This is a genomic window from Paraburkholderia caffeinilytica, assembly GCF_046030355.1.
Lineage (GTDB): Bacteria > Pseudomonadota > Gammaproteobacteria > Burkholderiales > Burkholderiaceae > Paraburkholderia > Paraburkholderia caffeinilytica_B.
The window spans coordinates 460225-515364 of the sequence record NZ_JAQQCQ010000001.1 but is presented as its reverse complement, the minus strand read 5'-3'; the positions used below and the strand labels follow the sequence as shown (position 1 = coordinate 515364).

The window sequence follows — 55140 nt, the reverse complement described above, 5'->3', positions numbered from 1 at the left end:
ATTCCTCCGACTATAGCCGATTTCGCGGCTGCCAATCCCGTTGGCGGCAACAATGATCCATCGCAAACTGAATGTTAGACTTGATTCGACCTTGGGGCACAAAATAGGGACAATAATCTTCGCGAGGACAACCGCCTCGCGCCCTGACAGGAGAACCGGCACATGCGCTCGCGTTGCCTGGTGGTTTCGCTTGCTTCGCTGCTCCGCCGTATGCCGTCCCTCACCTGCGCGATGCTGGGCCTCGCGCTATTCGGGGCGTATTGTCCTCACGCGTTCGCCGAGGGTACGTTCACGCTGACCAGCGCCAGCTTCCGTGCCGGCGGCACGGTGGACGCGGCTCAGGTTTTCAATCAGGACGACTGCAAAGGCGGCAATCGCTCACCGCAACTGACGTGGCGCGATGCGCCAGCCGGCACACGCAGCTTCGCGGTCACGATGTTCGACCAGGATGCGCCGGGCCGCGGCTGGTGGCACTGGGCCGTGGCGGCGATTCCGGCCACCGTCGACAATTTGCCGGAAAACGCCAGTTCGTCGGGTTTCCTGAAGAAACTCGGCGCGGTCGAAGCACGCAACGACTTCGATATCGACGGCTACGGCGGCCCTTGCCCACCGCCAGGAAAACCTCATCGCTACGTTGTGACCGTTTATGCGCTGAGCAGCGCGGACCTGCGCCTCGCTCAAGGACGCCCGGCGTTCATGTTCGATCACGAAATCGGCATCGCCACGCTCGGCAGCGCGCGGATAGTGGTCAACTACGGACGGTAGCGGCGCCCGTAGCCTTCTAACTCGCGTAGGTCAGCTTTGAGCCAAAGCGCGTCACACATCACGCCGGATGACGAGTGCGGCGAGTCGCGCCGGTTCGACACGCCGATGCGCGCATCGCTTGCATCGCATTGCCGCCGCCGCGGAATTTCTGTCATCCGCGCACGCTAATGTGCAACGGGGCAGCATAGGCGATGCTTGTCGATGTCGCGTCGCCACGTGCGCGCACCATTGCCGTACTTACCTCTGCTTTTTCATCTTGCCGGAGAGTGTCATGTCGAAGATCGTCATCGTTTATCACAGCGGCTACGGCCACACGAAGAAAGTCGCCGAGGCCGTGCTGGCCGGCACGCTCGAAGCCGGCGCAGAGGCCAGACTCATGCCGGTCGGCGAGGTCGACGACGCGGCCTGGGCAGAACTGGCAGCGGCCGACGCCATCATCTTCGGCGCGCCGACCTACATGGGCGGCCCCTCCGCCGACTTCAAGAAATTCGCCGACGCGAGTTCAAAACCGTGGTTCGGCCAGACGTGGAAGGACAAGATCGCGGCCGGCTTCACCAACTCCGCGACGATGAACGGCGACAAGTTTTCGACGATCCAGTACTTCGTCACGCTGGCAATGCAACACAGCATGATCTGGGTGGGCACCGGCATGATGCCGTCGAACACCAAGGCCGCGACCCGCAACGACCTGAACTACGTGGGCGGCTTCACCGGGCTGCTGGCGCAGTCCCCTGCGGATGCATCACCGGAAGAGGCGCCACCCGCAGGCGATCTGGAAACAGCACGCATGTTCGGCAAGCGCGTCGCGGACGTGACGGCGCGGTGGAACGCCGCGGCTCGATAACGCGTTGGTCCGGGGGCGCGTGTCAGGAAGCCTCAGCTCCGCCGTGTGAGTCTGAGGCGGCCGCCGCGCTCTTCACGAGACACACGGCGCCTGACAAGCGCCGTCAATCTGCCCCGAACCCACTCGCATCGGCTTGCATCTCTCGTTTAACCCGTCACGCGGATGTCACTTTCGGCGCGCATCGTCGTTTTTTTACCCTGTTTCGCACGTCCGCCGCTATCAGGTCTTAAAATAGCGTTCCGGCGCGGTGTCGCGCCCCGTTTCCAGCAAGCCAGTGAGATCGAGATGAGCACGAAAGTTTTTGTCGACGGACAGGAAGGCACGACCGGCCTGAAGATTTTCGAATACCTGTCGCAGCGCGCCGACGTGGAGATCCTGCGTATCGAAGAAGCGAAGCGCAAGGACCTCGACGAGCGCCGTCGTCTCATCAACGCATCGGACGTCACGTTCCTGTGCTTGCCGGATATCGCCTCGCGTGAGTCGGCCTCGCTGGTCGAGAACGAACACACCGTGCTGATCGATGCCAGCACCGCGTTCCGCACGTCTGCCGACTGGGCTTACGGCCTGCCCGAACTGGCCCGCTCGCAGCGCGAGCGTCTGCGCACCGCGAAACGCATCGCCGTGCCGGGCTGCCACGCATCGGCCTTCGTGCTGGCTATGCGTCCGCTCGTCGAAGCAGGCGTCGTGGCGCCGGAGTTCGCCGCGCACGCTTACTCGATCACCGGTTACAGCGGCGGCGGCAAGAAAATGATCGCCGACTACGAAGCCGGCGGTAACGACAAGCTCAAGAGTCCGCGCCCTTACGCACTCGGCCTCACGCACAAGCATCTGCCGGAAATGGCGGCGCATACGGGTCTGAAGTCGGCGCCGGTGTTCACGCCGATCGTCGGTGACTTCTACAAGGGCCTCGCGGTCACCACGTTCTTCTCGCCGAACCAGCTGGCCAAAAAGGCCACGCCGCAAGACGTACAGGCATTGTTCGCCGAGTACTACGCCGGCGAGGCCTTCGTGCACGTCGCGCCGTTCGACGCGGAAGCGAATCTCGACAGCGGCTTCTTCGACGTGCAGGCGAACAACGACACCAACCGTGTCGACCTGTTCGTGTTCGGCAATGAAGAACGCTTCGTGACTGTTGCGCGGCTCGATAACCTGGGCAAGGGTGCATCGGGCGCGGCGATCCAGTGCATGAACCTCGCGATCGGCGCTGCCGAAGAAGCCGGCTTGAAACGCTAAACAGGTTCAGGACGCAGACGGCATTTCACCGTCAATCCGCAGAAAAGCCGGTCTTTGCAGACCGGCTTTTCTGTTTTAAAAACCTGTATTCAAAATCTCTCTTTCGCCGTTAATCAGTAGTAGCCCGCATTACTTTAAAAATAAAAATCGGACTGCTCATCAAGCGCCGGTAATTCATTCCTCGAATTGACCCGCACAGCATAGTTTGCCGCATAGGGAAACTCCGGATTTTTTGTCGAACGGTCGTTCGAAGATGATAGAGCCATTTTGCTGCAACGCTTACCTGGTAAGGGTGTGCGACGAAGCAACGGCGCCGCGGCCGAGCCCAAAATTCCTTTTTTGTTTAAAAGGCCCTCCAAGCCCCAGATGGTGTGCACCCGGCAAACTTTTCGCTGTTTGAATCGATCTTTTTAGACGGCTCATTCAATTGACAGGCATTAACTGCGCAGCGAAATTAGTTCGCACAATTACAGGAAGGGAGACAGCAGTATGTCGCACGCCATTACTCGAGGCCTGGCGATGGCCATTGCCACGGCCCCACTTCTGATCGCTTGCGGTGGCGGCAAGTCCGACAATCCCGGCACGATCAACGCACCGCAATGCTCGGGCGCGAGCTGCGGCGTGCAAGGTCCGCCGACTTCGAACGCCGGAACCACCGCGCTATGTCCGGCCACGGCCGACATCGTCAAGAGCACGTTCCTGGGTGGCGCGGGTAGTGGCGAAGTGGTGCAGGTGAACATTGATGCGACGGCGATGACGTACACGCTGAAGTGGATCAAGTCACCGATTCCGTTGACTAACGCCGACGTCACAATCACACGCGAGGGCACGACGATCACCGGCGCGGTCATCCATCCGCCGACCGGCGCGCTACCCACCGCAGAGCAGATCCGTTGCGCGTTCATTCTTGGCAAAGGGACCGGCACTGCGGCAGCGAATGGCACGACGTATACAACGCCTGATTTCGTCAACAATCCGAACCCGCCGACCATCCTCGTTGGCCAAGGCGTGGCCGGTGGTGGCATCCCCGGCGCGGACGTCGAATATGACGGGCTGACGATCATTCCGGGCGTTATCGAGAACGTCGGCGCAGTGCCCGCCCGGCATTTCGATTTTTATCCGTTCCTTGGTTTTGCGAGCACGACGACGGACCTCTCCAAGCTCGCGGGCACTTACAACGGCCTGTTGTATCACCTCGTCCCATCGGGCTCGTATGCGGCAACGGCGACCAACACCGTTGAAACCTTCGATGCGAGCGGCAATTGCACCGGCTCGAATACGCCCAACGCTGCCTTCACGCCAAGCCCAAGCGGCTGTCTCTCGACCGGCACGGCATGGACGGTCAACAGCGCGGGTTATTTCGACAGCCAGAACGCGCCGCAGATTGGCGCGCAACTGAAGCTGCCGCCTTTGAACCAGCCAAGCGGCATTTCGGCGCAAGCACACATGATTCTCGGCCAGATCAATGGCGCAACAGTCCCGCTCGTCATCCGCACTGGCTCCGTGAATCTCGGCACGCCGCCGCTGCATCTCGACGCCAAGGTCGACGACGAATCCGGCATCGCGATGCTCGCCGCAGCCACGCCGCTTGCATCGGGTGGTTTCGACGGCGGCTACGTTGGCGCGGATTCGAACTTCAAGTCCACCGCAGCGTTGATTCAGGGCGGTGCGGGCACCTTCATCAACCCGTCGACATCTGCAGCGGAAGACCATTTCGCCCTGAGCTACGGTCTGTCGAGCCCCGGACTGGTTGGCGTCCAGCATCCAAACGGAACCGGCCTCGCGATTGCCTCCGGCGGACTGTATGCAATCGAGATTCAAACCACGGTCAATGGCGGCGTTGCGCCGACTTCGCAACTTAACAGCAGCACCGCGTCCAGCGCCCCCTACTTCGGCATCGGCGCACAGATCAGCAAGTAACGAACGAAGGACCGGCAGTTCGCAGTACGAGACATAAATAGAGCAAATGGTGGCTGGACTGGGAGTCGGCCACACACAACGAGAAAATTCTGGAGGCAGTATGAAATGGAGAATCCTTTCGGTGCTCGCTCTTGCAGCACCGTTTCTGGGGGCGTGCAGTGGCGGCGGCGGCGGTAATGGCGACGGACCGGTGACGGAAGTTCGCCTGTGTCCTTCTTCGCTCGACTACAGCACGGTGTTCACGGGCGGCGGCGGTGACGGCGAACTGGTCAAGCTGCAGCTGGACACCACCAAGATGACGTGGCAGATCAACTACATCGAATCGCCGATCCCGGCGGCCACCGGCACGGTCGCACCGACGCGCGCTGGCCAGACCGCAAGCGGCACGCTGACCCAGGAAACCCTGCTGCCAACTCAGAAGCTCAACCAGTGCGCCTTCCGCCTGAACGGCGCCAGTCTCGACCCGAATCGTCCGGCGCGTATTTTCGTTGGCGAGGGCGTGGCAGGCGGCACGATCCCGGGTGCGGAAATTTCGTTCGGCGGGATTCTGGGCGTAGGCGCGGTGCCTGACACCACGTTCCCGTACTACCCGTTCATCGGTTTCTCGTCGATTGAAAAGAACCTGGCGAACGTGGTCGGCACCTACAACCAGCTCGGCTATCACCAGGTTCCGTCGCAGAACTTCGCGCCGGTCGCGGTCGATACGAAGATCACGATCAATGCGGACGGCACGTGGACCGAATGTGACAACTCCGGTGTCAACGCGGGTTCGTGCCAGCAGCCTGGTACGAACTTCGTGCAGTCGTCGGACGGCAGCGGCGCGTTCGAAACCGACAAGTTCCTGGGTCAGGCCAAACCGACGCTCGCCACCACACCAAAGGCACGCGGCTACATGATCGTCGGCAAACTGCGCAACCAGGTGGTGCCGATCCTCGTGCGAACCGGCGCGGCGAACTCATCGGTGACGACGCCGGTGAATGGCGAACTCGGTCCGTACGCGGACGACGAATCGGGCATCTCGATTCTGTCGCCGCAAACTTCGGTCGCCGTGAACTCGCAAAACGGTGAGTACATCGGCGTGGATAGCCAGTTCAACTACCGCACCACCGCGCTCGAAGGCACGGAGGCCACGCTGCTCGATCCGTTCAATGCATCGCAGGCATCGCTCGCGACGGCCCTGAATCTGGACTACACGCAGGCCGTGCCGGGGGTGGTGACGACCACGCAAGTGGGCGCCTCGACGGGCACCACGCCGACCGGAAAGATGATCTTCACAGGTGGCGTGTTCGGCTACCTCGATCTGACTAATGCGGCCTCGCCGTACTTCACGATCGGCGCCTTCGTCCAGTAATGGACGCAGCACGCGCCGCCGATAGCAACGAGGCGTTCGCGTCCCGGCTGCTGCGCACAGCAATAGCGCAGCAGCCGGCGTCCACCGAGTATCCAGCGCACCGGCCGGGCAGTCAGGCCGCCGTCGCTCGACGCGCGCGACGAACGTAACGCGCGCCCCAGGGAGGAACAACATGAAAAGAATTTATTTCGCGATACTGGCCGCCTGCCTGTCAGTCAACGCGTACGCACAACACGCCGGCGACAACGTCGCCGTGCTCGGCTGGTTCCACGTCATGCCGCAGGATTCGAGCACGCCGCTGACCACCAACGTCGCCCCGACGCCGATCAATACGCCGCTGCGTCTGCCGAGTTCGTTCACCTCTGCCGGCACGGGGTTGTCGACCAGTAGTTCCAATACCGTCGGCCTCGTCTTCAGCCACTACCTCACCGATCACATCGCCGTGTCGACGGTGGCAGGCGTACCGCCGGTTTTCAAGCTCTACGGGCATGGCACCGTCAAACCACCGGGACCGGCAGGGGCACTCGGCCAGCAGAATCTGGGCGATCCGCAGGCGAATCCGATCGTGAAGAGCGTGCGCCAGTGGAGCCCGGCGCTCCTGTTCCAGTACTACTTCAATGCGCCGACAGCCAAGTTCAGACCGTTCGTCGGCATCGGCGTGTCGTATAACTGGTTCTCCGACGTTCAGCTGAGCCAGAACTTCGTGACCGCGACGCAGAACAATCTCGGTTCAGTGCTGGCAGCGGGCGCGGGCAAACCCGGGCAGACGCAGGTATCGGCGAAGGCGTCGTCGTCCTGGCAACCGGTGTTCAATGCGGGCCTCTCGTACAACATCACCGACCACTGGGGTCTCGTGGCATCGGTCACGTACATTCCGCTGAAGACCACCTCGTCGGTCATCATCAAGGCGGCGGACGGCACGGAACTGGGGGTCTCGAAAGCGGAGCTGAAAGCCGATCCGATCATTTCGTTCCTGGCCGTCTCCTATAAGTTCTGAGTTCGGCGCAGATGTGACAAAGCCGGCGGCCTCGCGAAAGGGGCCAGCCGGCTTTGTCTTTTCTGAAGGATGCTGGAAATTCAGGGCAAAAAAAAGCCCGCCTAATTGGGCGGGCTGAATCCATATCAGAGGAGACATGGAGGAGACAAGACAGACTATAGCAAATGGTTTGGTGCGCCGCAACATGCAAATTAGGGTTGACCCTCGACGTTGTATAGACACAACACCTTTGCCAATTCATTGCCGCCTGCGCCGGCGGCCTCGCCCGTCGCTCCTCTAATGCCGTACCAGCGCCATCATCGCGCCGAAGCCGACGAACACGCCGCCCGTCAGACGATTGAACATCCTCGCGACGCTGCGACTCTTCAATCTGGCGCCGATCCGCGTGCCGAAACCGGCATACACCAGGTACCAGCTCACTTCGATCACCGCAAAAGTCGCGACGAGCACGCCAAACTGCGGCAGCTTGGGCTGTGCGGCGTCGATGAATTGCGGCAGCAGCGCGGCGGCGAACAAGATGGCTTTGGGGTTGCTGCTCGCCACCAGGAAACCGTTGCGAAACAAGGCGAGGCGCGAGCGCGCGGGCCTGGCGGTGAGTTCGTCGACCGCGCCGGCAGCGCCTTCGTCAGCCGGCGCCCGCCATGCCTTGATGCCCAGATAAACGAGATAGGCCGCGCCGATCATGCGCAGCGCGTTGAACATGGTCGGCCATGCGACGAGAAAGACGCCGAGGCCCGCCGCCGACACCGCCAGCATCAGCACAAGCGCCGAGAGGCAACCTGCCATGGTCGCGCTGGAACGGCGCAGTCCGTGCTGGGCGCCGTGCGTCATTACCAGCAGCATGTTCGGACCGGGAATCGCGGAAACGACGAAAACAGTGGCGGCAAACAGCCACCAAGTATGCAGACTCATTGGGATGTCGAGGTGACAAGGAATCGGACGGCTATTATGCCCGCCCGGAAGGATCCGCGGCGTCGCCCCGTCGCACGGACCCGACGCGAATTATGGCGCGCAAGCGCCGCAGCCTTGCGGCGAAGCGTGCCAATCCGATGGCCGAGTTCGGCCTCCACCACGGAGATACCAAGCGCGCCGTTAAGCGCGGCGCTCCAAGCCCCGCTTAGCGCCCTGCCCGCCGCGCCGCCACTTGCCCCAGCACGGCGAAGTCCTTCTCGCCGTCGCCGTGCGCGACTGCTTCGATCAGGCTGTCACGCACGACACTCGCAACCGGCAGCGGCGTGTTGACCGCATCTGCGGCCGCCAGCGCAAGGCGCAGGTCTTTCAGTCCGAGGCGCGCCTTGAAGAGCGCCGGTTCGTAGTGCTGCTCCGCGATCATCTTGCCGTAGCCCGAATAGACCGGTCCTGGGAACAGGCCACTCGTAATGACGTCGAGGAAATCCTGCATGGCGAGGCCGTGGCCGGTCACGAGCGTGGCCGCCTCGCCGAGCGTCTCGACGGCTGCACCCAACATGAAGTTAGCCGCGAGTTTCATCACATTCGCCTGCTGCGGCAGCGAACCGATGCGCCAGGTTTTCTGGCCGATCGCGTCGAAAATCGGCTGCACGCGATCGATCGACTCGGCCGGGCCGCCCGCCACGATCGTCAGCTTGCCGGCCGCCGCGACGTCGGGCCGCCCCAGCACCGGTGCCGCGACGTAATGAATGCCGCGCGACGCATGCGCCGTCGCCAGTTCCTCGGCCAGCGCCACCGAAATCGTCGCCATGTTCACGTGGATCAGGCCGCGCGGGGCATGTTCCAGCAGCGACGCGGTGATGACTTCGCGCAGCGCGGCATCGTCGGCGAGCATCGAGAGCACGGCGTCGCCTGCAAACGCTTCAGCCGGCGTCGCGACGATCCGCGCACCGGCGTCGGCGAGCGGCTGAGCGCGTTCTGGCGAGCGATTCCACACGCGCACCTGGTGCCCGGCTTTCAAAATGTTTGCAACCATCGCGGCGCCCATCTCGCCGAGACCGATAAAACCGATGTCCATCTGTTGCTCCGTCTTCTAAGGAACTGGAAGTAAAGCACACCCATGCGACACCTGCAGGACAGCGCGCAATTAAACACGGTGCGATACTGCTGCGATGGTCACCGCGACATTCCGCTTCTATGAGGAGCTGAACGATTTTCTCGCCCGGCCCCTGCGCCGGCGCGCGTTCAGCTACGCCTGCGCGCACGGCGCGACCACGAAACACATGATCGAAGTGCTCGGCGTGCCGCATACCGAAGTCGAGCTGATTCTGGTGAATGGCGAGTCGGTCGGTTTCAATCATCCGCTCTCAGACGGCGATCGCATCGCCGTTTATCCGAAGTTTGAAGCGCTCGACATCCAGCCGCTCTTGCGCGTGCGCGAACATCCGCTGCGCGTGGTGCGCTTCATTGCCGATGCGCATCTGGGCGGCCTCGCCCCGCTGCTGCGGCTTGCCGGCTTCGACACGCTCTACGACAACCACTATCCCGACGCCGATATCGAAGCGCTTGCCGCCGCACAGCAGCGCATCGTGCTCACGCGCGATCGTGAGCTATTGAAACGCCGCACCATCACGCATGGCTGCTACGTACGCACGCTGCGGCCACGCGAACAATTGCGCGAAGTGTTTGAAAGGCTCGATCTGGCCGGCAGCGCGCAGCCGTTCCGTTTGTGTCTGATGTGCAATGCGCCGCTGCGGCGTATCGCCAAAGATGAAGTCGGCAATCGGGCGCCCGACGGCGTGCTGGAACGGCATAACCAGTTTGTCACCTGCGACGTATGCCGGCGCGTGTTCTGGGAAGGCACGCACTGGCAGCGCATGCGGGCACTGATGGACAGCGTGGCCGGCGCGCCGGAACCGCCGATTTGAAAGCCGCCCGATGATTCGGTTTCCACGAAGCCTGAGCACGGCGCCAACACCGCGCAGGTGCGGAATCGGCGCCGCTCGCTCGACGCCCGGCGCGATGCGTACAATGCGGGATTACTTATCTGGCAGAGGCCTTCCGTATGGCGATGAAAAAGACCGACCTTGAAAAGAACAAGGCACTCAAGCTGAACAACGCAATGAAACTGTCGACCGCCGACCGCTTCGGCAAAGCCGCTGCCGCCGATCCGAAGCTCGATCGCCGCGAACAGCGCAAGCTCGATCAGGCTCAGGGCCTCGTCGCGTTCGCCTGCAAGCTAAATGGCGATCTGGTGACGGAACTGAAAGAACGGGCCGCTACCCATCCGGAAGGCATGACCGGATTGCTGAACGAAGTCATCAAGCGCGGCCTCGCAGGCTAAACGCCACGAAAAACCGCCGCGCCATGCAAAAAGGCCAGAGCAGAAACTCTGGCCTTTTTGCTGGCGACGTTTGACCGGAACCGCGCCGCGCTAGCGGCACGCAGCAGGGAACCGGCAGGGTTCGCCCGACGCAACCAAGCGTGAGCTTAGTTTGCCGCGCCCTTGTCGTTCGTGCCGGCTGCCGAAGCTGCTGCCGAAACCGGAGCGCGCTTACCGTGCGTCTTCAGCTTCTTGACGTGGTGCTTCGGCGCGCTAGCTGCAGCGGCCGGCGCTGCTGCGTCCGATGCCTGTGCGAAAGCTTGAACGGAGACCAGCGCGATCGAAGCGGCTGCGAGCGAGACGATAAATTTTTTCATGTGTTGTTCCCCAAACCTGGACGACTGAGTCAATGTGAATGAAATAGTTGCACGGTGAAGCAGACAGGGCTTGAGGCGCCTTCCCGCTCCCCGCGGGAGAGTATTACGCAGTGTAGGCGGTTTGTCATGCCCAAAACTCGATATGTATTTTCCGGGAGACAGCTTGCTTTCGTCATGCTTTCACTCGTTAAGCAGACCATATCAGGGAGATTACCTAGTCCCGCTTTCAGACCAGATTTCGCAGCAGACTGGCGGTTTCCTGGAGGGTCGGCAGCACCCGGTGCAGCGCGGCATTCGCTGATTCCTGGCCGATCGGCATACTCACGCTGATCGCCGCCACAACCGAGCCATGCCGGTCACGCAACGGCACCGCGACACCGCGCATGCCCAGCTCCAGTTGCTGGTCGGTGACGACATAACCATCGCGGCGGATTTCTCCCAGCACTTCGCGCAAGCGCTCGACGGTCGAATACGTATACGGCGTGAATACCTTGATCGGATAGGACGCCAGCCACTGGTCGATGCTTTCCGGCGCCTGAAAGGCCAGCAGGACCAATCCCGCCGACGACAGCGGCGCGCTCGCCCGCGAGCCGAGCACGAATCCGACCGCCATCGCCCGGTTCACGCCGTTGCGGGCGACGTAGACCACGTCGTGTTCGTCGAGAATCGCGACCAGCGCGGTTTCCTGCAAGGTCGCGGTGATGCGCTGAAGAAACGGCTGCACGGTGCGCGGCAAGCGCGCTGAATCCAGATACGACTGACCGAGCCGCAATACGCGCGGCGCGAGCCAGAACAGCTTGCCGTCGGTATCCACGTAGCCGAGTTCGCGCAGCGTCAGCAGATAGCGGCGCGCCGCCGTGCGCGAAAGCCCGGCGCGGCCGGCCACCATGGTCGGCGTCATGCGCGCGTGCTCTTCGTCGAATGCTTCGATGATCGCCAGCGCCTTTGCGGCGCCCGCGATCCAGTCTTTCTCGTCCATTGCATCTGCCTGAATGTCGGCCTGTCCGGTGGGTCAGCGATGTTTTAAGTCGTCTGGCCGTTGCGCGATTATCGCGCGAGTCGCTTGCGGCATAACCGGCCGACCGCTTTATTTGAAGTCCCAGCGCATCTGCTCGGCGATCCCTACCCCGCGCGAGGTCCGCACACATTCGCTCACGTAGTCCGTGAAGGGCAGCGGTTCGAAGCCGATCTCGTCACGCAGACGGCGGTTGTCGAACGCGTAGTCCAGCTCCGCGAAACCGGCGTACAAACGCAGCGCGTGCTCGATCAGGCGGCCGCTTCCGCATCGGTCGCGGCCCACCACCTCGCGTGCGATCTTGCCGAAGTCGCGCACGCGGCACATCGAATAGCGGCGCCCCGAGGTGCCGGTGGCTTCGTCCATCGCGCTGATGATCTGACCGATGGTGGGCGCTTCCGAACCCGCCGACACGTGATACGTATCGAAAGCCAGCGACGGCTTCACCGCCAGCAGGGCGAGCGCACGCGCGCAGTCGTCGGCGGACACCACGTCGATGCGGTTCATCGCCCGCGCCGTGAAGCGCCGCGCGCCGTGCACCACGCGAAACACCCAGAACAGACTCGCCGACGGCAATGTACCGAGCACCGTGTGACCGACCACGCTCGACGGTCGCACCACCACCAGCGGCAATCGCGGATACGTGCTGCGCAATAGACGTTCGACCTCGCGTTTGCTTTGTGTGTAGGGCACGAGGTGGCGCGTCTCGCCATAGCCGAACGGAGATTCCTGCACGTTCGCGCCGCATTGCGTGCCGCACGCCATCGCCGTGCTCACGTGCAGAAAGCGCCGCAGCGTTTTGCTGCCGACAAAACGCGACGCAAAACGCAAGGTGTCGCGCACATTCGTATCGAGCACTTGCGGATGCGTAGAGAATGAGGCGAGACCGGCGCAGTTGATCACGTGCGATGCCCTGCCGAGCCGCGCCAGATCGATCTCCGAAAACGCGCTGCCAAGCTCGCCGACCATCACGTTCGCTTCCGTGATTCGCTGAGCGCGCGAATACGGCCCGCAGCGCACCGCCGAAGCACGCAGCCGCGCGAGCGCGTCGGCCGTACTGGCGCCGCGCACCAGACACACCATGCGTTCAACCAGACCGGCGTTAATCAGGGTCACCAGCAGATTGCCGCCGATAAAACCGGTCGCACCGGTCAGCAGCACACTGTCGACGCCCATCGCCCGCGCGCGTGCCGGCGATACCAGGCTGTCCTGCCAGGCATTGGACAAAGGGGTTTGCCATGCAAACATCGCGAGCTCCTTGCGGGAACGTCAGGTTGTCGAAACGTCGATCCGGACAACCGGTCAATGGCACCAGGCGTATCGGCAAGCGCATCAATACCGATACGTCAGCGCCGAAATCGCGAAGTAGTTGTTCTTCGACTGCACGATCGGACTATTCGCCGAGGCGCCGAGCAGCCGCGTCACGCCGCCTTCGGTATGCACCGACCAGCGCGGCGAAAACATGTACGTCCAGCCGGCCGACACCTTCGCGCTGTCGAATCCGCCTTTCACCGCATACGGTTGAAACCGGCTCGCAGCCGCCTGTGCTTCGGTAACGCCGAAGAAGGTCTGCGTGTACCTGCCGCTACCGGCATGCACGCTGCCCGTGATGCTGATGTCGTTGTCGACGGTTTGCAGCACCGGCACGGTCAGATCGACGTGCCCGCTGGTGCCGCGACCGGTATTTGTTAAAGGCTGGTCCAGCGTGATGCTGATGGTCGACGGACCGAACAGATGCGCCCCGACCTGCACGGACGCCATCACCGAACCAGGAATCCGGCCCATGCCCTTCAGGTAGTCGGAGCCGGGCAAGTCGGCGCGATTGCGATCGGTGCGGCCGAAGTCGTAGCTCAGCGCCGCCGACGCGAACAGCCCGTTAGCAAAGGTGTGCTTGTAACCGAGACCATCCGTTGGGCTCAGAAAGATGCCGTTGCTGAACTCGGCGGCGATCAGCGGCGCGACGAACGGACGGTAATCGCGGCTGCCCTGATAGCGTGGCGCCACGCCGCCGGCCAGCGAAAACATATAGAAATTCTCGGCGCAGGCCATCGACGAACAGGTCAGGCCAAACAGCGGAACACACAGATAAGAGAGGCGTTTGCGCACGATCAGGACTTTTTATTTGAGACGGAAGCCGCAGTCTAGGGACGCCGCCTCGCCATGTCTGTCCTGAAGTTGGGGGAATGTGTGCGCAATTGTGTTCAAGTGTTCGCGAATGTTCGCGGCGTATCCGGCACGCGTGCGCGCGGATAGAATCGGCGCCTGATAGCGGAGACCGATATGAATGAAGCCCCCCTCAAGACCAGCGTGCTGCTGATCGAGGACGACGATCGCCTCGCGCAGTTGATCGGGGAATATCTGAACAGCTACGAATTCAGCGTGACGATCGTGCGACGTGGCGACACAGCCGTGGCTGCCGTGCGCGTGCACAAACCGGCGCTGGTAATTCTCGACCTGATGCTGCCGAATATGGACGGCATGGAAGTCTGCCGACGCATTCGCAGTTTCTCGCGCGTACCGGTGCTGATCCTGACGGCGCGCGTCGACGTGTTCGATCAGATCGCCGGTCTGGAAACCGGTGCCGACGACTACGTCGTCAAGCCGATCGAGCCGCGCGTACTGGTCGCGCGTGCGCGTGCCTTGCTGCGGCGCGCGCAGCCGGCCGAAAGCGGGGGGCCGTCCCCCCAGGACGACACGCTGGCCTTCGGTGAGCTGGTGATCTCGCCGCCCGACCGCGCCGTGAGTTGGCGTGGCCAGCCGGTCGATCTGAAGACCGCCGAATACAACCTGCTGCTGATCCTCGCGCGCGCCGCCGGCACCGTGCTGAGCCGCGACGATATTCTCAAGCAACTGCGCGGCATCGAATTCGACGGTCTCGACCGTACCGTCGACGCCGGAATCTCACGGCTGCGCCGGCGCTTTGAAGACGCCTCGCCCGAGCCGCACAAAATCAAGACGATCTGGGGCCGCGGCTATCTGTTCAGCCCGTCGGCGTGGGAGGAATAAATGCTCCGCTCGCTGATCCGGCTTTATCTGATCGTTGTCATCGGCGGTGGCCTTGCCATCGTATTCATCAATCAATCGTTCACGTTCCTGTTTTATGAGCGCGGAACGGAAGCCGAGCGCCTCGCCGACAGCGCCTACTCGTTCGTACTCGACGACTACCTGCAAAGACATGCGGGCCCGCAACGCGCCGAGGCGCTCGCGCAACTGCAACAGCATGGCCGCAACGGCTTCGCGTTAATGACGATCGACGACGTCAAACCCCGCGTGGGTGAGCGCCAATGGCACGAGCTGCTCGAGGGCAAGCTGGTGCTGAACGACGATGCCACGAGTTACTACCTGCCTCTCTCGGACGGCACTGTCGTCCACGCCCGCCGTAGCGAACCTGCGAACCTCGACATTCAGGCGCTTGCCTATGCGGTGCTCGCGCTGGCCACGCTGATTTCAGTAATCGTGTGGGTGCATTATCACTGGCGCGATCTGCGCAAGCTGGAAGCCGCGGCGCGTGCATTCGGCTCCGGTAGGCTGTCGACTCGCGCGCAGTTGTCGAAGAAGTCGAACATCTTCGAGTTATCGCAACAATTCAACGAAATGGCGCGGCAAATCGAAGCGTCGATCCTGCATCAGCGCGAGATGATGCATGGCATCTCGCACGAGTTGAAAACGCCGCTTGCGCGGCTCGAGTTCGGACTTGCGCTGTTGGAGTCGCCGGAGTCGCCCGACCGGCGGCGTGAACGGCAACTCGCGCTGCGCAAAGATGTGCGCGAACTCGATGAACTCGTCACCGAACTGCTGACGTTGAGCCGGCTGGAACAAGGCGAAGGGCACCTGGTGTTGATGCAGGTGTCGGTGGATGAGTTGCTCGACAGCGTCGCCGCGAGCATGTCCAACGATGTTGCCGACCGCTCGCTGATGCTGTCGGTCAGCACGGCTGGCGTGCCGCCTGCCGATGCCGCTGTCGGTGTACCTGCTGCTCGTCGGGCCGCGGCCGGGATGCCAGCTACGAGAATGCCGGAAGGTGGAACGCTGGCCGCCCCTATGCCGACAGCCCGCACGCACGCGTATCATGTCTGCGATCCCAAACTGGTCGCGCGCGCCCTGCTGAATCTGCTTCGCAACAGTACCCGTTACGCGCAGCAGGCGATTTCATTGAGCGCAGCGGCCGGCCCGGCAGGTGCACTGGTGCTGATCGTCGAGGACGACGGCCCCGGTATTCCCCTCGCCGACCGCGACCGCGTGTTCGAACCATTTCACCGGCTCGATTGCAGCCGTGACCGGCATACCGGCGGCTTCGGCCTTGGTCTCGCGATCGTGCGGCGCGTCGCGCTGGTTCATGGCGGCGACGTGCGGCTCGAAGAAGCGGCCTCGGGTGGCGCGCGTTTTGTGATCACCTTGCCCACGTTGCCGTTGCCGGTGCCCGTGAAGGGGTCCGTGCAGCAAGACGCCGTGCATCATGCTTAAGCCGTGAACGCTTTGTTAGAACAACCGAACTCGAAAATCCGCCTTTGAAACCTGATACACGCCAACACCTACGCGCCAATCTGCTGATGCTGATCGCTGCCATGATCTGGGGCTCCGCATTCGTCGCACAACGCTTGAGCCTCGATGCGATCGGACCATTTCTGTTTACCGGATTGCGCTTCCTGCTCGGCGCACTAGTCGTGCTGACCATGATCGTTTGCGTGCGGCCCTCCGCACTGGCCGAATTGTCGAGGCGCGAACCCGGCGGCGCACGCGAACTGCTCGGCGCCGGTGTGCTGCTTGGCGTCGTATTGTCCGCGTCGATTTCGTTGCAGCAGATCGGCCTGCAATACACGAAAATCGCCAATGCCGGCTTCATCAGTTCGCTGTATGTGGTGCTCGTGCCGCTACTGGGGGTGCTGTTTCGTCATCGGACGGGATTCGGCACATGGCTTGGTGCGACGCTGGCTACGCTCGGCATGTATTTTCTGAGCGTCAACGAGCACTTCTCGATCCTGTACGGCGACTGGTATCAACTTGCCGGCGCCCTGGTGATTTCCGTGCAGATGATGCTGGTGGGCCGCTTCGCGCTGCGGCACGACACACTCATGTTGGCGCTCGTGCAGTTCGTGACTTGCGGGCTCGTGTGTCTGGCCGTCGGTCTCGTGATCGAGCCTGTCAGTCTCGCGGTGATCGAACGCGCCGCGCCGACGATTCTGTATGGCGGTGCGCTGTCCGTGGGCGTCGCCTATACGATTCAGGTGGTGGCGCAAAAGTACGCGGCGCCCTCGCATGCCGCAGTGATCTTCAGTATGGAAGGCGTATTCGCCGCGTTCGCCGGGTGGCTCGTGCTGGGCGAAACGCTGTCGGCGCGCGCGCTATTCGGATGCGCGCTGATGCTGGCGGGTTTGATCGTGTGTCAGGTAATGCCGGCCTGGCGACGCGCAGGCAAACCGGATCGCTTGCCTCACGCGTCGTAAGGGCTTAGCCCGTCCGGTGTCCGTGGATCGCTTGGGCTAAGCCGCGCGTGGCTGCGCGAAGATCTTGGGTGTATCGGCAGTCGGCGGAAACACGCACCAGCAGCCGTCGTCGTGTCGAAAGAAGAAAAGGCCGCGCGATCCGCCGTCCAGAGAAGTCTCCACCCGCACATAACGCCTGCCGCCGAGCCGGGTACGGCTGAATTCGGTCACGTGAACCGGAACCGAAGGCTCCGGCGCCAGCCATTTCTCGACCAGAAAACGCAGCGATTGTTCGCTTGCGGCTCTCATGATCCGCTCCGTGCCGGCTTGTCGTGACTCGCCGCGCGCGCGGCGTCGCTGCTTTCGTCGCTATCGGCGCCGTCCTCGTCATGCTCGGAGGACGCGAGAGATATGGCCCGGTTAGTGGCCGCCGCCCGCAGCGTCGTGCAGTGGCTGGCATGCCTGATATCCGAGAGAAGACGGACTAGCTGTCGTGCTGTTCTGCGTTTCATTACACACCCCCGCACTGCACCAATAACTTCAGAAAACACTTTAACTCTATGCCTGGATGGGCGTTGCTGAAATGATTTTGACTAAATAGCAACAGTTGCGCTTGCAAAAACAGAGACGCAATCTTTGTACCTTCCAGCTTCAATGTGCGCGTCTGAGGGAGGCGTTGTCTGTACGGTGGCGAGCGGATGACATCGACGAAAAAGCCGGGCCGCCAGCCGGCCGGCAGATGGCGGGATAGGCAAGTTATCCACAATTGCCTATGAATAACTTCGGGATAGCGCATCGGACAGCCAGTGTGCGAAATCTTGATAAGACGCCGCGTCAGACACGCCCCGTCAAAGTTATCCCAGCCTGGTAGTTTTTCTACAGACCTATTCCGCAGGGTTATGGATTTCGCATGACATTGATGTGGCGGGGAATTTGAGAGTTATCCACAGAAGGGGTTAACCCTTGTTAACTATTACTACATATATATACGTATGAAGTAAAAGACATAGGATAAGTACGGCTGCGTGATGAGATCGAAGGCTGATCACCCCTTGCTCAGCCGAAACCTCACCGCATCGGTGACTGCGTCAAGGCGTGACGCCGGCTCCACTTGCGGGTTGCACGGCAGCAGCCTTATCGATCGCATCAGGCATCTCAGGAAGCGGCGCCGGAGTGGTCACTTCGACCGGTACCGGCAGCATGCGCGTCTCGATGGGGTTGTTCACCACCGGCTGCGTGCGTACCACCGTTTGCAGGTAGTGATCGACGAGGCCAAAGAAGCGATCGTAGAACTTGCCGGATGGGATGGTCTCACTTGAAATTTTGACCATCGCGTCGCTGTTCGAGCGGATCGGCAGCGACAGCGAACCCAGCACGCTCAACCCAACGCTCGCCGACGTATCGCTTTTCTTCAGCGCAAAGCCGTTTTGCACGGCATTGACGTAGACGATGCTCGTGCTGCTCGCCTCTTCCCCCGGCGTACACACCACATGAAACTCGACGACGATGTGCGTATCGCCGGTCGGCTGGAAATTTTTCGTTCCGTCGACGGTATCGGTGCGCGTCATGGTCGTCAGATAGCCCTGACTCAGCAGCGCGCGCCGCGCAGCTTCACAGGTATCCGTCGTGTTCGAGTTGAAATTTCGGGCGTAAGGACTCGCGCCCGTTTCGAACAATTCCTGCTGGAATTTCGGCTGCGGAGCGCTGCTGCAGGCGGCGAGGGTCAGCAGGCCGAGAAGCGCGGCAGCAGTGGCTTTGGAAGACAAGGTGAACATGATCGATCGGAAGAGGCGCGGCGTGAGCTCGAATGGGAATGCATTGTAGAGCGGTTGCCAGGTGTGCGTAAAAACCGCGCAGCGCATGCCCCGCGCCGGCTTATTCGACGTGACGAGTCAACTCCGCGGCTTCAGCGCGGAAACACGACAAAGAGGAAAAATAAGCTGGGCGTGCCGCTCAGTGCGGCATGGCAGACGATGCGCCTGGCAGCGCCGTTGCGCCATTCACGCCAGCGGCGTTATCGGCCGGTATCGTAAAGGCGTCGGCCCAGTTGCCTGGCGCTGGGCAGCGGTCGGCCTCGCACATGCTGGTTTGGGCGTCCGGACGCGACGAAACGTCTTGCGGCCCGGCGACGCCGGCAAAATCTTCGACGCGCAAGCTCACCTTCTGCGCGTATGCCTGTGAGCCACCGTAACTCTTGAGCGCCGCGTTCATATCGCCGTTGGCCGAGCGCATGTAGCCGTACAGAATCGCCGAACCCACTTCGATGTTGGTAGTCGGCTCCGTGAGGTCCTTGACGTTCCTCAGCAGCCCGCGATGGGCGCCCGGCACCACCTGCATCAGCCCGGTCGCGCCGTTGGCGCCCTTGGCCTTTTCCTTGAAGCGGGATTCGATCGAGATGATCGCCAGCAGCAGTGCCGGTGGCAGTGAATATTTCGAAGCGGCGGACTGCACCGCGTCGGAAATCTTTTGAGCCTTTTCCTTTGCCAGACCGAATTTCTGCGTCAGATACGCGGACATGCGGTCATTGTTTTCGTCGGCCGTTGCGGTTTGCATCAGGCCGAGCGAAAGCACGATCAGGCAAAGTAACCGGCTCATAACGGAGGGCGGAATAGAAAGGGGATTCGCGCATTATAGCTCTGCCCCCAAAAGAGGCACCAAACGGCCAAAATTCGTCTGAGGAAAGATGGCCGGCCGGTGCGTCGGCGTGCGCTATTTCGACTGCTTCGGATTCAGCACGTAACCGTCGTTTAACGTGGTGAGGAAAGCGGCGACGTCGTCGATATCACGCTCCGACCACACGGGGCGCTCGCCTGCTTTGCGGGTGAGCGGTTCGTCGGTTGTGTCGACGTTCACGCGCAAAGCGACCGGCAGGTCGTTGAATTTATCGACCTTGCCGTGCGCGTCTTTCGGATACCACTTTGCCGGATTCGTATCGCGCTGAACATAGAAACGCAGCGCGTCCTTCAACGTATGGAAGCGGCCGTTGTGGAAGAACACCTGCCGCGTCGCCGTGTTACGCAGCGATACGGACTTGAAGAGTCCACAGTTGTTTTTGTCGCTCGACTGGTCGGTACGCAGCGGGCCACACAAACCCATATCGAAGTACTTCGGATCCGCGTTCGCACGCAACTCCGGATTGCGCGGCACGCCGAGCGCCTGGAAGTTGAAGTCGGTGAAAAGCGGATGAGAGCCGTCGACACCCGATTGGTCGATGTGGCAGGAGACGCAATTGCCGCCCGTCGGATTGTCGAACAGTTTTTTGCCTCTCAATTCCTGTGCCGTTAGTTGCAATTTACCGTCGAGGTAGTAATCGAACTTGCTGGTGTACGGGTGAAAGCTCGGATCTTCCAGTTCGAAGCGTTCGATGGCGTTCATCGCTAGCGCGAACGCCTTGGTCGGGTCGGCGAAGACGTTCTGCCCGAACACTTCCTTGAAGCGCGCCGCGTAGGGCGCGCGCTCCAGCTTTGCCAGCAACGCCGCCGGATCCTTGTTCGCCATCTCGTTCGGATTGAACAGCGGGAAACTTGCCTGATCGTGCAGGCGGTTGAAGCGCCCGTCCCAGCCGAAGCCGCCCACCGGCGCGTTGTCCGTCTCGCTCAGGCGCTCAGACAGGCTGGCCGCCTGCGCGTGGCTCCAGATCGGCGTGCGGTTCAGCACGTAGCGCAGGCTCGGCACGGCGCGCGTGCCTTGCGAGCGCATGTCGGGCCCACCCAGTTGCGCGGCCAGCCCGTTAGGCGGCCCGTATGCGTGCGACGGGCTATGACAGCTCGCGCACGACATCTTGCCCGAGGCCGACAACGATGCATCGAAGAACATCAGCTTGCCGAGCGCCGCGGCGTCGCTGTAGACGGGCTTTGTGTCGGCAGGCGTCGGTGCAGGCGTTGGTCCAGATGCCGCCGCTGCCGGGAACGGCAGCAGGACGGCACTGGCCAGCACCGCGAGCGCCGCCAATCGCGTGGCAGTACGCCCGGTGAATCGCGTTGCAAAAAACGGCATCTGATCGCTTACAGGTTCGTGAAAATATCGTTGCCGAACCCGACCAGACCGGCCTGCCCCGCGTAGCCCAGATGATCCAGCTGGAAGATGTCTTCAATGCTCTTGAGCATCGAGTAGTGGTTGTACTGCACCGTCGACACCGTGCCCGGCTTGATGAACTTCGAGATCATCACCGCGCCCGTCTGGTCGCCGCCGAAGCTCTGCTTGGTCAGGTTGATCGTCAAGCCGCCGTATGCCAGCGACGAGGTCTGCGGGAATGCCGGCAGATTCGGACCCGGTTGCTGGCTGCAACACGTCGCGCCGGCGAATGTCAGATCCTCGCCGGAGGCCGACTGCGTCACCGTCGCGTAACTGCTTTCGTCGAAGTTGATGATCAGCAGACCGTCCTTCTGGAACGCCGGCGAGGCGGTGATAATCGGCACCCACTTCTGCAGGAACGTGTTCGCGCTCGTCAGGCCGCCCGGCTGGCCGTTCACGCACGGTGCGTCGTGACCGTCGTCGCACAGGCTGGGCGTGATCAGGTTGAAGTTGGCAGTGGTCGAAATCGATTGCAGATCGGTCGTGAGCTTGTTCAGGTTCACCACGTTCTGGCCGCAATCCGGCGAATCGATGATCGAGTGGAAGTACATGAACGGGTTGTGACGCGTCGCGTACTGATCGCCCAGCGGCACGGCCGCGCTCGGTGCTTCGGCCGATTGGGTCAGGTCGGTCGTATTGAGCGTCGGGTGGCCGCACGTGGCGGCTTCGCGCGTCGGGTCGTTGCCCATGTCGCCTTCATAGCCCTTCCAGGTGTAGCCAGCGGTCTTCAACTGGTCCGGCAGCGTCTTGATGCTGGCCGGATATACGCAGCCCGAGCCGATCGCCTGACCATCGGACGTCGTGCCCGTCAGCTTGTAGTCCTGGTAAGTGATGCAGTCGTTGTCCGTTTCCGGCGTCGGCGCCTGGCCGCTGATCATCGAGATGTAGTTGTCGAGACTCACGTGCCCCGTGCCGTAGTACTGCTGCACCATCGCGCCTTGCGAGGCCAGCGTCTGCGACAGATACGGCGCCTTGCTGTTCGCGCCGAAGGTGGTCGAGTAGTTTTCGTTTTCGAGCGTGATGACGAAGACGTGCCGGATCTGCTGCTGTCCGGTCGCATTGAGCGACGAGGAAGACGAGCCGCACGCGGCGACGATAATGCCCACTAAGGCCGCGCAAACGGCCATGAAGAAAGCACGCAACCAGCTGCGTTGTGACATGTTTTGCCCTTGGGGATTGGAGTTTTATTCGCGGGGCAAACTTTAGGGAGCATGTATGACGACGACGTGAATGACGCCACATGATTGCAATATGTCGCTCATCTAACGTCACATATAAACGTCACCACGCGGGGCGGTGAACCGGCGTCCTCACTGCGCGTAACGGCGATGCAAGGCGGCCGCCACCTCCGCGAAATGAGCGCGCAACTCCGGCGGCGCCAGCACGTCGGCCTCCGCGCCGAAGCGCAGCAATTCCGCGCACGCCTGTCTGACCGAACCGACCGGCAGAGTGACCGTGCGCCAGCCGTCGGCCGGATCCGGCTCGCCGATTTTCGCGGCTGAACGCGCGAACGGTGAGGTGAAAGCGTCGAGCATCTGCATGCCCCACGGTGACAGGCGCAACGTTGCTTCGTTCGCATGCATCTCTTCGGACAGGCGCTGCGTGCTGTCTTGCCAGTAAGCCGCCAGATCGAAGGCTGGCGGCCGCTCGAAAGTCTCGTCCAGCGTGCTCAATTCGAGAATGCGCGAAATGCGATAGATGCGGATATCTTGACCGACGCACCCAACCACGTACCAGGCGCCGCTTTTCAGCACGATGCCGAGCGGTTCGATCCGCCGAAACTTTTCGGCTTTCCAGCTCTGATAGCGAATCTGCAGCGGATGCTGTTCCCACACCGCGCCGGCGATCAACGGCAGGTTCGCAGGCTGGTCCGCGTCGGAAAACCAGGCCGGCGCGTCGAGGTGAAAACGTGAGCGCATGCGCTCCGCGGTCGAACGCAATTCAACCGGCAGCGCGGCGAGCAATTTGGTTTGCGCACCGGCCATCACTGCGCCGAGCCCCAATGCCTGCACCGGCCCTGGCAAACCGGCGAGGAACAACGCCTCCGCCTCCTGCGGCGACAGGCCATTCAGACGCGTGCGGTATCCGTCGAGCAGGCGATAGCCGCCTTCCGCGCCGCGTTCGCTCTGGACGGGAACGCCCGCCGCGCTCAAGGCGTCGATGTCGCGATAGATCGTGCGCAGGGACACCGCGCATTCGTCGGCGAGCGACTGTGCGGTCACACGTCCGCGCGCTTGCAGGGTCATCAGGATGGAAAGGAGGCGGCTGGCTCTCATCTGGATCAGTGTAGCCATACCTGACACAAACTGACAGGTATGGGCGCTTAGGATGGGGACATCCGGCGCCCGACGGACGCTGGCTTTTCCACCGAGACGCTCACCCAGAAGGCTCCCGCCATGACCACCGACCGCACGATCACGCTGTTCCACTCACCGCAATGCCGCTCTGTCAGCGCACTCACGCTGCTCGAGGAGCTCGGCGCCCCGTATCAGTTGAAAGTGCTGAACATGAAGGCCGGCGAGCAGCGCCACGCGCCGTATCTCGCGATCAATCCGCTCGGCAAAGTGCCGGCGATTCTTCACGGCGACGCGCTGATCACCGAACAGGTTGCCATCTTTATCTATCTGGCCGACCTGTTTCCTGAAGCGGGCCTCGCGCCGGCCCTCGACGATCCGTCGCGCGGGCCGTACCTGCGGTGGCTGGTGTACTACGCTGCATGTTACGAACCGGCGCTGGTCGACAAGGCGATGAAGCGCGAACCGGCGCCGCTTGCCACCTCGCCCTACGGCGATTTCGATTCGATGCTCGGGACTGTAACGAGCCAGTTGCAAGCATCGCCCTATTTGCTTGGGGAAAAGTTATCGTCTGCGGATATTTTGTGGGGTATCGCGCTGCATTGGGGGATGATGTTCAAGTTGGTGCCCGAAACGCCGGCCGTGCTTGAGTACACCCAGCGCGTTTGCTCACGGCCGAGCTTCGTGAAGGTGAGCGAGCGGGATGTTGCGCTGGCGGCTGAGCATGAGGCGGCGCTCAAAGGGATTTGAGACAATGAGGGCCGCCCGTGAATGTGTTCCGGGACAACCGGGCGCGCCCTGGCCTTTCCAGCAGGTGTCGGCCCATTGAACAAGAGATGTTTTCAGGTATGAGCAAGACCGTATTCATTCCCAGCGTCCCTGCGACGTCGGAAGAAGATTTCGACGTGTCGGCAACATCGAAACTGGCCGGCTACCGGCGTTTCTTCGGTGTGTTGAAAGTGGTTCGAACCACGGACGGCCGCGTGCTATTCCCGTTCGACGGCGCGCCGGAACTCGGACCTTACGCGACCAAGCTGGAGGCCGTCGCGGCCGCGCAGGTGTATGGCGAGCACATCGTGGCCAGCGACCTGGCGCGTCCGGAGTTGTAAGCACGGGAGCATGGCGGGTACGCTTTGGTCCCTTGGGCGGGGTTGCCCGGATTTGTGACTCGGGATCATCATTTGATGAGAGGCTCACTTCGGGAGCAGCAGATGCCACGTCCAAGCAAACCGGGCTTATTGGCTACGGTCATAGGGGGTGTGGCCGTGCTGATGGCAGTGTTCTGCCAATCCGGCCTCGCTCAGACGCCGGACGCCGATGCCGGTCAGAAAGCACTCGGAAGAGCCACCATCGTTCACGCCCAGGTTCACGTGGTAGCGATCTACCCGGCCACCAACAGCGTCACCCTGCGTGGTCCGCGCGGCAATCTGGCGGATGTCGATGTCAATCCCCAGTTGGCTGACGTCAGGAAACTGCGGATCGGCGACAAGCTGAACGTTGCGTACCAGCAAGCGCTGCTGATTCAAGTCGACAAGGTGACGGCCAAAGGTGTCCGTGAACGAATCGAGACGACGGTGACGATACCGGCTTCAGCGGGATATGCGTCGTCGGCGCATAGGGTGCAGGTTGTCGCGACGGTGCTGAAGATCGATCGCAAAAGCCGGATGGTGACGCTGCGTGGGCCGAAGCATCAGCAGGTGTTGAAGGCGGCGGCGGACATTCCGCTCAGTGATTTGAAAGTCGGTGACAGTGTGCGGGCGGAGTTTGTTTCGGCGGCCGCAGTGGAGCTGGTGAGGAAGTGAGACGGTGCCTGATCTCCCATCAGACGTCGTCACCTTTGCCGATGTCCAGTCGCTGACGGACCTGAATATCTTTGCTCGAGGTTTATATTGGAGTCATCGTCACGCTTTTGGCGAGATTTCTGTTCGGGACCGACGCATTTGACGGAGGACGGCAATATGACTGCTGATTCTGGTTTGCCTTACGACCCGCAGGGACAAACGCCAGCGTCATTGCTGACGCTGGTCGAATATCTGGAACTCTCGCTGGATGCGGGGGAATGCGTCGTCATGATGCGCCGCGGTACAGACGTTTGTGCCGTCTACCTCGGCGACCCGGCAGACGAGGACAACGAGTTGACCGGTCACGGAACCATCGCAGCGGACGTGGCCGACGAGATACTCGAACTGACGCAGGCCGGCGGAAACCAGATAACGATCGGCGGCCAGACGTACCGGTTTGTTCGAAGCTTCACGCATATCGCTGACGTCGGAGCCGTGATATTTGCTCCGGCGTAGCTTGTCGGGTTTCGCACTCGAACTTGCCGACTCCGGTGACTGCCATGAGCCGCCTTAAGTCAGGACGTCGACCTCGGCTCGGGCCAAGGCCACCCTTTCTTCTCGACGGAGGCGTCCGGCCTCGCTGACAACGTGGCCACGACCGGCTCCTTGATCGGAGCTACATCCTTTGCGGCATTGCGAGCCGTATTGGCCAACGCGTCCGCGCTCATCTCCGGGAGCCCGGTCCCGAACCACGCTACTGTTTTTTGGACGTGGGTGACATACACTTGCCAACCTTCGGCATTGCCGTCAAAGAGGTTGCGTTGAACGCTTGATGCCAGCACGTCCTGGTTGAGCTCTGCCTCAAGCAGCGCTTTCGGCCACAGAACAAATGCGCTGGCCACACGTCGGGCGAATTCGTCCACCGTCATTGTTGGCGTCAGCGCCCGGAGAAACTTGAAGTGCCGCAATGAATTATCTTCCTGCACAAGGTGCGCCACCGACGCGGTCGGCCTGCTTGTCCTGGCTAAACAGTTCAAAGCGTCGAGCATGTCTCCGAGATGAAGGAGTAGCGCTCGTCTATCAAATCGATCGTCCATTACGGTAGGTTCGTTCATTGCGTACTTGGCTGGAGAGGTTTGGCGTTCGGTTGAACGCCAGGTTTCGTCGCTACTATTCGGGTGCGTCTTCAATGAATCGCTCTTGCATCCTGGCGCCGCGGGTGGGTTGTCGGCCAGCGGCCCGTCGTGTCCCCAGGAGGCCGGCGAAAGTTCGCTGTCTCCGGGCTGAGGAGCGAACGCATCGCTCACGGCATAGTCTCACTTGCCTACGGTGAAATGTTCCGCCACAAACCAATCTGAATCAGGCCCCGATGCGCTCGACTTTCACTAAATGGCTGTTCATTGTCTACCTTCTCGGTAGCGGCACGCTGTATTCAATGGTCATACTGCTCCTGTTTCCTTTCGTCGGCAGGGCTGGACGATACTGGCTAGCAAAACAATGGTGTCGTGCCCTCGTGGTTGTGATGCGCTGGCTGCCGGGCGTGTCATGTTCGATAGAAGGGCTTGAGCATATTCCCGAGGGGCCAGCGATACTATTGTGCCGCCATGAATCAACCTGGGAAACCCTCACATTTATCGCACTCTTTCCACGGCGCATCAGTTTTGTTTTCAAGGAAGAGCTTCTTCGCATTCCATTTTTTGGATGGGTGCTGCGTGGCCTCGATATGGTGAGCCTGAACCGTGGCTCCGCTCGACAGGCTCATCAGGCCGTGACGCAGGAAAGCGCCGAGAGGCTGGCAAAGGGAGATGTTGTTGTCATTTTCCCGGAGGGGACCCGGGTGCCCCACGATGCCCCATTGCGGATGACATCGGGAGGCGTTCGATTGGCTTGCGCGACTGGCGTACCTGCTGTTCCAGTGGTTCTCAACGCGGGCAAAGTCTGGCCGGCGAAAGGCTGGCCCAGCGGCCGTGGACAAATTCGTGTGGTGGTCGGCCCGGCATTTTCCCCTCAGGACCTGTCACAACAGGAACTCAGCCGGGCCGTCCACGAGTGGATGAAAGATGAATTGCTGCGGCTTTGATATTCTTAAATTGCAATGCAATAGCCCGCGCCTTCCCCATCTCACTCCACAGTCACCGACTTCGCGAGGTTCCGCGGCTTATCCACATCCGTGCCTCGTGCACAAGCCGTGTGATAGGCCAGCAACTGCAGCGGCACCACGTGCAGAATCGGCGACAGCAAGCCATAGTGTTCCGGCATCCGGATCACATGCAGGCCTTCGTCATTGACGATCTTGGTATCCGAGTCTGCGAACACATAAAGCTCACCACCCCGCGCGCGCACTTCCTGAATATTCGACTTCAGCTTTTCCAGCAGCGCATCATTCGGCGCCACCGTCACCACCGGCATCGCTTCCGTCACGAGCGCCAGCGGCCCGTGCTTCAACTCACCCGCCGGATACGCTTCCGCGTGGATATAGGAAATCTCCTTGAGCTTCAACGCGCCTTCGAGTGCGATCGGATAATGCAGGCCACGCCCGAGGAACAACGCATGCTCCTTGCGCGAAAATTCTTCCGACCACGCGATGATCTGCGGCTCCAGCGCCAACACGCTATTCAACGCGGCCGGCAAGTGACGCAACTGTTTCAGATACTCGGCTTCCTGCTCCGGGGTCACCTGCCCACGCAGCTTCCCAAGCGTCGCGGCGAGCACGAACAGCGCAGCCAGTTGTGTCGTGAACGCCTTGGTCGATGCCACGCCGATCTCGCGACCCGCATGCGTCAGGAACGACAATTCGGTCTGGCGCACCATCGCGCTCGTGCCTACATTGCACACCGCCAGCGTATGTTTATGCCCGAGCGACTGCGCATGCTTGAGCGCCGCCAGCGTGTCGGCGGTTTCGCCCGACTGCGAGATCACCACCACTAGCGATTTCGGATTCGGCACCGACTCGCGATAGCGATACTCGCTGGCAATTTCCACCTGAGTCGGGATTTTCGCGACCGACTCGAGCCAGTATTTCGCGGTCAGTCCCGAGTAGTAGCTCGTGCCGCACGCGAGAATCAGCAGGTTGTCGATATCCGCGAACACCTTGTCGGCACCCTCGCCGAATAGCGACGCGTCGAACGAATCGCCTTGCGGGATCGTGTCCGTAATCGCACGCGGCTGCTCGAAAATTTCCTTCTGCATGAAGTGACGATACGGGCCGAGTTCCACCGCGCCGCCATACGCCGCGACCTGGCGCACGTCGCGCTGCGCGTCGTAACCGTCACGATCGGCGATACGCACGCCTTCGAGCGACAATTCGCAGACGTCGCCTTCCTCGAGGAAAATGAACCGTTCGGTGCTGCCGGCAAGCGCCAGCGCATCGGAAGCGAGGAAGTTTTCACCGTTGCCGAGTCCCACCACGAGCGGCGAACCTTGCCGCGCGCCAACCACCGTATGCGGCTGATCCTTATGCAGCACCGCGATCGCATACGCGCCGTGCAATTGCCCGACGGCTTCACGCACTGCGGCAAACAGATCACCACGATACAGGCTGTGAATCAGATGAGCGATAACCTCTGTATCAGTCTGCGAGACAAATTCATAACCCTTGCCCCGCAGCATTTCGCGCAGCGATTCATAGTTCTCGATGATGCCGTTGTGTACCAACGCGAGTGCATCTTTCGAAAAGATCGGGTGGGCATTGTCGGTCACCGGCGCGCCGTGTGTTGCCCAGCGCGTATGCGCGATACCCGTGACGCCTTCGAGGTGGCTCTCCCGCACCTGGTCGTCCAGATCAGCCACGCGTGCGACGCTGCGCGCACGACGCGGCCCGCTGTCGCCGAGCACGGCCACGCCGCATGAATCGTAGCCGCGGTACTCGAGGCGACGCAGTCCTTCGATCAGGACGGGAACGATGTTACGTTGCGCAACCGCGCCGACAATGCCACACATGGCTAATTCCTTTTCAGTGCCGGGTTTCAGGAAGCGCGCTTCATGCGCGCGTCACGCCCATCAACTTTTTTTCTTGGTCGGGCGTACATAGCCCGGCTTGCTTGTTTGAGTCTTATCGTTCAGGACCAGCATGTCTGCTTCGACATCTTTCCAGACCGTGGTGCCCGCCGCGATCGTCACGCCGCGCTTCACGCGCACGGGCGCAACGAGTTGCGTGTCCGAACCGACGAACACGTCGTCTTCGATAATCGTGCGGAATTTGTTCGCGCCGTCGTAGTTACAGGTGATGGTACCCGCACCGATATTCACGCGCGCCCCGATATCCGCGTCGCCGATATACGTGAGATGGTTCGCCTTCGAACCATGACCGAGCACCGCATTCTTCACCTCGACGAAGTTGCCGACGTGCGATTCGTCCTGCAACGACGCGCCCGGACGCAGCCGCGCATAAGGGCCGAGCACGACGTTCGCGCCGACTTCGGCGCCTTCGATATGCGTGAACGCGTCGACGCGTGTACCGGCGCCGATCGTGGCATTGCGGATCACGCAGTTCGGCCCGACGGTCACGTTGTCGGCCAGGGTGACGCGGCCTTCGAATACGCAGTTCACGTCGATCGAAACATCGCGGCCGCATTCGAGCGTGCCGCGCACGTCGAGGCGAGCCGGATCGGCAAGCGTCACGCCGGCCACCAGCAGCGCCTCGGCGACATTGTGCTGATGAATCCGCTCGAGTTCGGCAAGCTGCTGCTTGCTATTCACGCCGAGCGTTTCCCACTCCTCGTCAGGCTGCGTGGTGACGACTTCGAGCCCGGCTTCGATCGCCATCTCGACTGCGTCGGTCAGGTAGAACTCGCCTTGCGCGTTGTCGTTTTTCAACGCAGCGAGCCAGACACCGAGGCGTTCGGTCGGTGCGACGATGATGCCGGTGTTGATCTCGGCGATCTTGAGTTGCTCGGGCGTCGCGTCTTTCTGTTCGACGATGCGCGACACCTTGCCGTGCTGATCGCGCACGATGCGGCCGTAGCCCGTAGGGTTGTCGAGCGTGACGGTGAGTACGCCGTAGCCGCCTCGGCCCGCCCGATCGGTCAGCGCCTGCAGCGTGCTGGCGCGCGTGAGCGGCACATCGCCGTACAGCACCAGCGTGGGTTCGGCCGGATCGAGCAGCGGCAACGCCTGCTGCACCGCGTGACCCGTGCCGAGTTGCTGCTCCTGCGCGGCAAACTGGACATCCGGCGCCGCTACCGCTTGACGCACGGCTTCGGCGCCATGACCGACCACCACGACCAGACGCGTGGGCTTGAGCGCACGAGCAGTGTCGATGACATGAGCGAGGAGCGGCCGGCCAGCCAGGGGATGGAGCACCTTGGGAAGCGCGGACCGCATGCGCTTACCGGTGCCTGCCGCCAAAATCACGATGTTCATGGCGTCGGCAATCAGACAAGTTTAGAGCTGACGATTCTATCATGCAGCCTATGTCGAAAAGGCCGTTCACGCGTCCTCCGCGCGGCTTCACTACGCCGCCAAATCACCCGAAAACCCTTGATTCCCGGGCATTTCGCGGCTCGATCAAAGATCGTCGAACTGAACGATCGAGATCGGCTTCGCTCCAGCGAGCAGCGTGCCGTCGCCGGAATCAGTCGAACACGGCTCTTCGTCGAAGGCGATGTCGCCTTGCGGATCGGCCTCGCCGCTTGCACGCAGGCCGGCGAACGGGAACAGCTTGTGATCCATCAGGTGCGACGGCACGATGTTCGACAAGGCATTGAACATATTCTCGATGCGACCCGGAAAGCGCTTTTCCCAATCGCGGATCAGCGCCTTCATTTCTGCGCGCTTCAAGTTCGGCTGGCTGCCGCACAGATTGCACGGAATGATCGGGAATTCGCGCAATTCCGCGTATTTTTCCAGATCGGTTTCCTTCACGTAGGCGAGCGGGCGGATCACGATATTCTTGCCGTCGTCCGATTGCAGCTTGGGCGGCATGCCCTTCAGCTTGCCGCCGTAAAACATGTTCAGCAGCAGCGTTTGCAGAATGTCGTCTCGATGATGGCCGAGCGCGATCTTGGTCGCACCGAGCTCGCCCGCCACACGATACAGAATGCCGCGACGCAGCCGCGAGCACAGCGAGCAGGTGGTCTTGCCTTCCGGCACCAGCCGCTTGACGATGCTGTACGTATCCTGGTTCTCGATATGAAACGGAATGTCGAGTTGCTTCAGGTACTCGGGCAACACGTGCTCCGGAAAGCCCGGCTGTTTCTGGTCGAGATTCACCGCGACGATGTCGAAGTTGATCGGCGCGCGTTCGCGCAGCCGCATCAGGATTTCGAGCATCGCGTAACTGTCCTTGCCGCCCGACAGGCACACCATCACCTTGTCGCCTTCCTCGATCATGTTGAAGTCGCCGATCGCTTCACCGACCTGGCGCGCGAGCCGCTTGAACAGCTTGTTGTTCTCGTAGGCCTCTTTCTGCTCACGGCGTGTGAGCGGCGCTTTGACCGCGGAAGCGTGAACGGCCTGCGCGGCCTCCGGGACCACGGTGTCGTTCAGGATGTCCTGAGCATTCATGGCTCAATCCTCTTTGATACGGAAGACTTCGACGCCCACGGCGTCGCAGTCAGGATAAACGTCCGGCTTTTCGGTCGACACGCACACAGCGCGCACCTGCGGATGGGCGAGCAGAACCTTGACGAGGTCGTCGCAGAGCGTTTCCTGCAGGTGAATATGACCTTGTTCGACGCGGCGCGCGATGGTCGAACGCATAAAGTCGTAATCGACGACTTCGTTCAGTTTGTCCTGAACCGGCGTGGACAGCGCGAGCGGCACGAACAGTTCGACGTTGATCACGACGCGCTGTTCGCCGCGCTTTTCGAAGTCGTGCACGCCGATGTTGATGTGCACTTCGTAATTGCGCAGAAAGAGCCGGCGGCAATCGGCGAGCCGGGGATGCGAAAGAGCGGCAAACATGTTCGTTCCAGTCGAAAAAAGCGTGCGGAGCACGCAAAGGGGCGCTTCAACACGCGGGCGGCCGCCGGTTCGACCCGGCAACCAGCACGCGCGCTGTTCAGGCGCCCGTCAAAAACATAACGTCGCGCGGCAGCGGCACAAGGTGCTGCCCGCCGTCGACCACCAGCGTCGTTCCGGTGACGCCCGCTGCATCGGCGAGATACAGCGCGGCGGCGACAATATCCTCCGGCCGCGACGCGCGGCCCAAAGGCGTAGTACGGTGAGCTGCTTCAAAACCGGCCGGCGTTTGATCGGCGGATTGCATCGTCAGCCCGGGGGCGAGTCCAACCACGCGCACTTTCGGCGCCAACGCCTGCGCCAGCGCAACCGTGGCTGTCTGCAACGCTGCTTTCGACAGCGTGTAGGACAAATAGTCCGGGTTCATGTTGTACAGCTTCTGGTCCAGCACATTGATCACCACGCCGCGCTGGCTTTCGTCGGTGCGCGCGGTCTCCGGCGTGGCCTCGAACAGCATACGCGCCAACACCAGCGGTGCGCCGAGATTCATTGCGGTCAGCTTCAGCAGAAGGTCGTAACCGACGTTCTGGGCCGTGTCTTCTTCAAAGCGCGACGCATTGTTGACAATACACGCCGGTCGGCCCAACACGGCCATACAGGCCGGTATGAGGCGCTCGACGTCGGCCTCGTCGCCCAATTCCGCGTGCAAAGCCACCGCCCGGCGGCCCAAGGCGACGATTTCCGCGACCACTTCGTCAGCCTCCTCCCGCGACGACCCGTAATGGACCGCCACGTCCCAGCCTCGCGCGGCAAAGCCGAGCGCGAGCGCACGCCCGATACGGCGGGCTGCGCCGGTAATCAGCACGATGCGCGGCGTTTCAGGCGCGCGGGCGGCGGCGGTATCCAGAGAGGCGGTCATTTACAATGCGGGGATGAATCCGAAAGCTCACCAACCCGATAGTTTACCTGCTCCCGGCCCGAGCGCGCTTGCGCAGTCCGAAGCGCTGGTCGCGCAGATCCGCGCGGAGCTCGAAGCGGCAGGCGGCTGGCTGTCGTTCGACCGCTACATGGAGCGCGCGCTTTATGCACCGGGACTCGGCTATTACAGCGGCGGCGCCCGCAAATTCGGCCTGCGCGGCGACGACGGCAGCGACTTCGTCACGGCGCCGGAAATGTCGCCGTTATTCGCTGCGACGCTGGCGCGCCCGCTCGCTGAAGCCTTGCAGGCGAGCGGCACGCGCGAGCTGATGGAGTTCGGCGCCGGGACGGGCAAACTCGCCGCCGGCGTGCTGAATGCGCTCGACGAGCTGGGCGTCGAATTCGACAGCTACTCGATCGTGGATTTGTCGGGTGAGCTGCGCGAACGCCAACGCGAAACCCTCGAAGCCGCCGCACCGGCGCTGGCCGCGAAGGTGCGCTGGCTGGACGCGTTGCCGGAAAAATTCGCAGGCGTGGTGATCGGCAACGAGGTGTTGGACGCGATGCCCGTACGGCTTTTCGCGTTTACCGGCGGCGTCTGGCACGAGCGCGGCGTGGTGTGGCGCGATGAAGCTTTTGCGTTCGACGACCGTCCGGTCGCAGCAGCCGCGGACATTGCGCTTCTAGCTGAGCTTCTGGCCGAGGTCGACACCGCCGGCGACGACTACGTCACCGAAACGCATGACGCCGCCCGTGCATTCACGCGGACCATTTGCACGATGCTCACGCGTGGCGCGGCGTTCTTCATCGATTATGGTTTTCCGCGCCACGAGTACTACCATGAGCAACGTGCGCAGGGCACGTTGATGTGCCATTACCGGCACCGTGCGCATGGTGACCCGTTCGTCTATCCGGGCTTGCAGGACATCACCGCGCACGTGGAATTTACCGGCATCGCCGAGGCCGGTGTCGAAGCCGGCGCGGATCTGCTGGGGTTCACGTCACAAGCGCGGTTCCTGTTGAATGCGGGGATTACCGAGACGTTATCCGCGCTCGATCCGGCGGATACGGCGAAGTTTTTGCCTGCGGCAAATGCGGTGCAGAAGTTGTTGTCCGAGGCGGAGATGGGTGAACTGTTCAAGGTGATCGCGTTCTCGCGCGGGCTGGATGATACGCTGCAGGCGTTTTCCAGCGGCGACCGGTCGCATACGCTGTGATTTTTTGCTTTAGGGATGCGCGATGATCCGCTGGCTGTTGACTACGTTTGTTGCGGTGGCGGTGTTGTCGGCCTGCTGGCCGTGGCTCAGGAAGGTCGGGATTGGGCGGATGCCCGGCGACGTCACGCTGCGCCTCTTCGGGCGCGAGTATCCGTTTCCGTTTATGTCGACACTTGTGCTGTCGATGGTGTTGTCGCTTATCGCCAGGATTCTGTAGCGGGGATTGCCCTTGGCGGGCGGCATCGGCGGCCGGCTTGCGGCCTTGTTTGCCGTCCCTGTTTGCCGCCGGTTTACACCCGCTTGTGCTGGTTTGCCGCCCCAAAGGCAAACAAAAACTATCCCATCGCCACTTCAACCGCGCGGACTCGCTCCTGGTGCACGGCGTCCTTGATCCCAGCAGGCGCGTCTGCAAGCCGCTTGGCCACTGCGCCGGCATCCACGCCGCGCGCGGCGACAAGCGCAATCCGTAGCCGCTCAGCCTGCGGATACTCCCGCATCTCAAACCCGAGCCGCCCACGCGCATCCGCCTCGCACGCCTGCAAGGCTTCGGCAAAGCGCGCCGGTTTCCGGATAGCATCGCTGCGCTCGAGCAGCCTCACCAACGCGGCAGCCCCCATCTCCATCACGCGATGAATATTCCCATGCTCACGCGCGACCAGCAGCGCCAGATCGCGGCATTCATTCGGCACCCGCAGCCGCTCGCATAAAGGCTTCAGCAAATCCACGCTGCGGCCCTCATGCCCAATATGCCGGGGCAATACGTCGTCCGGTGTCGTCGCTTTGCCCAGGTCATGCGTGAGCGCCGCGAACCGAACCGGCAACGCGTAGCCCTGCTGGGCGGCATGGTCGATCACCATCATCACGTGCACGCCCGTATCCACTTCGGGATGATAGTCAGCCCGCTGTGGTACGCCGAACAACGCATCGACTTCCGGCAGAATCCGCGCCAGGGCGCCGCATTCCCGCAGCACCTCGAACATGCGGGACGGCTTCTTCTCCATCAATCCGCGCGACACTTCCTGCCACACGCGCTCGGCAACCAGTGCATCCACCTCACCGTCGGCCACCATCTTGCGCATCAGCGCCATCGTCTCCGGCGCCACCGTGAAATCGACGAAGCGCGCCGCGAACCGCGCGATCCGCAAAATCCGCACGGGGTCTTCGAGAAAGGCATTGCTGACGTGACGGAACAACCGCGCCTGCAAATCACCCTGGCCGTTGAACGGGTCGATCACCGGGCCGGTCAGTTCGCCGTCCGGGCGCATCTCGCGCGCCATGGCGTTGATCGTCAGGTCGCGGCGAGCGAGATCCTCTTCGAGCGTGACGTCAGGCGCGTAGAAGAACTGGAAACCGTGATAGCCCGCAGCCGTCTTGCGCTCGGTGCGCGCAAGCGCGTATTCCTCGTGCGTCTGCGGATGCAGGAACACCGGAAAATCCTTGCCCACCGGACGATAGCCCTGCGCCACCATCTGCTCGGGCGTCGCGCCGACCACTACGTAATCGCGGTCCTGTACCGGCACGCCCAATAGCTCGTCGCGAATCGCCCCGCCGACCGCGTAGATGTTCATGGGCATACGTCCTGATCCGGAAGTGCGTGCGTTTCGCGCAGCGCGTCGTCGATCCACGCCTTCACCGCGGGCAACGCAGTCACGCGACGAGCATAAGCCGCAGCGGTCTCGGACAGCGCCGGCTGCCACGTATTGAAGCGCATCACCACCGGTGCGTACATCGCGTCGGCAATACCGAACTCCCCGAACAGGAACGGGCCGCCGTACGTATCGAGACACGCGCGCCAGATCGCGTCGATGCGCGCAATGTCGGCCAGTGCCTCCGGTGTGGCGTTCTTGCCCGGAAACGACGCGCGAATATTCATCCACATGTTCGAACGCAACGCGCCGAAGCCCGAATGCATCTCGGCGCTGATGCTGCGCGCGACCCCGCGCGCCACGGGATGACGCGGCCACAGCGCATGCTGCGGGAAGCGCTCGGCCAGCGTCTCGGCGATCGCGAGCGAATCCCACACGACGAGGCCGTCGTCGGCAACCAGCGTCGGCATCTTGCCCGCACTCGACGGCGCGTGAGACAGGATCGTAGCCTTCGTGCCGGGCTCACGCAAATGGACCAGCACTTCCTCGAAGGGAATGCCGAAATGTTTGAACAGCAGCCACGGACGCATCGACCATGACGAATAGTTCTTGTCACCGATAAGCAGCTTCATGCCGGATAGGAAAGAAAGAGATAAAAAGGTTCAACGCCCCGCGCTGGAGCGAAACGTGTCGAAGCGTGAACGCGTCGACGCGCCGGTCAGATACACGGGCGCGATCGTTTCGATGCTGGCGGGTTCGATGCCGAGTTCAGGCGCAAGCGGTCCGCTCAACACGTTGTCGACTTTCATGGAATCGAGATTGTCGCGTGAAATCACCGGCTCGCCCGGCGCCAGTTCAAACGTCAACGCCTGCAAGCGCGCCAACGCCTCCGGCAGGCGAATGATTCGCGCATGCCGGCCGATCACGTCGCCGCAATACTTGACGAGGTCTTCCAGTGTATAGACGGTCGGGCCGCCCAGGTCGTAGGTATGGCCGCTGGCCGCGTCGAGATCCAGCACGTTACGGATCGCGTTTGCCACGTCGCCGACGTACACCGGCTGAAATTTCGCGTCCGGCATCGCAAGCGGAATCATCGGGAACATTCGCTGCAGGAACGCGAACTTGTTGAGAAACTGGTCCTCAGGACCGAACACCACGGAAGGCCGGAAAATCGTCCACGCCAGATTCGCCGCGTGCACGGCCTTTTCACCATCGCCCTTTGAGCGCGAATACATGCTCGGCCCGTTCGGGTCAGCGCCGAGCGCGCTGATATGAATCAGCCGATGCACGCCCTTGCCTTCGCACGCTGCAACGATTTTGGTCGGCAACTCGACATGCGCGCGGGCGAACTCCGGGCCGTAGGGTGTGCCGCGTTTGCCATGCAGCGTGGCAACGAGATTGATGACGCAATCGGCGCCTTCGACGAAACGCGCGAGTTGCACCGGATCGAACACATCGGCTTCGATCACGTCGATGGGGAGCAGGGTGAGATGACGCGCGTTGTAGCGCCGCCGGGTGGCGATGCGCACATCTTTGCCCATTTCGACGAGGGCGTTGACGAGATGGCTGCCGATAAAACCGGAACCGCCGATGACCGCAATGGCTTGATGTCGCATTTTTCGACTCCCTGGTGGAAGCCGCGGCAACGGCTGGCGTGGCGCACCGCCGCATCAGAAGAGATGACGCGGCGGCGGCGCGGCGCTTACGGTGCGATATAACCCAGACGCGCCTTCAGCGATTGCGGACGGCCTTCGAACAATGCCGCGTAGTAGACCGTGTTGGACAACACATTCTTGACGTAGTCGCGCGTTTCCTGGAACGGAATCGCCTCGGCGAAGATCGCGCCTTCAACCGGATGCTGCAACGTTTGCCGCCAGTTGCGCGGACGGCCGGGACCGGCGTTATAACCGGCGGTGGCCAGCACGGCGGACCCGTCGAACTGATTGTAGATCATGGACAGGTAGTTCGTGCCGAGCAGGATATTGGTGTTGATATCGTTCATCTGCTCGCGCGAAATCGGGCCGAGACCGATCTTCTTCGCCACCAGTTGCGCGGTGCCCGGCATCAGCTGCATCAAACCGCTCGCGCCCACTTCCGAGCGCGCGTTCATGATGAAGCGCGACTCCTGACGAATCAGCCCGTATGCCCATTCGACATCGAGCCCATTCGACTGCGCATCGCGCTCGACGATGTCCTTGAACGGCGACAGGTAACGCAGCGAGAAATCGTGCTCGCTCTTCGTGCGGTCCGCCGTGTTCACGGTACGGTCATACAACTCGATGCGGCGCGCGTATTCGGCCACGGCGATCAGTTGCCGGTCGCTCATATTGCGCAGCGGCCAGTTCCATTCTCGATTGCCTTCGAGCCGCAGATTCAACGCATAGAAACGTTGCGCCAGATCGAAGCCCGGCGTATTGCCGGCCTGCTGGACTTCGGCGTCGGTCACCGTGGTTTTAGGCGGCACGGTGATCTTCTGGCCGAGTTCTTCCGAAGCCAGTTGGCCGTAGAAGTTGAAGCCCTGCGAGATCGACTCGAATTCCTGGTTGGCGGTGGTCGTGTCGCCAGCTTGCTTGAGCGCACGCGCGTGCCAGTACACCCACGACGGCTGATTGCGCAACGCCGCCGGCATCTGTTCGATCGACCAGCGCACCATCGTCCAGTCGCCGGCGAGCAGCGCGGTGCGGGTGCGCCATTCGTACGCCGGCGTCGACAGCGGCGCATTCACCGAGAGCCGGTACCAGTCCACCGCGCTCGGCATCTGCTTGACGGCAGCCTGATAGGCAATCGTGCCCCAGCCGATTGCGCGCTCGGGCGAACTCAGCGACGGCGCCACCGAAGCGAACGTGGCCGCGGCCATGGCCGGGTCGTTGCGCGCCATGCGCGTGATCGCGAGTAAGGCGAGTTGGTGCGACTGCGTATCCGGACCGACACCACGCGCCAGCAGTAACGGCGGCGTGCTCGTGGCCTGGCCGAACAGCACCGGATCGGGCGGCTGGTTACTGAGCGCATCAACGAGCTTACTGCCTGTGCCCGTGTAGTTCTGTTCGTACGCAAGGCGAATCTGTTGCCATACGTCGTCGGAACTGAATTGCTGATTGACCGCGAGCGCGGTGACCAGATCGACGCAGCCGTCGCCATACCACTTCGGATCGACCAGCAGCGCGCGCGCCGCGTCAGCGACGTTTTCACCCCGCGCGGCACGCGACTCGAGCGCGTAGCACTTCACCTGCGTATCGTCGTTCAGCACGAAACGCGCGTATTGCTGATCGAAGTTGCGCCAGTCGTGACGCGCACCGAGCACCGTGAGGTAGTCGTTGCGCAAGCGGTCGGCGATGGCCTGGCCGTCGTATTTCTGCAGGAACGACAGCACCGGTGCATCCGGCGCGTCAACGCGCGCATGGCCGCTGGAATCGAACAATTGCGGCTTGAGCTGGAAGTACTCCAGATACGAAGGCGCCGGATAGCTCGGGATCATGCTCGCCAGTTGCGCCGCGCGCGCCGCATCATTATTGCGGGCGGCCTCGCGAAGCTGGACGAAAATCTGGTCGTCGTTCGTCAGTTGAGAAAGGGGAATGGGCTTGACGGCGGAGGCCGTGCTGCACGCGACGAGTGCCGCAGCGGCAAGCGCCAGGCTGGCCGCGCGATATACTCGATAGAGGCGTTTTGACATCGTTGTTTCTGGAGCGCGAATTGAACCCAAGCATAGCATGCAACCCCGTCGCGGAATCGAAAAAGGCACTGCGTCGAATGCTATTGGAAGCAAGGCTACAAGCGGCTTCCGAGCCGGCGCACAACGCCGCGCTCAACCGTCGCATTCTCGATGTGTTGAAGCGCTACGGTGTGAGCAGCGTGGGGTTCTATTGGCCGTTGGCGGGCGAATTCGACGCGCGCGCCGCGATTGCGGTCTGGCTCGCGGCCGACTCGCAACGCGAGGCGAGTTTACCGATCGTCAAGGCGCGCGGTGTGCCGCTCGAATTTCACGCGTGGGCGCCGGACACGGCGATGAAGATCGGTCATCACAAGATCGCCGAGCCCACTTCGGGGCGCGTGGTGGTGCCCGATCTGCTGTTCGTGCCGTGCGTGGGCTTCGACGCCGATGGCTTCCGGCTCGGCTACGGCGGTGGCTACTACGATCGCACGCTGAGCGCATGGCCTAGGTTGAAGAAGCCGGTCACGGTCGGCATCGCCTATGAAGCGTGCCGTACGGACGCCTTGCAGCACGAAGCTCACGACATCCCGCTCGATCTGATCGTGACGGAAGCCGGCCTCTATCCCCAGTCGGAGGGTTAAGCATTTGAAGCGCGCCGTGCGAGGCGTCTCCTTCAACAGCCGTCAAGGCCGCCCCCTTTATAGAGACGCCGCCGCCCGCGCAGCCGTGTCGTACAGTCCCGACGCATTGCGCATCAGTTGCGCTGCCTCGCCAATCTGCTCATTGGTCAGGCCACTTTCCTTCAGCGTCGAAATCAGGCAGCTCTCGCGCACCTCGCGGTATTTCAGACAGAGCTCACGGCCTGCATCGGTCGCCGAGAAGAACACTTCCTTGCCGGTCTTTTCGCTTTTTACATACCCTCTAGCTACGAGCTTCTTCAGCGCGTAAGTGGCGACGTGCGTGTCTTCGATGTTCAGCACGAAGCAGATGTCCGCCAGCTTCTTGCGCCGCTCGCGATGGCTAACGTGGTGCAGCAGCGAGACTTCGATCGCGGTCATGTCCTTTTCGCCGGCCGCGGACATACAGCGCACCATCCATCGATTGAACGCGTTGCCCGCCATGATGAGTGCGTACTCCAGTTCGGACAGCTCCGCGCTGGTGTCAGACACGAGATGTTCCGAGGAAACGATCTTGGTGGGATGGCGCGACATGGTGAAGATTCTCGAGAGACAGGATGGGAAGGTGTCGGGAGTGTACGACGAGGCCACTCATTCCGGGAGCCTGGCGAAAACGCTTATTGATAAATTGTTGATATTTTATTGATAATGTACGCTCCAAACATCGCGGACCCTATGCCGATAAATATCCATAGGGTCCGATATGCTCGATATTTCGACTCGACCTGGGCCATTAAGCGATGAGCCAACCAAGAATCTTTCCGCTCGGCGACTCCGCGCTCGTCTGCGAGGCGCCGCCGCCGGCCACGCTGGACTGCCAGCGTCGCGTGTGGGCCACCGCCCTGGCCGCGCGAGACTGGCCACATGTGCTGGAGGTCGTGCCGGGCATGAACAATCTGACGCTCGTCTTCGATTCGCTCGAAGCCGATCGCGAAGCGCTGGCGAGCCGTCTGCAAACGGCCTGGAGCGAGGTGGGCGACGCGCCCGCGGCCGGCCGTGAAGTCGACATTCCGGTGCAATACGGCGGCGAGTTCGGTCCCGACCTGCAAGCGGTCGCCAATCACACCGGCCTGAGCGTGCGCGAGGTCGTGCAACATCATGCGGATGGCGAGTACGTGGTGTTTTTCCTCGGCTTTCAGCCGGGCTTCGCCTATATGGGCGGTCTCGACAAGGCGCTGCATACGCCGCGCCGTTCGTCGCCCCGGCTGGAAGTGCCGGCGGGGTCGGTCGGCATCGGTGGCGAGCAGACCGGCATTTATCCGGCAACTTCTCCGGGCGGCTGGCAGTTGATCGGCCGCACCGAACTGCCGCTGTTCGATCCGGCTCGCCGTCCGCCCACGTTGCTGCAACCGGGCGACCGGGTGCGTTTTACCATCGCGGGGATACACGCATGATCGATGTGATTCGCGCGGGTCTCCTGACCACGATTCAGGATCTTGGACGCCACGGCTACCGGCATCTCGGCGTCGCGATGGGTGGCGCGCTCGACCGTCTGTCGCTTGAAGTCGGCAACCGGCTGGTCGGCAACCGGCCCGATGCGGCCGGCCTGGAAATTACCTTCGGCCCGACCGTGCTGCGCTTTCTGCGCGCCACACGCGTGGCCATCACCGGCACCGAATTCGGCGCGACGCTCGACGGCAAACCCGTCTATTCATGGTGGAGCCTGCCGGTGCAGGCCGGCCAGGAACTGGTTCTGCAAGCGGCCAAACGCGGCATGCGCGGCTATGTCTGCATAGCCGGCGGCATCGACGTGTTGCCGATGCTCGGCTCGCGCAGCACGGATCTCGCCGGCCATTTCGGCGGATTGGGGGGCCGCGCACTGCGTGACGGCGATCGTCTGCCGGTCGGCGCGCCGCCGCAACGCGGCCACCTCGGCTTTACCCCCGAAGCGCCGGAGTTCGGCGTCAAGGCGCCCGCCTGGTGCAAGTTCGTGCTGGTACACGAACCGCTACGGCGTGGCCGGCACCCGTCCGGCGTGCCGTGGGCCGTGCCGATCCGCGTGCTGCAAGGCCCCGAATACGACAACTTCACCGAAGAAGCGCACGAATCGTTCTGGTCCGACGAATGGCTGGTCACGCCGAACAGCAACCGCATGGGCTACCGCCTCGCCGGCGCTGAATTGAAGCGCACCCGGAAAAGCGATCTGCTTTCGCACGCGGTGTTGCCCGGCACGATTCAGGTCCCGCCGAACGGCCAGCCGATCGTGCTGATGAGCGATGCGCAAACCACGGGCGGCTATCCGAAGATCGGCGCCGTGATCCAGGCCGATCTATGGAAGCTCGCCCAGGTTCGCCTGAACGCTGCCATCCGTTTCATCCCGACGACGCCTTATGAGGCGCGTCAGGCATTGCTGGAAGAACGCACGTATTTGCGGCAGATCGACGCCGCGATTGCCATGCATGAAGAACGCTGCGCACGTCAGACGACGGTCGCGGCGCTGTAATAGTGAGAGTGAGCGCCCCCAACCTGACGCTTCGCATCGAGCCCCCTAGGGGATTTCCTGCGGAGCGAAAAACCTGGGACGGGCCGGCGTTTTCTTAAGCGTAGAGGAACACCATGGAAATCGATTTGAACGCCGACCTCGGCGAAGGCTGCGGCTCCGATGAGGCGCTGCTCGACCTCGTCAGCTCGGCCAACATCGCGTGCGGCTGGCATGCGGGCGGCGCCAATGCCATGCGCGACTGCGTACGCTGGGCGGTGCAAAAAGGCGTGTCGATCGGCGCGCATCCGAGCTTTAACGATCCTGAGAATTTTGGCCGCAAGGAAATGGATTTGCCGGTCAACGACATCTACGCGGGCGTGCTGTATCAGCTGGGCGCCTTGTCGGCGATCGCGCAAGCCGAGGGCGGCCGCATCGCGCACGTCAAGCCGCACGGCGCGCTGTACAACCAGGCCGCGCGCGACGCGAAGATTGCCGATGCGATCGTTTCGGCGGTACACGATTTCGACCCGTCGGTGGCGGTCTTCGCGCTCGCCAACAGCGGACTCGTGACGGCCGCCCGGTCAGCCGGCCTGACCGCCGTCGAAGAAGTCTTCGCCGACCGCGGCTATCGCGCCGACGGCTCGCTAGTGCCACGCAAGGAGCCGGGCGCGCTGCTCGAAGACGAAGACCTGGTGCTGGCGCGCACGCTCGCGATGGTGCGCGAGCGCCGCGTGCAGGCCATCGACGGACGCTGGGTGCCGCTCAACGCTCAAACCATCTGTCTGCACGGCGACGGTCCCCATGCGCTGGCGTTCGCGCGGCGCATTCGCAGCGCGTTAGAGGACGCCGGCATTGAGGTTCACGCGGCCGGTGCCGCGAGCGTCTGATCCGCGCGTCGGCCAACGCGACTCAGACAGCACGATTCAACTGTTACCCCACCCCGAACGCCCCGCTCCATGCGGGGCGTTTGCCAGGTGCAGGACGTATGGCCGTATCCGCAGCAGAACGGCAAATGAGCAGTAGATAAGCGGCGAACGAGCAGCAAACAAGCCGCAGGTGCAGGTGTAGTCGAAGCAACGCGGCCAGCAAGAGCCGTGGCAGCAAGACGGCGCATGGATCCTCAGGCGCCGGCCCACGTTAGCCGCCACAAGCGGCGAGGTTGAAACCCTGTTTGGAGATCCAGATGCAGACAACAGTCAGTCTATGGCCGCTCATTGGCGTGGCCGTCATCATCGTCGGCTTTTTACTCCGGTTCAATCCGATGCTGATCGTGGCGGTGGCCGCGATCATCACCGGTCTGGCCGCGCACTTCCCGCCTGAAAAGATCCTCGCCGAAATCGGCACCGGCTTCATCAAGACGCGCAATATCCCGCTGATCATCCTGCTGCCGCTGGCCGTGATCGGCCTGCTGGAACGGCATGGCCTGCGCGAGCGCGCGCAAGCGTGGATCGGCGGCATCAAGGCAGCGACCGCGGGGCGTTTGCTGATCGTTTATCTGCTGGTACGCGAACTGACCGCCGCTGTCGGGCTGACCGGTCTCGGCGGCCATCCGCAGATGGTGCGTCCGCTGATCGCGCCGATGGCCGAGGGCGCGACTGAAACGCGCTTCGGCAAAATCAGCGACGCGGTCCGCTACAAGCTGCGCGCCTTCTCCGCGGCGACCGACAACGTCGGCCTGTTCTTCGGTGAAGACATCTTCGTCGCGTTCGGCGCAATCGTGCTGATGACGACCTTCCTGAAAGAAGCCGGCATCGTCGTCGAGCCGATTCACGTGGCCGTCTGGGGCATTCCGACCGCGATCTGCGCGTTCATCATTCACGGCTTCCGCCTCTATCTGCTCGACCGCAGGCTCGAACGCGAACTGCGCGGCAATGCCGCAGCGAACACCGCCTCCGTTTCGCCGACGCAACCCGCCGCAGGAGACAAAGCATGACATTCACGATTACCTATCTGTTCTGGCTGCTTGGCGCGGTGCTGCTCGTTATAGGCGGCATGATCGTCACGGATAAAGAGCACCCGCGCCGTTTCACCGCCGGCGGGTTCTGGATTCTTTACGCGCTGATCTTCCTGATCGGCGACAAGCTGCCGCCCTCGGTGGTCGGCGTGCTGGTGATCGTGATGGCGTTGGCTGCGGGCTTCGGCGGCGTAACCGCGGCCAAGCCGAAGCTGCTGTCGCTCGAAGCGCGCAAGGCTAGCGCCGCGCGTCTGGGCAACAAGCTGTTCGTGCCCGCACTGACGATTCCGGTCGTCACCGTGATCATTACGCTGTCGGCCAGTCATCTGATCTTCGGCGGCATGCCGCTGATCGAGAAAGCCAACGTGACGCTGATCGGCTTCGGCATCGGCTGCGTGATCGCCCTGGCGATTGCCTGTGTACTGACGCGCGATACCGTCGGCCAGTCGATGAAAGAGGCACGCCGCCTGGTCGATGCGTTGTCATGGGCCGCGGTGCTGCCGCAGATGCTCGGCATGCTCGGCCTCGTGTTCTCGGACGCCGGTGTCGGCAAGGCCGTCGCTCACGTGACCACGGCTTACATCAGCCTCGACTACCGCTTTATCGCGGTGGCCGTGTACTGCATCGGCATGGCGCTCTTCACGATGGTGATGGGCAACGGCTTCGCCGCGTTCCCGGTGATGACGGGCGGCGTCGGCGTACCGATTCTGGTCGGCGTGTTTCACGGCAACCCGGCGGTGATGGTCGCAATCGGCATGTTCTCGGGATACTGCGGCACGCTGATGACGCCGATGGCCGCAAATTTCAACATGGTGCCGGCCGCGCTGCTGGAGCTACCGGACAAGAACGCGGTGATCAAGGTGCAGATACCCACCGCGCTGACCTTGCTGGTCGTGAACATCTTGCTGCTGAATTTCCTGATGTTCCTGTAGGAGTTTGGATTCACCGCTTCGGCAAATATAGACGAACAATGTGTTCGACCGTGTGGGTTGAAGCGGTGCGATGCGATGCGGTGCGGCTGAGTAAAACAGCGGGCGGGATCAAGACGTGTGATTCACCGGCTAAACGAGACTGCGTGGGTCATCTCTCGCGCTGTCTGACCCAAAGTGCTGCCGCAGGGCTGCAGGAACCTGTTCGAGCACATTGTCCCAGTCGCCCTGTTGCGGCTGGGTGAAGATTCGTACGCTCGGATACCACGGGCTATCCTCGCGATCGTGCAGCCAGCGCCAGCAACCCGCAAAGCGATTGAGCAGCCAGACCGGCTTACCCATTGCTGCGGCCAGATGCGCGACCGACGTATCGACCGAGATCACCAGATCAAGGTTCTCGATCAGTGCGGCGGTGTCCGCGAAGTCGTCGATTTCATCCATCCAGTTTGCCAGACATGTCTCCGTTGCCGGGTCGGCCCGCTTCGCCGGGTCGTCGGTCTTTTGCAAACTGATCCAGCGGATGTGCGGCATGGCGAGCAGCGGCGCCATGTGTGCGGAGGTCATGCTGCGCACCGTGTCCGCGGTAAAACCTGAATGACCTCCGGCCCACACCACGCCTACGCGTGGCAAGTCGGGGTTCGGTAACGCAGCCAGCCGGGCATGCCACCAGGCGGCACGCCCGGCATCGGCATGCAGATAGGTGAAGGCCGGAATGGTGTCCAGCCGCGTGCCGAACGCCATGGGCAACGACATCAGTGGGCAATACCAGTCCCACTCGTCGAAGTCCGGCTCGACGTTTTCGAGTACCGTCACGCCCGGCCAGCGCGCTTCGAACGACTGCTCGTAGAGACGCTTCAAAGGTTGCGGGCAGATGTAGCCGACCTCGGAAAAATGCTCGAGGGCCAACGGCAGATAGCGCACGAACTGCAGACTGTCGCCGAATCCCTGCTCATGAAAGACCAGCAGACGCGGGCGGTGGCGAGCACCCTCGTCGTCCATACGGCTGACGGCGTTCAGATTCTCTCCTTTCCATTGCGGCAACGGCACCGGCGGGCGCTCCGGCGTGGGGCGTCCCTGTCCATCGACCATATTGACCCAGCGGTCTTCGAACAGAGGCCATGCTTCTTCATACTGCCCCGAAGTCAGCAAAACCGTAGCGAGATTGCAGCGGGCACTGAGATAGTCCGGTTTCAACGCAATGGCTCGACGCAAATACCACTCGGCTTCGTCCAACGCACCCAGGTGCTTGGTGACGGTCCCCAGATTGGCATGTGCACCCACATGGTCCGGATCGAGTTCGAGCAGCCTGCGATAAGCGTGTGCCGCGGCCTGGTTGTGCCCCTGCATCTGCAGCGTCAGACCGAGAAAAAAATGGAGTGATGCCGCGTCGGGGTGACGCTCAAGACCGAGTTGCGCAGTGTGCCTGGCAGCGGCGATGGCGTCCGTTTTGATCTGGATGAAGCACTGCAGGTGAAAGGAGGCCGCGTCAGGCTGAGCCTCAAGGGCGCGTTCGGCCCAGCTTTGCGCCGAGTCCATCTGCTTCGATTCGAGCGCCAGCAACGCGTAGGCGAATAACGCACCGCCATGTCTGGGATTGCGCGCGAGGAGCCGGTCGAGAAGTCTCTGTGCCTCGTCGACGTTGCCTGCTTCGCGAGCTGTGTCGGCCGCTTTGTGCAAGGCTGTGATGTCGTCGGGTGAAAGAGAGAAAGGGACTGGCATGATCGGCGAGCAGGTGTGCGTGGAAGGTGCCGTCCGGGTGCCCTGATCGTTGATATCGCTCAGCGCTGCGGACAGGGGTAGGTGATGGACGCCCGCGCAGGCTAAGCGAAAGGCGTGCGTCCGATCGGGGTGTCAATTGTGGGCGCCGCGTGATGCCTCGTCTTTAGGACCGCTCCGAAACGCGCAAGGTGGAAGATCGATTTCGCAATGGCATGAAGTCCACGCGCGGGATCAGCGTTTCCATTCTGACGCACCTGAAAATCGCCGAATTAGGATGTGTCCGATCGTCAGCGTCGACGCCGAACCTTACGCTGGCGGATGGTCTTCCATCCACGTATGCCGCCGCGTGCTAAGCGCGATATCGGCGCCCTCCCTTCCAGGTCCTCATGGAATATCCATCCCGCGTTGACAGTTCGCAGACATCGCCTTCCGCCCACCTAGTTTCGCTTTTCAATACTGCATTCCAAGCTCACCAGGCCGGCCAGTTAGAGGCCGCCGGACCGTTCTACCGCGAAGCCCTCGCTATCGATCCCACTCACGTCGACGCATTGCACTACTACGGCGTGCTGCAGCATCAGCTAGGTGACCATGAGTCTGCCGCCCGGTTGATCAGCGCCGCGCTCCGGATCGACCGGAACAACGCTGCCTGCTGGAGTAACCGCGGTCTCGCCGCCGCCGCACTCGGCCATCAGGAAGAAGCCATGATCTGCTACGACCAGGCCCTACGGTTACAACCGGACTTCGCCGACGCACGCAACAACTTCGGCGTCGCGCTGCAGGCACAAGGCGCCCTGGAAGTCGCAATCGAACAATATCGGCTGGCGCTTTCGGCCGAGCCCGCCTTTGTCGACGCGTACCTGAACCTCGGCACGGCGCTCGCCAAACTGGGGCGTTATGACGAGGCACTCGCCTGCTACCGGAGCGCGTCGTCGCTCGATCCTCATTTGGCCGAGGTGCATTTCAACGCGGGCAACGCGTACAACGCGCAAGGCCGGCACACTGAAGCGATCGCCAGTTTCGAGCAGGCTTTGGCGCTCCGTCCTCAGTACGCAGAGGCACACATCAACCTGGGCAGCCTGATCGGCAAGCTCGGCGACTACGCCGGCGCAGAATCGCAATATCGCCGGGCGGTGGCGCTCAAGCCGAATCCCACGAATCTGGTTTGCCTCGGCGGATCGCTCGGCGCGCAGGGCCGCCTCGACGAAGAGGAAGGCTTCTATCGCCATGCGCTGGAACTCGATCCCCACTACGCGGATGCGCATCAGAACCTCGCGTGGCTGTTGCTCAAGCGCGGCGATTACAAGCAGGGTTGGGCCGAGTTTGCGAAGCGCTGGCGCAAAAGCGACTACGAGGCAATCGCCGTACCGGGTGTTGCCGAGTGGCGTGGCGAGCCGCTCCAGGGGCGCCGTCTGTTGCTGGTCGGTGAACAGGGTTTCGGCGACCACTTCCAGTTTCTGCGCTATGTGCGAGTGCTAGAACAACTCGGCGCCACGGTGGATATCTGCGTGCGCGAACCGCTGCTGCCGTTGGTCGAGCGCATCCCGGGCGTGCATCGCGCATTCAGCGGCAAGCCCGACGGTCAGTACGATTTCTGGGTGCCAATGATGAGCGTGCCCTCCTGCGTCGGCACAGAACTGTCGACTATTCCCGCTGAAGTGCCTTATCTATTCGCCGAGCAAACGAAGATCAAGGCATGGCGCAAGCGAGTGGACGCTGCAGGCAAATCGAAACGCAAGGTGGGGCTGGTGTGGGCCGGCAGCCCGACGTTCGGCAACGACCGCTACCGGTCGATGACGCTCGCCGATCTGAACGTGCTAAGCGAACTGGAGAACGTGGCGTGGTTTCCGCTGCAAAAGGGCATAGCACACGATCAATTGGCCGGTGCGCCCGACGCTTTCCGCACTCACGATTTCACCGCGGATCTGAAGAGCTTCGACGATACGGCCGCGCTCATCATGAATCTCGATCTGGTGATCGCCGTGGACACCGGTGTAGCGCACCTGGCCGCAGCCTTAGGCAAACCGGTATGGGTGCTGCTGCCCGCCAACTCGGACTGGCGCTGGCTGGAAGCGCGCAACGATACGCCGTGGTATCCGGAGATGAAATTATTCCGGCAAACGCTGCTGGGCGACTGGGCGACGGTGGTCAACCGTGTGTCGGAAGAACTGCGCAGCGGTAGTCTATAAACCCTACGCTGCGCAGATTTCAGATGTTTCTGCGCAGCGCCTTCTTAACGCATGCTTGTTCTTGCACAGACAGAACGCCACGGCACCGTATCTTAAGGACGACGGCGCTGCTGCGCCAGCATGTAGGCGCGCAACAATTTGTTGATGCGCGTCTGATAGCCGGCCCCCTGCTCTTTGAACCAGTTCAATACGTCCGCATCCAGGCGCATCGTCACCGCCTGTTTCGGCGGAACGTGCAGTTCGGCGCGATCAAAAAAGTCGTCGCCCAGTTCAGGCACTTCGCTCGTATCGATTTGCGCGTCATCTGCCTTTGCAAGTCGTTTCCAGTCGGTTCCCGTTGCTTTACCCATAATTTCGCCTCTGCTCGTTTCCAGCTATTGCCACGGTGCAAGTCAATTCCAGACGCTGTACTTGTAGCGCTTGACCTCGTGCTTCGTCGCCTTGCGGGCCGAAATGATACGGATCACATCCGCATAGCGTTCAACGTACACCACCACACCTACGATGGCGGCCATCCAGCCTAGCGCGATCCAGCGATCCTCACCGTAGTCTTCCCGCTGATCTATCGCTGTCAGCACAGGATGATCGAACACGTCGATAGCATCTCTAAAGTCGATGCCATGCTTACGAATGTTGATTTGATTTTTGACTTCGTCCCATTCAAACTGCACACAGCACCTGTATTGACGTCTGTACATACATCATAGCACGCATGGTGTGCTATGTCCGCGTGAGCCGCGAGCAGTTTGCGACGCACGTCAACGTCGGACTGGCTGTTTAAATAGCGGTTCATGGTCTGGCCGAACGGCCTATCCCGGTTAGGACTGCGGTTGGCCACTACGCGTATCTCGCGTCAGGCCGGAACGCATCTCACCCCGCCTCCACCACGAATCCATGCTGCCGCAAAAGCTGCAGCACGCCCTTGCGGCCACCCAGATGCAACGCGCCGATTGCCACGAACACGGGCTTGTTCGGCCCGGCGATCAGCAGCATCCGTGACACAAAACGCCGGTTGCGCTCGTACACGATCCGGTTGTCGATCGAATCGGAGATCCGCTTGTCGCGCGCCAGTTTTTCGGACTTCGCGGCTTGCCACGCCGCAATCGCGTCGGCATCACCCACTCGCCACAGCCGATGCAACGTCTTCACATCGTCGACGTTTTCCGCGGGCGTCTGCATCAGGTCCTGCGCGAGCATTTCGCGCTGCTGCGCGAGCGTGAGTCCGGTGAACGCTCGCATTTGCTGTGGCAAGGTCTCGAGACCGACGATCTTGCCGCGCGTCCTGATATACACGTTCTGCAATTGCGCTTCCGTGCCGTACTCGGTCTGCAAGCCGGCACTCAACGAATCGTAGGTTTCGACCACCAGGGACGCGAGCCACGGCCGCATCTTCTTGATTTCATCCTGCGCCGCGGGATTGCCGCGCAGCCGCAAGGCGAGCTTGCGCCACAAAGGTTCGGGCAGCAGACCTGGCAGACAGTCGCGTCGGCATACGCCGTACTTCGACACGTCGTCTTGCGAGACCAGCAGTTCGTCGGGTGAGAGTTCGAGCGCCAGCGTCGGCGAAGCCACCAGCGCGCCGAGGATCGGCGCGCGGAACGGCTGCCCGGGCGGATAGTCGGCGGGGTCGCCGACATGCAACGTGCCGAGCACGTAGATGGTCGTGGTGCCGCGTGTCGCGACATAAAACGGCATGCGCGCCGGCTGCGCGCGCACCGGACCGCTTGCCGTGGTGCCAGGTGTAGCGGGCGGCGGATTGAAGCCCGGCAAGGTGGCGCGTGGCGGCGCCGGCAGACTGGGCACCGGCATCGCCGGCCGCCCTGCCTGAGCGGGCGCATTAGCGGCCGCGCCAGCCGCATGCGCGAGACCGATCGGCCCCGCGCCCAGGTGAAAAGCAGAACAGACGCCGAGGAGCGCGGCACCGGTTAGTGCAAACGCTCCCCAGCGCCGCGCGAAAGCAGCGTGGCGGCCACCATCACGCGAGCGGCGCGCAAGACGACGCGCCGCCACTGCATCAGGCATCCATGTCCCCCACCTCCTCGGCGCGGTGACACGACACCTGACGGCCATCCACTTCACGCAGCTTCGGTTCTTCGCTGCGGCAGCGGTCGATCGCATACGGGCAGCGCTGATGGAACGTGCAGCCCGACGGCGGATTCAGCGGCGACGGCATTTCGCCCTGCAGCTTGATCTTGATGGTGCGATCCGCTTCGAAGATCGAAGGCGTGGCCGACATCAGCGCGCGCGTGTACGGATGACGCGGATTCGAGAAAATCCGCTTCTTGTCGCCGAGCTCCGCCACGCCGCCGAAATACATCACCATCACATCGTCGGCGATATGCTCCACCACCGAGAGGTTGTGCGAGATGAATACGTAGCTGGTCTTGAACTGCGCCTGCAAATCCATGAACAGATTGAGAATCTGCGCCTGGATCGACACGTCGAGCGCGGACACCGGTTCATCGGCCACCACGATCTGCGGATCGAGGATCATCGCGCGCGCAATCGCCACGCGCTGCCGCTGGCCGCCCGAGAACATATGCGGATAGCGCTTGGCATGTTCCGGGCGCAGGCCGACCGTGCGCATCATCTGCGCGATCCGTTCGGCGCGTTCGGTCGTGCTCAGTTGCGTGTTGATCGCGAGCGGTTCGCCGAGCGTCTGCTCGACCGTCTTGCGCGGATTCAGCGAGGCAAACGGATTCTGGAACACCATCTGCACGCGCCGCCGCAGCGCCGCGATCTTCGCGTGATCGGCGCCCGCCACATCTTCACCGTCGATCAGCAGGCGCCCCGCGCTGGGCTTTTCGATCATGGTCAGTTGGCGCGCGAGGGTGGATTTTCCGCAGCCGGATTCACCCACCACTGCCAGGGTCTTGCCGCGTTCGAGCGCAAACGACACGCCGTTCAAAGCCTTGACCGTGCCCTGGCTGAACATGCTGCGCTTCACCGTGTAGTAACGCGCAAGCTTGTCGGCAACCAGCACGTGATCGCCCGCATGGTCCGACTGGCGCCGCGGTTCGAGTACTGCGTTCATCGTGCGCCTCCATGGGTGTGAACGTTGGCGTCGCCGCTCAGGTTCAGGGGTTTGATGCAGCGCACGCGCGCCACTTCCGCGTGGCCTTGCATCGGCGTCAAGGCCGGTCGCGCCTTCATGCAATCGTCGACCACATACTTGCAACGCGGTGCGAACAGACAGCCTTTCGGACGATCATCACGCCCCGGCACCATGCCCGGCAGTGCGGCGAGCCGCACTGCGCCGACGTTGTGTTCCGGAATCGCCGCCAGCAACGCTTCCGTGTACGGATGATGCGGCGCGGCGAAGATGTCCGGCACGCGGTTCGTTTCGATCACTTCGCCAGCGTACATGACCGCGACACGCTGCGCGACCTCGGACACCACCGCCAGATCGTGCGAGATCAGCACGAGCGCCATGCCGCGTTCCTTCTGCAGCTTGATCAGCAACTCCATGATCTGCGCCTGGATCGTCACGTCGAGCGCGGTGGTCGGTTCGTCGGCGATCAGCAGCTTCGGGTTGCAGGCAATCGCCATCGCGATCATCACGCGCTGGTTCATGCCGCCCGACATCTGATGCGGGAACGACGTAATACGGCTCTTCGCGTCAGGAATGCCGACCTGGTCGAGCAACTCCAGCGCGCGTTTGTCCAACGCGCTGCCGCGCAGGCCTTCGTGCAGCTTGAGCACTTCCTTGATCTGATAGCCGACCGTGTAGCTCGGATTCAGACTGGTGAGCGCGTCCTGGAACACCATCGCGATATCTTTGCCGATGATCTTGCGGCGTTCCTTGGCCGACGCCTTCAGCAGACTCTTGCCGTTGAAGGTGATTTCGTCAGCGGTGACCTTGCCGGGCGCGTCGATCAGGCCCATTAGCGCCATCATCGTCACGCTCTTGCCCGAACCCGATTCGCCGACTACGCCGACTACTTCGCCCGGCGCGACATCGAGGTTGATCCGATCAACTGCGGGCAGTCCGTTGAAATTTACCGCGAGATTGCGGATGGTCAACAAATTGCTGTCAGTACGCGCGCGGCCGCCCGAAGTGGGCTGACCCGCCCCCTCGGGGGGCAGTGAATGAAGTGAACGTGGGGGTTGTTCCATCATGCCATCCGTTTCAGTTTGGGATCGAGCGCGTCGCGCAGCCCGTCGCCGAGCAGATTGATCGCGAGCACAGAGATCAGGATGGAGAGACCCGGCATCGTGACGATCCACCAGGCGCTGTCGATATAGTCACGCGCCGAGGCCAGCATCGCGCCCCACTCCGCCGACGGCGGTTGCACGCCGAGACCGAGGAAGCCGAGCGCAGCGGCATCGAGAATCGCCGACGAAAAACCCAGCGTAGCCTGCACGATCAACGGTGCGGTGCAGTTCGGCAGCACTTGCGAAAACATCAGGCGCAACGTGCCCGCGCCAGCAACCCGCGAAGCCGTCACATATTCTTTCTGCAATTCGCCTTGCGCCGATGCGCGCGTCAAACGCACATATCCCGGCAGCGCGACGATCGCGATGGCCAGCATCGTATTGACGAGACCCGGACCGATGATCGCGACCACCGCAACGGCCAGCAGCAGCGAGGGCAACGCGAGCAGCACGTCCATGATGCGCATGATCGGCGTATCGGCCCATTTCTCGAAGAACGCCGCGATCAGGCCGAGCACGATGCCCGGAATCAGCGCGAGCACCACCGAGACAAAGCCGATCCAGAACGACAGCCGCGCACCGTACATCAAACGCGAGAGGATGTCGCGGCCCGCTTCGTCAGTGCCGAGAACAAACTTCCAGTTGCCGCCGTCGAGCCAGGCGGGCGGGATCTTCACGGAGTCGCGATACTGCTCGATCGGGCTATGCGGCGCGATCAACGGCGCGAAGATCGCGATGAAGATCAACACCAGCACAACGAGGCCGGCAGCAACCGCACCACGGTTACGCGAGAAATTCGCCCAGAATTCGCGGGCGGCTATAGCACGGCCACTGGGTGGAGTGACCGATTGGGGGACTGTATTTTGTATGTCTGCCATGATCGTTCATGCCTCCCGCAGCGCCGCCTCAAGGGTGGCATGCGCCCCCTCGGAAGGCAGCGAACGTAAGTTTGCGTGGGGGTTCATATTCTCACCTCGTATGGCGAATGCGCGGGTTCAGCACGCCGTACAGCAGATCGACGACGAGGTTCACAACGATCACCAGCGTAGCGATCATCAGAATACCGCCCTGCACCACCGGATAATCGCGCCGGCCGATCGCGTCGATCAGCCACTTGCCGATACCCGGCCACGAAAACAGCGTCTCCGTCAGCACGGCGCCCGCGAGCAACGTGCCGACCTGCAAGCCGATCACGGTCACGACCGGAATCAGCGCATTACGCAATGCATGCACAACGATCACGCGACCAGGCGACAAACCCTTCGCACGCGCCGTGCGAATGTAGTCTTCGCGCAGCACTTCGAGCATCGACGAGCGCGTCATCCGCGCGACCACCGCCAGCGGAATCGTGCCGAGCACAATGGCCGGCAAAATCAGGTGACTGACCGCGGATTTGAACGCGCCTTCGTCGGTGGACATCAACGCGTCGATCAGCATGAAGCCGGTCACGTGCGGAATGTCGTATTCGACTGCGATGCGGCCCGACACCGGCGTCCAGCCAAGGTCGACGGAAAAAAACATG

56 protein-coding genes (1 of these 56 only partly in view) are annotated in these 55140 nt (G+C 62.2%); 25 read left to right on the top strand and 31 right to left on the bottom strand.

Annotation, left to right across the window (positions count from 1 at the left end; genetic code table 11):
• Positions 1 to 162 precede the first annotated feature (162 nt).
• From PQQ95_RS02290 to PQQ95_RS02265, 6 genes are all read left to right on the top strand, one after another.
• Positions 163 to 765: a YbhB/YbcL family Raf kinase inhibitor-like protein gene (locus PQQ95_RS02290; protein ID WP_408434461.1), complete on the top strand. Its 603-nt coding sequence runs from the start codon at positions 163 to 165 to the stop codon at positions 763 to 765.
• A 271-nt stretch (positions 766 to 1036) separates the two neighbouring features.
• Positions 1037 to 1609 carry a flavodoxin family protein gene (locus PQQ95_RS02285; RefSeq protein ID WP_408434458.1) on the top strand — a complete coding sequence of 191 codons (573 nt, stop codon included), beginning with the start codon at positions 1037 to 1039 and terminating at the stop codon, positions 1607 to 1609.
• 285 nt (positions 1610 to 1894) lie between these two features.
• Positions 1895 to 2842, top strand: a complete 948-nt coding sequence (gene argC / locus PQQ95_RS02280) for an N-acetyl-gamma-glutamyl-phosphate reductase (protein WP_408434456.1) — start codon at positions 1895 to 1897, stop codon at positions 2840 to 2842.
• A 489-nt stretch (positions 2843 to 3331) separates the two neighbouring features.
• Positions 3332 to 4762, top strand: a complete 1431-nt coding sequence (locus PQQ95_RS02275; protein ID WP_408434453.1) for a DUF2957 domain-containing protein — start codon at positions 3332 to 3334, stop codon at positions 4760 to 4762.
• Between the two features lie 100 nt (positions 4763 to 4862).
• Positions 4863 to 6113 carry a DUF2957 domain-containing protein gene (locus PQQ95_RS02270; protein ID WP_408434450.1) on the top strand — a complete coding sequence of 417 codons (1251 nt, stop codon included), beginning with the start codon at positions 4863 to 4865 and terminating at the stop codon, positions 6111 to 6113.
• Positions 6114 to 6285: 172 nt separating this feature from the next.
• On the top strand, positions 6286 to 7110 hold the full coding sequence (locus tag PQQ95_RS02265) for an OmpW/AlkL family protein (RefSeq protein WP_408434447.1): 825 nt from the start codon (positions 6286 to 6288) through the stop codon (positions 7108 to 7110).
• Positions 7111 to 7386: 276 nt separating this feature from the next.
• Here the strand turns inward: PQQ95_RS02265 and PQQ95_RS02260 are convergent, their stop codons facing one another.
• Together PQQ95_RS02260 and PQQ95_RS02255 are read right to left on the bottom strand one after the other, a co-directional pair.
• Positions 7387 to 8022: a LysE family translocator gene (locus tag PQQ95_RS02260; RefSeq protein ID WP_408434444.1), complete on the bottom strand. Its 636-nt coding sequence runs from the start codon at positions 8020 to 8022 to the stop codon at positions 7387 to 7389.
• A gap of 205 nt (positions 8023 to 8227) precedes the next feature.
• Positions 8228 to 9097 (bottom strand): NAD(P)-dependent oxidoreductase, encoded by an 870-nt coding sequence (locus tag PQQ95_RS02255; protein ID WP_408434441.1) that lies wholly within the window; start codon positions 9095 to 9097, stop codon positions 8228 to 8230.
• 94 nt (positions 9098 to 9191) lie between these two features.
• Between PQQ95_RS02255 and PQQ95_RS02250 the strand changes: the two genes are divergently transcribed.
• The gene (locus PQQ95_RS02250) at positions 9192 to 9947 is read left to right on the top strand and encodes a Mut7-C RNAse domain-containing protein (protein ID WP_408434438.1); all 756 of its coding nucleotides are present in this window, start codon (positions 9192 to 9194) and stop codon (positions 9945 to 9947) included.
• 137 nt (positions 9948 to 10084) lie between these two features.
• Positions 10085 to 10363 carry a hypothetical protein gene (locus tag PQQ95_RS02245; protein WP_120347940.1) on the top strand — a complete coding sequence of 93 codons (279 nt, stop codon included), beginning with the start codon at positions 10085 to 10087 and terminating at the stop codon, positions 10361 to 10363.
• Between the two features lie 146 nt (positions 10364 to 10509).
• Here PQQ95_RS02245 and PQQ95_RS02240 read toward each other — a convergent pair whose 3' ends face one another.
• From PQQ95_RS02240 to PQQ95_RS02225, 4 genes are all read right to left on the bottom strand, one after another.
• The gene (locus tag PQQ95_RS02240; protein WP_408434435.1) at positions 10510 to 10719 is read right to left on the bottom strand and encodes a hypothetical protein; all 210 of its coding nucleotides are present in this window, start codon (positions 10717 to 10719) and stop codon (positions 10510 to 10512) included.
• Between the two features lie 226 nt (positions 10720 to 10945).
• Complete coding sequence (locus PQQ95_RS02235; protein WP_408434432.1) at positions 10946 to 11698, bottom strand: IclR family transcriptional regulator domain-containing protein; 753 nt, start codon at positions 11696 to 11698, stop codon at positions 10946 to 10948.
• 108 nt (positions 11699 to 11806) lie between these two features.
• Complete coding sequence (locus PQQ95_RS02230; protein WP_408434429.1) at positions 11807 to 12982, bottom strand: SDR family oxidoreductase; 1176 nt, start codon at positions 12980 to 12982, stop codon at positions 11807 to 11809.
• Positions 12983 to 13066: 84 nt separating this feature from the next.
• Entirely contained in the window at positions 13067 to 13783 is a 717-nt protein-coding gene (locus tag PQQ95_RS02225) for a MipA/OmpV family protein (RefSeq protein WP_494471474.1), read from the bottom strand.
• Positions 13784 to 14014: 231 nt separating this feature from the next.
• Here PQQ95_RS02225 and PQQ95_RS02220 point away from each other — a divergent pair, with 231 nt between their 5' ends.
• From PQQ95_RS02220 to PQQ95_RS02210, 3 genes are read left to right on the top strand one after another with little or no spacing between them, the layout of a single operon-like run.
• Positions 14015 to 14740 (top strand): response regulator, encoded by a 726-nt coding sequence (locus PQQ95_RS02220; RefSeq protein ID WP_408434423.1) that lies wholly within the window; start codon positions 14015 to 14017, stop codon positions 14738 to 14740.
• Positions 14741 to 16198, top strand: coding sequence for an ATP-binding protein (locus tag PQQ95_RS02215; RefSeq protein ID WP_408434420.1), 1458 nt, complete (start codon positions 14741 to 14743; stop codon positions 16196 to 16198). It begins immediately after the preceding gene.
• A 44-nt stretch (positions 16199 to 16242) separates the two neighbouring features.
• Positions 16243 to 17178 (top strand): DMT family transporter, encoded by a 936-nt coding sequence (locus PQQ95_RS02210; protein WP_408434417.1) that lies wholly within the window; start codon positions 16243 to 16245, stop codon positions 17176 to 17178.
• A 36-nt stretch (positions 17179 to 17214) separates the two neighbouring features.
• On the opposite strand, the gene PQQ95_RS02205 is transcribed toward PQQ95_RS02210, so the two are convergent.
• The 6 genes from PQQ95_RS02205 to PQQ95_RS02180 all read right to left on the bottom strand — a co-directional run bounded on the left by PQQ95_RS02205 (position 17215) and on the right by PQQ95_RS02180 (position 23525).
• A complete protein-coding gene (locus tag PQQ95_RS02205) occupies positions 17215 to 17466 on the bottom strand; it encodes a hypothetical protein (RefSeq protein ID WP_408434414.1) in 252 nt (83 codons plus the stop codon).
• A 779-nt stretch (positions 17467 to 18245) separates the two neighbouring features.
• Entirely contained in the window at positions 18246 to 18932 is a 687-nt protein-coding gene (locus tag PQQ95_RS02200; RefSeq protein WP_408434411.1) for a DUF2242 domain-containing protein, read from the bottom strand.
• 178 nt (positions 18933 to 19110) lie between these two features.
• Entirely contained in the window at positions 19111 to 19752 is a 642-nt protein-coding gene (locus PQQ95_RS02195; protein WP_408434408.1) for a lytic transglycosylase domain-containing protein, read from the bottom strand.
• Positions 19753 to 19866: 114 nt separating this feature from the next.
• Entirely contained in the window at positions 19867 to 21153 is a 1287-nt protein-coding gene (locus tag PQQ95_RS02190) for a cytochrome-c peroxidase (protein ID WP_408434405.1), read from the bottom strand.
• Between the two features lie 8 nt (positions 21154 to 21161).
• Positions 21162 to 22391 (bottom strand): alkaline phosphatase family protein, encoded by a 1230-nt coding sequence (locus tag PQQ95_RS02185; protein WP_408434402.1) that lies wholly within the window; start codon positions 22389 to 22391, stop codon positions 21162 to 21164.
• A gap of 150 nt (positions 22392 to 22541) precedes the next feature.
• A complete protein-coding gene (locus PQQ95_RS02180; RefSeq protein WP_408434399.1) occupies positions 22542 to 23525 on the bottom strand; it encodes a helix-turn-helix transcriptional regulator in 984 nt (327 codons plus the stop codon).
• Positions 23526 to 23627: 102 nt separating this feature from the next.
• Here PQQ95_RS02180 and PQQ95_RS02175 point away from each other — a divergent pair, with 102 nt between their 5' ends.
• The 4 genes from PQQ95_RS02175 (at position 23628) to PQQ95_RS02160 (ending at position 25822) form a co-directional block, all read left to right on the top strand.
• Complete coding sequence (locus tag PQQ95_RS02175) at positions 23628 to 24275, top strand: glutathione S-transferase family protein (protein WP_408434396.1); 648 nt, start codon at positions 23628 to 23630, stop codon at positions 24273 to 24275.
• A 98-nt stretch (positions 24276 to 24373) separates the two neighbouring features.
• Positions 24374 to 24634, top strand: a complete 261-nt coding sequence (locus PQQ95_RS02170) for a DUF6723 family protein (protein ID WP_408434393.1) — start codon at positions 24374 to 24376, stop codon at positions 24632 to 24634.
• 102 nt (positions 24635 to 24736) lie between these two features.
• Positions 24737 to 25327 carry a hypothetical protein gene (locus PQQ95_RS02165; protein WP_408434391.1) on the top strand — a complete coding sequence of 197 codons (591 nt, stop codon included), beginning with the start codon at positions 24737 to 24739 and terminating at the stop codon, positions 25325 to 25327.
• A 156-nt stretch (positions 25328 to 25483) separates the two neighbouring features.
• Positions 25484 to 25822 carry a hypothetical protein gene (locus PQQ95_RS02160; protein ID WP_408434388.1) on the top strand — a complete coding sequence of 113 codons (339 nt, stop codon included), beginning with the start codon at positions 25484 to 25486 and terminating at the stop codon, positions 25820 to 25822.
• A gap of 59 nt (positions 25823 to 25881) precedes the next feature.
• Here PQQ95_RS02160 and PQQ95_RS02155 read toward each other — a convergent pair whose 3' ends face one another.
• Positions 25882 to 26355, bottom strand: a complete 474-nt coding sequence (locus tag PQQ95_RS02155) for a hypothetical protein (protein WP_408434386.1) — start codon at positions 26353 to 26355, stop codon at positions 25882 to 25884.
• 320 nt (positions 26356 to 26675) lie between these two features.
• On the opposite strand from PQQ95_RS02155, the gene PQQ95_RS02150 reads away from it, so the two are divergent.
• A complete protein-coding gene (locus PQQ95_RS02150) occupies positions 26676 to 27386 on the top strand; it encodes a lysophospholipid acyltransferase family protein (RefSeq protein WP_408434383.1) in 711 nt (236 codons plus the stop codon).
• Positions 27387 to 27427: 41 nt separating this feature from the next.
• On the opposite strand, the gene glmS is transcribed toward PQQ95_RS02150, so the two are convergent.
• The 5 genes from glmS to PQQ95_RS02125 form a co-directional block, all read right to left on the bottom strand.
• On the bottom strand, positions 27428 to 29245 hold the full coding sequence (gene glmS, locus PQQ95_RS02145; protein ID WP_408434380.1) for a glutamine--fructose-6-phosphate transaminase (isomerizing): 1818 nt from the start codon (positions 29243 to 29245) through the stop codon (positions 27428 to 27430).
• Between the two features lie 60 nt (positions 29246 to 29305).
• Positions 29306 to 30667, bottom strand: a complete 1362-nt coding sequence (gene glmU / locus PQQ95_RS02140; RefSeq protein ID WP_408434377.1) for a bifunctional UDP-N-acetylglucosamine diphosphorylase/glucosamine-1-phosphate N-acetyltransferase GlmU — start codon at positions 30665 to 30667, stop codon at positions 29306 to 29308.
• Positions 30668 to 30811: 144 nt separating this feature from the next.
• On the bottom strand, positions 30812 to 31810 hold the full coding sequence (gene ttcA / locus PQQ95_RS02135; RefSeq protein ID WP_408434374.1) for a tRNA 2-thiocytidine(32) synthetase TtcA: 999 nt from the start codon (positions 31808 to 31810) through the stop codon (positions 30812 to 30814).
• Positions 31811 to 31813: 3 nt separating this feature from the next.
• Entirely contained in the window at positions 31814 to 32209 is a 396-nt protein-coding gene (locus PQQ95_RS02130) for a dihydroneopterin aldolase (RefSeq protein ID WP_408434371.1), read from the bottom strand.
• Between the two features lie 97 nt (positions 32210 to 32306).
• Positions 32307 to 33125 (bottom strand): SDR family oxidoreductase, encoded by an 819-nt coding sequence (locus PQQ95_RS02125; protein WP_408434369.1) that lies wholly within the window; start codon positions 33123 to 33125, stop codon positions 32307 to 32309.
• A 13-nt stretch (positions 33126 to 33138) separates the two neighbouring features.
• Between PQQ95_RS02125 and PQQ95_RS02120 the strand changes: the two genes are divergently transcribed.
• Positions 33139 to 34341 (top strand): class I SAM-dependent methyltransferase, encoded by a 1203-nt coding sequence (locus tag PQQ95_RS02120; RefSeq protein ID WP_408434367.1) that lies wholly within the window; start codon positions 33139 to 33141, stop codon positions 34339 to 34341.
• Between the two features lie 22 nt (positions 34342 to 34363).
• A complete protein-coding gene (locus PQQ95_RS02115) occupies positions 34364 to 34558 on the top strand; it encodes a DUF2905 domain-containing protein (RefSeq protein ID WP_408434364.1) in 195 nt (64 codons plus the stop codon).
• A gap of 118 nt (positions 34559 to 34676) precedes the next feature.
• Here the strand turns inward: PQQ95_RS02115 and PQQ95_RS02110 are convergent, their stop codons facing one another.
• The 4 genes from PQQ95_RS02110 to PQQ95_RS02095 form a co-directional block, all read right to left on the bottom strand.
• Positions 34677 to 35909, bottom strand: coding sequence for a multifunctional CCA addition/repair protein (locus PQQ95_RS02110; RefSeq protein WP_408434361.1), 1233 nt, complete (start codon positions 35907 to 35909; stop codon positions 34677 to 34679).
• Complete coding sequence (locus PQQ95_RS02105; RefSeq protein WP_408434358.1) at positions 35906 to 36559, bottom strand: glutathione S-transferase family protein; 654 nt, start codon at positions 36557 to 36559, stop codon at positions 35906 to 35908. The genes PQQ95_RS02110 and PQQ95_RS02105 overlap by 4 nt, the downstream gene beginning before the upstream one ends.
• A 30-nt stretch (positions 36560 to 36589) precedes the next feature.
• Positions 36590 to 37543 (bottom strand): complex I NDUFA9 subunit family protein, encoded by a 954-nt coding sequence (locus PQQ95_RS02100; protein WP_408434355.1) that lies wholly within the window; start codon positions 37541 to 37543, stop codon positions 36590 to 36592.
• 86 nt (positions 37544 to 37629) lie between these two features.
• The gene (locus PQQ95_RS02095; RefSeq protein WP_408434352.1) at positions 37630 to 39597 is read right to left on the bottom strand and encodes a lytic transglycosylase domain-containing protein; all 1968 of its coding nucleotides are present in this window, start codon (positions 39595 to 39597) and stop codon (positions 37630 to 37632) included.
• 77 nt (positions 39598 to 39674) lie between these two features.
• Between PQQ95_RS02095 and PQQ95_RS02090 the strand changes: the two genes are divergently transcribed.
• Positions 39675 to 40217, top strand: coding sequence for a 5-formyltetrahydrofolate cyclo-ligase (locus tag PQQ95_RS02090; protein WP_408434349.1), 543 nt, complete (start codon positions 39675 to 39677; stop codon positions 40215 to 40217).
• A gap of 57 nt (positions 40218 to 40274) precedes the next feature.
• Here PQQ95_RS02090 and PQQ95_RS02085 read toward each other — a convergent pair whose 3' ends face one another.
• A complete protein-coding gene (locus PQQ95_RS02085) occupies positions 40275 to 40787 on the bottom strand; it encodes a winged helix DNA-binding protein (protein WP_054040851.1) in 513 nt (170 codons plus the stop codon).
• Positions 40788 to 40993: 206 nt separating this feature from the next.
• Here PQQ95_RS02085 and pxpB point away from each other — a divergent pair, with 206 nt between their 5' ends.
• The 5 genes from pxpB (at position 40994) to PQQ95_RS02060 (ending at position 45561) form a co-directional block, all read left to right on the top strand.
• Entirely contained in the window at positions 40994 to 41647 is a 654-nt protein-coding gene (pxpB, locus tag PQQ95_RS02080) for a 5-oxoprolinase subunit PxpB (RefSeq protein ID WP_408434346.1), read from the top strand.
• A complete protein-coding gene (locus PQQ95_RS02075) occupies positions 41644 to 42696 on the top strand; it encodes a 5-oxoprolinase subunit C family protein (protein ID WP_408434343.1) in 1053 nt (350 codons plus the stop codon). The genes pxpB and PQQ95_RS02075 overlap by 4 nt, the downstream gene beginning before the upstream one ends.
• A 113-nt stretch (positions 42697 to 42809) precedes the next feature.
• Entirely contained in the window at positions 42810 to 43562 is a 753-nt protein-coding gene (gene pxpA, locus PQQ95_RS02070; RefSeq protein WP_408434340.1) for a 5-oxoprolinase subunit PxpA, read from the top strand.
• 296 nt (positions 43563 to 43858) lie between these two features.
• Positions 43859 to 44608: a DUF969 domain-containing protein gene (locus tag PQQ95_RS02065; protein ID WP_408434337.1), complete on the top strand. Its 750-nt coding sequence runs from the start codon at positions 43859 to 43861 to the stop codon at positions 44606 to 44608.
• Positions 44605 to 45561 carry a DUF979 domain-containing protein gene (locus PQQ95_RS02060; protein WP_408434334.1) on the top strand — a complete coding sequence of 319 codons (957 nt, stop codon included), beginning with the start codon at positions 44605 to 44607 and terminating at the stop codon, positions 45559 to 45561. Before PQQ95_RS02065 ends, PQQ95_RS02060 begins: the two co-directional genes overlap by 4 nt.
• 129 nt (positions 45562 to 45690) lie before the next feature.
• Here the strand turns inward: PQQ95_RS02060 and PQQ95_RS02055 are convergent, their stop codons facing one another.
• Entirely contained in the window at positions 45691 to 47277 is a 1587-nt protein-coding gene (locus PQQ95_RS02055; protein ID WP_408434331.1) for a tetratricopeptide repeat protein, read from the bottom strand.
• A gap of 386 nt (positions 47278 to 47663) precedes the next feature.
• Here PQQ95_RS02055 and PQQ95_RS02050 point away from each other — a divergent pair, with 386 nt between their 5' ends.
• On the top strand, positions 47664 to 49463 hold the full coding sequence (locus PQQ95_RS02050) for a tetratricopeptide repeat protein (protein ID WP_408434328.1): 1800 nt from the start codon (positions 47664 to 47666) through the stop codon (positions 49461 to 49463).
• A 92-nt stretch (positions 49464 to 49555) separates the two neighbouring features.
• Here the strand turns inward: PQQ95_RS02050 and PQQ95_RS02045 are convergent, their stop codons facing one another.
• The 7 genes from PQQ95_RS02045 to PQQ95_RS02015 all read right to left on the bottom strand — a co-directional run.
• A complete protein-coding gene (locus PQQ95_RS02045; protein ID WP_408434325.1) occupies positions 49556 to 49813 on the bottom strand; it encodes a BrnA antitoxin family protein in 258 nt (85 codons plus the stop codon).
• Between the two features lie 42 nt (positions 49814 to 49855).
• Complete coding sequence (locus PQQ95_RS02040; protein WP_408434322.1) at positions 49856 to 50134, bottom strand: BrnT family toxin; 279 nt, start codon at positions 50132 to 50134, stop codon at positions 49856 to 49858.
• Positions 50135 to 50333: 199 nt separating this feature from the next.
• Positions 50334 to 51485, bottom strand: a complete 1152-nt coding sequence (locus PQQ95_RS02035; protein WP_408434319.1) for a TraB/GumN family protein — start codon at positions 51483 to 51485, stop codon at positions 50334 to 50336.
• Positions 51478 to 52497 (bottom strand): peptide ABC transporter ATP-binding protein, encoded by a 1020-nt coding sequence (locus tag PQQ95_RS02030; protein ID WP_408434316.1) that lies wholly within the window; start codon positions 52495 to 52497, stop codon positions 51478 to 51480. The genes PQQ95_RS02035 and PQQ95_RS02030 overlap by 8 nt, the downstream gene beginning before the upstream one ends.
• Positions 52494 to 53486, bottom strand: a complete 993-nt coding sequence (locus PQQ95_RS02025) for an ABC transporter ATP-binding protein (protein ID WP_408434548.1) — start codon at positions 53484 to 53486, stop codon at positions 52494 to 52496. Before PQQ95_RS02025 ends, PQQ95_RS02030 begins: the two co-directional genes overlap by 4 nt.
• 92 nt (positions 53487 to 53578) lie before the next feature.
• Positions 53579 to 54496 (bottom strand): ABC transporter permease subunit, encoded by a 918-nt coding sequence (locus tag PQQ95_RS02020; RefSeq protein WP_408434313.1) that lies wholly within the window; start codon positions 54494 to 54496, stop codon positions 53579 to 53581.
• A gap of 91 nt (positions 54497 to 54587) precedes the next feature.
• Positions 54588 to 55140, bottom strand: partial view of an ABC transporter permease subunit gene (locus PQQ95_RS02015; RefSeq protein ID WP_200565234.1) — the 3' portion only. Its footprint extends 458 nt past the window's final position; the window shows 553 of its 1011 coding nt (coding positions 459-1011); its start codon lies beyond the right edge, outside the window — the gene reads right to left on this strand; it ends in the stop codon at positions 54588 to 54590.

What these genes read in the sequence shown, in the direction of transcription:
- argC (WP_408434456.1), top strand. Translation starts at nt 1,895, where the DNA reads ATGAGCACGAAAGTTTTTGTCGACGGACAGGAAGGCACGACCGGCCTG.
- PQQ95_RS02165 (WP_408434391.1), top strand. Translation starts at nt 24,737, where the DNA reads ATGCCACGTCCAAGCAAACCGGGCTTATTGGCTACGGTCATAGGGGGT.
- PQQ95_RS02195 (WP_408434408.1), bottom strand. Translation starts at nt 19,752, where the DNA reads ATGAGCCGGTTACTTTGCCTGATCGTGCTTTCGCTCGGCCTGATGCAA.
- PQQ95_RS02035 (WP_408434319.1), bottom strand. Translation starts at nt 51,485, where the DNA reads ATGCCTGATGCAGTGGCGGCGCGTCGTCTTGCGCGCCGCTCGCGTGAT.
- PQQ95_RS02245 (WP_120347940.1), top strand. Translation starts at nt 10,085, where the DNA reads ATGGCGATGAAAAAGACCGACCTTGAAAAGAACAAGGCACTCAAGCTG.
- PQQ95_RS02085 (WP_054040851.1), bottom strand. Translation starts at nt 40,787, where the DNA reads ATGTCGCGCCATCCCACCAAGATCGTTTCCTCGGAACATCTCGTGTCT.
- PQQ95_RS02290 (WP_408434461.1), top strand. Translation starts at nt 163, where the DNA reads ATGCGCTCGCGTTGCCTGGTGGTTTCGCTTGCTTCGCTGCTCCGCCGT.
- PQQ95_RS02120 (WP_408434367.1), top strand. Translation starts at nt 33,139, where the DNA reads ATGAATCCGAAAGCTCACCAACCCGATAGTTTACCTGCTCCCGGCCCG.
- PQQ95_RS02125 (WP_408434369.1), bottom strand. Translation starts at nt 33,125, where the DNA reads ATGACCGCCTCTCTGGATACCGCCGCCGCCCGCGCGCCTGAAACGCCG.
- PQQ95_RS02105 (WP_408434358.1), bottom strand. Translation starts at nt 36,559, where the DNA reads ATGAAGCTGCTTATCGGTGACAAGAACTATTCGTCATGGTCGATGCGT.
- PQQ95_RS02205 (WP_408434414.1), bottom strand. Translation starts at nt 17,466, where the DNA reads ATGAGAGCCGCAAGCGAACAATCGCTGCGTTTTCTGGTCGAGAAATGG.
- PQQ95_RS02110 (WP_408434361.1), bottom strand. Translation starts at nt 35,909, where the DNA reads ATGAACATCTACGCGGTCGGCGGGGCGATTCGCGACGAGCTATTGGGC.
- PQQ95_RS02215 (WP_408434420.1), top strand. Translation starts at nt 14,741, where the DNA reads ATGCTCCGCTCGCTGATCCGGCTTTATCTGATCGTTGTCATCGGCGGT.
- PQQ95_RS02255 (WP_408434441.1), bottom strand. Translation starts at nt 9,097, where the DNA reads ATGGACATCGGTTTTATCGGTCTCGGCGAGATGGGCGCCGCGATGGTT.
- PQQ95_RS02220 (WP_408434423.1), top strand. Translation starts at nt 14,015, where the DNA reads ATGAATGAAGCCCCCCTCAAGACCAGCGTGCTGCTGATCGAGGACGAC.
- PQQ95_RS02235 (WP_408434432.1), bottom strand. Translation starts at nt 11,698, where the DNA reads ATGGACGAGAAAGACTGGATCGCGGGCGCCGCAAAGGCGCTGGCGATC.
- PQQ95_RS02030 (WP_408434316.1), bottom strand. Translation starts at nt 52,497, where the DNA reads ATGAACGCAGTACTCGAACCGCGGCGCCAGTCGGACCATGCGGGCGAT.
- PQQ95_RS02160 (WP_408434388.1), top strand. Translation starts at nt 25,484, where the DNA reads ATGACTGCTGATTCTGGTTTGCCTTACGACCCGCAGGGACAAACGCCA.
- PQQ95_RS02275 (WP_408434453.1), top strand. Translation starts at nt 3,332, where the DNA reads ATGTCGCACGCCATTACTCGAGGCCTGGCGATGGCCATTGCCACGGCC.
- PQQ95_RS02095 (WP_408434352.1), bottom strand. Translation starts at nt 39,597, where the DNA reads ATGTCAAAACGCCTCTATCGAGTATATCGCGCGGCCAGCCTGGCGCTT.
- PQQ95_RS02090 (WP_408434349.1), top strand. Translation starts at nt 39,675, where the DNA reads ATGCTATTGGAAGCAAGGCTACAAGCGGCTTCCGAGCCGGCGCACAAC.
- ttcA (WP_408434374.1), bottom strand. Translation starts at nt 31,810, where the DNA reads ATGAATGCTCAGGACATCCTGAACGACACCGTGGTCCCGGAGGCCGCG.
- PQQ95_RS02060 (WP_408434334.1), top strand. Translation starts at nt 44,605, where the DNA reads ATGACATTCACGATTACCTATCTGTTCTGGCTGCTTGGCGCGGTGCTG.
- PQQ95_RS02050 (WP_408434328.1), top strand. Translation starts at nt 47,664, where the DNA reads ATGGAATATCCATCCCGCGTTGACAGTTCGCAGACATCGCCTTCCGCC.
- PQQ95_RS02180 (WP_408434399.1), bottom strand. Translation starts at nt 23,525, where the DNA reads ATGGCTACACTGATCCAGATGAGAGCCAGCCGCCTCCTTTCCATCCTG.
- PQQ95_RS02200 (WP_408434411.1), bottom strand. Translation starts at nt 18,932, where the DNA reads ATGTTCACCTTGTCTTCCAAAGCCACTGCTGCCGCGCTTCTCGGCCTG.
- PQQ95_RS02115 (WP_408434364.1), top strand. Translation starts at nt 34,364, where the DNA reads ATGATCCGCTGGCTGTTGACTACGTTTGTTGCGGTGGCGGTGTTGTCG.
- PQQ95_RS02055 (WP_408434331.1), bottom strand. Translation starts at nt 47,277, where the DNA reads ATGCCAGTCCCTTTCTCTCTTTCACCCGACGACATCACAGCCTTGCAC.
- PQQ95_RS02240 (WP_408434435.1), bottom strand. Translation starts at nt 10,719, where the DNA reads ATGAAAAAATTTATCGTCTCGCTCGCAGCCGCTTCGATCGCGCTGGTC.
- PQQ95_RS02075 (WP_408434343.1), top strand. Translation starts at nt 41,644, where the DNA reads ATGATCGATGTGATTCGCGCGGGTCTCCTGACCACGATTCAGGATCTT.
- glmU (WP_408434377.1), bottom strand. Translation starts at nt 30,667, where the DNA reads ATGAACATCGTGATTTTGGCGGCAGGCACCGGTAAGCGCATGCGGTCC.
- PQQ95_RS02155 (WP_408434386.1), bottom strand. Translation starts at nt 26,355, where the DNA reads ATGCTCGACGCTTTGAACTGTTTAGCCAGGACAAGCAGGCCGACCGCG.
- PQQ95_RS02260 (WP_408434444.1), bottom strand. Translation starts at nt 8,022, where the DNA reads ATGAGTCTGCATACTTGGTGGCTGTTTGCCGCCACTGTTTTCGTCGTT.
- PQQ95_RS02250 (WP_408434438.1), top strand. Translation starts at nt 9,192, where the DNA reads ATGGTCACCGCGACATTCCGCTTCTATGAGGAGCTGAACGATTTTCTC.
- PQQ95_RS02045 (WP_408434325.1), bottom strand. Translation starts at nt 49,813, where the DNA reads ATGGGTAAAGCAACGGGAACCGACTGGAAACGACTTGCAAAGGCAGAT.
- PQQ95_RS02100 (WP_408434355.1), bottom strand. Translation starts at nt 37,543, where the DNA reads ATGCGACATCAAGCCATTGCGGTCATCGGCGGTTCCGGTTTTATCGGC.
- PQQ95_RS02175 (WP_408434396.1), top strand. Translation starts at nt 23,628, where the DNA reads ATGACCACCGACCGCACGATCACGCTGTTCCACTCACCGCAATGCCGC.
- PQQ95_RS02185 (WP_408434402.1), bottom strand. Translation starts at nt 22,391, where the DNA reads ATGTCACAACGCAGCTGGTTGCGTGCTTTCTTCATGGCCGTTTGCGCG.
- PQQ95_RS02285 (WP_408434458.1), top strand. Translation starts at nt 1,037, where the DNA reads ATGTCGAAGATCGTCATCGTTTATCACAGCGGCTACGGCCACACGAAG.
- pxpA (WP_408434340.1), top strand. Translation starts at nt 42,810, where the DNA reads ATGGAAATCGATTTGAACGCCGACCTCGGCGAAGGCTGCGGCTCCGAT.
- PQQ95_RS02150 (WP_408434383.1), top strand. Translation starts at nt 26,676, where the DNA reads ATGCGCTCGACTTTCACTAAATGGCTGTTCATTGTCTACCTTCTCGGT.
- PQQ95_RS02265 (WP_408434447.1), top strand. Translation starts at nt 6,286, where the DNA reads ATGAAAAGAATTTATTTCGCGATACTGGCCGCCTGCCTGTCAGTCAAC.
- PQQ95_RS02020 (WP_408434313.1), bottom strand. Translation starts at nt 54,496, where the DNA reads ATGGCAGACATACAAAATACAGTCCCCCAATCGGTCACTCCACCCAGT.
- PQQ95_RS02130 (WP_408434371.1), bottom strand. Translation starts at nt 32,209, where the DNA reads ATGTTTGCCGCTCTTTCGCATCCCCGGCTCGCCGATTGCCGCCGGCTC.
- PQQ95_RS02065 (WP_408434337.1), top strand. Translation starts at nt 43,859, where the DNA reads ATGCAGACAACAGTCAGTCTATGGCCGCTCATTGGCGTGGCCGTCATC.
- pxpB (WP_408434346.1), top strand. Translation starts at nt 40,994, where the DNA reads ATGAGCCAACCAAGAATCTTTCCGCTCGGCGACTCCGCGCTCGTCTGC.
- PQQ95_RS02170 (WP_408434393.1), top strand. Translation starts at nt 24,374, where the DNA reads ATGAGCAAGACCGTATTCATTCCCAGCGTCCCTGCGACGTCGGAAGAA.
- PQQ95_RS02225 (WP_494471474.1), bottom strand. Translation starts at nt 13,783, where the DNA reads ATGGCCTGCGCCGAGAATTTCTATATGTTTTCGCTGGCCGGCGGCGTG.
- PQQ95_RS02230 (WP_408434429.1), bottom strand. Translation starts at nt 12,982, where the DNA reads ATGTTTGCATGGCAAACCCCTTTGTCCAATGCCTGGCAGGACAGCCTG.
- PQQ95_RS02270 (WP_408434450.1), top strand. Translation starts at nt 4,863, where the DNA reads ATGAAATGGAGAATCCTTTCGGTGCTCGCTCTTGCAGCACCGTTTCTG.
- PQQ95_RS02190 (WP_408434405.1), bottom strand. Translation starts at nt 21,153, where the DNA reads ATGCCGTTTTTTGCAACGCGATTCACCGGGCGTACTGCCACGCGATTG.
- glmS (WP_408434380.1), bottom strand. Translation starts at nt 29,245, where the DNA reads ATGTGTGGCATTGTCGGCGCGGTTGCGCAACGTAACATCGTTCCCGTC.